Origin of the sequence: Paenibacillus sp. FSL K6-1217, from assembly GCF_045040735.1 — a bacterium.
Lineage (GTDB): Bacteria > Bacillota > Bacilli > Paenibacillales > Paenibacillaceae > Paenibacillus_AQ.
On sequence record NZ_CP150271.1, the window covers coordinates 2,416,931 to 2,474,601 of the forward strand.

A 57,671-nucleotide genomic window follows, 5' to 3' on the forward strand; every position below is an offset into this window, starting at 1 on the left:
GTGAAACCAGGCATTTTTTAAGTATTAATTTATAGATTTACGGCAGCGGACCGAAAAAAAGGGCATAAACCGCGGAATCAAGTAACCTTCCGGAGTTATGCCCAGCCTGAAAAGGAGCCATCCCGGGAGGATGGCCTTACTTCACGGATATGCTATTTTTTCAGCATCATTTTCATTAAAGACTCCATCGTACCGGAACCGGCGCCGCCTTTTTTAACAGCATTGACGATCTCCTGCACGGTAGCCTCGCTGACTGGCACTTTAGCCATAGCTGATACCTGTTTAATTAACTGGCGGAGCTGGGCTTCATTCTGAGTCGTGCCCGGCTTAACCGTACCGGCCAGTTTTTTGATGGCACCTTCCGAAATGTTTTTGCCCGTCTTCTTATTGATGGCGTTCAAAGCATCCTTGGAAAAATCTCTGCTCACTGTTCATCCCTCCTCCGTCAATCCCCATTAACAACATATGAGATATTCCGGCAAAAGGTGAACGTGATCAGGAATGCCACTGCTCCCAGGTCTCCTGGGAGATGGCTTCCATCTCCGTCTTGCGGTCACGGCCCATCAGGGCTTCCACGGCATTACGCGGAGTTCTGCCCTTGAACAGCACATGATAGATCTGGTCGGTGATCGGCATCTGCACACCCAGCTTCAACGAGATGGCATAAGCCACTTCGGTCGTCCGAATGCCCTCGACTACCATGCCCATAGACTCCAGCACCTCATTCAGCGGCTGGCCCTGGCCCAGCATGGAACCGGCGCGCCAGTTACGGCTGTGCTGGCTGGTTGCCGTCACGACCAGGTCACCCAGTCCGGCAAGGCCGGAGAAGGTTAAGGGATTCGCGCCCATCTCCACCCCGACCCGGGAGATCTCGGCCAGGCCGCGCGTAAGCAGCGCCGCCTTCGCGTTGTCTCCGAAGCCCAGCCCGTCGGACAGACCCGCACCCAGCGCAATAATATTCTTCAGCGCACCAGCCAGCTCTACCCCGAGCTGATCCCTGTTGGTATATACGCGGAAGTCATTGTTAATGAACAGCTCCTGCGCCGCCTTGGCCCGGCTCTCATCCGGCGAAGCCACTACAACTGTGGTCGGACAGAGCCGTACCACTTCTTCAGCATGACTCGGCCCGGAGAGCACGACAATATCGCCCTCACAGCAGCCCAGCTCTTCTGAGATCACGGTGGACATCCGCTTCATGGTCTCGGTCTCGAAGCCCTTCGTGGCGTGAATGCAGAGCATGTCTTCCTTCCAGAACGGCTTCAGGCTGTGCGCCACCTGGCGCATACCGGAGGACGGCGCCACAATGACTACCGCCTTCGAACCGGAGACGGCAGTCTCCATGTCCGTGGTGGCAATAATATTCCCGGGGAGCTTGATCCCCGGCAGGAAATGATGATTCATATGTGTTTCGTTAATCTCGGCAGCCTGCTCAGGCTTTCGCGTCCACAGATAAACCTCCGAGTGGTTAGCCGCCAGCACAGTAGCCAGCGCAGTTCCCCAACTGCCCGCGACCAGCACGGTAACTTTATCAGACAACGCGATTCCCCTCCTTGGCTTTGGAGCCGATTTTGTTCTCACGGCCCTGCGAGATCTTCACGATATTGCTGCGGTGACGCCAGAAGGCGAACACCACGATGATCAGACTTCCCCACAGTTCGGGGGTCGTATGCTCAGTGAACAGCAGAAACACTGGTGTCAGCGCCACAAAAATCAGCGAGCCCAGTGAGACGTATCGTGTAAGTACAATAGCGAGAATAGCAATCACACCGGCAATCAGCGCAGGCCAGAATACAAGCGTAGCCATCACGCCAATCGTCGTTGCAATTCCCTTCCCCCCGCGAAAGTGAAAATAGACCGGCCAGTTATGTCCGATGATGGCAGCGAGACCGCAGACCACTGCGACCCAGCTTCCCCATCCGCCGGCCCATGTGCCAAGCCAGACTGCGGCAATTCCCTTCAGTACGTCCAGAAACAGCACCAGTATGGCCGGTCCCTTCCCCATCACACGCAGCGTATTGGTCGCTCCCGCATTGCCGCTTCCATATTGGCGGATATCAATGCCCTTAAGCAGCCGGGCGAGCAATACACTGAAGCTGACGGAGCCAAGCAGATAGCTTATAACGATCACCAGAAGTTCAAACGCCACTACTCTTCTCCCCTAACCTTCGTTCTCGGATTTGCGCCGTGTAAAGAGGCGGATCGGTGTACCCTCGAAATTGAATGCTGCGCGCAGCTTATTCTCCAGATAACGTTCGTAGGAGAAGTGCATCAGCGAAGGATCATTGACGAATACCACAATGGTCGGCGGCTTCGTTGCAACCTGGGTCACATAGTTGATGCGCAGACGGCGGCCTTTGTCCGTAGGCGGAGGATTAATCGCCACGGCATCGGAGACGACATCATTGACCAGATGGGTGGTAATCCGCAGCGCGTGCTGCTGAGCCACATGCTGTACGACAGGCAGCAGCTTCTGCAGGCGCTGTTTCGTAAGCGCAGACAGGAACACCACTGGAGCATAGCTCATGAACAGGAAGTGGTCGCGGATGGTGCGTTCGAAATTCTGCATCGTCTTGTCGTCTTTCTCAATGGCGTCCCATTTGTTGACAACGAAGACCGAAGCCTTGCCTGCATCATGGGCATACCCGGCAATATGCTTGTCCTGGTCGATGATGCCTTCTTCGCCGTTGATTACAACGAGTACAACATCAGCGCGCTCGATCGCCTTCATGGCACGCATTACGCTGTATTTTTCCGTGTTCTCATAGACCTTGCCGCGTTTACGCATCCCCGCTGTATCGATCAGCACATAACGCTGGCCATCCCGTTCAAAAGGCGTATCGATGGCATCGCGTGTAGTCCCCGCTACATCACTGACAATGACGCGTTCTTCACCCAGGATAGCGTTCACCAGTGAGGATTTACCTACATTCGGACGGCCAATCAAGGCCACACGGATCACATCTTCATCATATTCCTCATCCACCTTATCCGGCAGACGCTCAACGACCGCATCCAGCAGATCGCCGATCCCGGTTCCGTGGCTTCCTGAGATTCCGATCGGGTCGCCGATTCCCAGGCTGTAAAATTCATAAATATCCTCGGTGCGCTTCATATTATCCACTTTATTGATCGCCAGAACGATCGGCTTGCCGGAACGGAACAGAATCTGTGCCACTTCCTCATCCGAACTGGTCAGCCCGCTCTTGGCCTCACACATGAAGACGATCACATCCGCTTCCTCAATCGCCAGCTCCGCCTGGACACGGATCGATTTCAGAATCGCGTCTTCCCCGTCAATCTCAATCCCCCCGGTATCAATCACACTGAAGGACTTGCCGTTCCAGTCAGATACACCATATATCCGGTCACGTGTAATCCCCGGTTTATCTTCTACGATGGCCAGTCTATCACCAATCAGCCGGTTAAAAATCGTCGACTTTCCGACGTTAGGCCTGCCGACAATGGCCACTACGGGTCTTGCCATATTCATTCCTCCTGTCTTCCTTACGTTACTCATCATAGCAAAAAATATTACAATTGGCTAACCGTCTTACCGGTGTTTTGCCGCTCCCGTATATGCCCTGTAAAACACAATCGGCGAACCCTCTGTTCGAGGGCTCGCCGATTACTTTACCCGTTATGATGAGATAACAAAGGGATTAGTTGTTACCCTTGAATTTGTCCAGCTTGTCGCCGAAACGTTCAGCCAGTGTGAAGCTGAGGCCTTCATTGCTGAGCGATACGTTAGGATTGTTCAGCACTTCCTTAGGCGCTCTGTCTCTGCTGTTGCTGCGTTCTGGTCTGGCCGAAGGAGCCGGAGCTTCTTCTGTTTCCTTGATGCTCAGGCTGACGCGCTTCTCGGATGGGTTGAAGTCAAGCACTTTCACTTGTACTTCCTGTCCTTCTTTGAGCACTTCATGCGGAGTACCAATGTGCTTGTGGGAGATCTGGGAGATGTGCACAAGGCCTTCAACGCCTGGCAGCAGTTCCACGAAAGCGCCGAAGTTTACAAGGCGCTTAACTTCGCCTGTAACCACATCGCCGATGTTAATCTTACCCGCTGCAGAATCCCAAGGACCCGGAGCAGCCGCTTTGATGCTGAGGCTGATTTTACCCTTCTCAGGATCAACCTTAAGTACTTTAACGCGAACCTTGTCGCCTTCGGATACTACATCGGATGGCTTCTCCACGTGGTTCCAAGCGATCTCGGATACGTGAACCAGTCCGTCTACGCCGCCAACATCAACGAATGCGCCGAATTGGGTCAGGCGTTGAACTGTACCTTCGATGATTTGACCTTCGGACAGCTCAGCCATGATCTTCTGTTTGTTCGCTTCGAATTCTTCCTCCAGCACTTCTTTGGCGGAGAGAATCACCTTGCTGTTCTCACGGTCAAGTTCTTTCACTTTGACACGCAGAGTACGTCCCTTGTAGTCGCTGAAATCTTCAACGAAGTGACGCTCAACCATGGAAGCCGGGATGAAGCCGCGCGCGCCAACGTCAGCCACGAGGCCGCCTTTGACAACATCAGCTACAGTAACTTCGAAGGATTCCTGGGAAGCGAAATACTTCTCCAGATCTTCCCATGATTTCTCGCTGTCGATAGCACGCTTGGACAGCACGAGGCTCTCCTTGTTGTCGTTGATGCTGACAACCTTGCATTCCACTTCCTGGCCAACTTCTACCGCTGCTGCGGCATTGTCGAGCTGTACGGAAGACAATTCGCGGATAGGAATAACGCCGTCGTATTTATATCCAATGCTTACATAAGCTTGGTTATCTTCGATTTTGACGATTGTTCCTTTCACGGTATCGCCTTTTTTCAGAGAAATGATTTCCAGACCTTCCTGGCTTGTCACTTCTTCTTCATTGCTGGCAACAACTTCTGCAGACTCGGTTACAGCGGATTCCACAGCTTCTGTGCCTTCTACGGTCTCGTTATTCTCAACGTTATCCGCAGCTTCTTGATTCTTGATTTCTTCAGACATGTGATTACCCTCCTCGATTCAAAACCCCATTTATTTAAACCCGCGTAGAGCAGAGTTCAAAACAATCATTGCTTCACTAAAGCACATTTCACTTTGTAGATTAGTATGTTCCAAAAAATAGCGGTTATGCTGTAATTTATAAGCTATTCACGGAAGCAGGAGATTTGACTCCCGGACTTAACGCGAACTGGGCTTACCGGTACTGATCATTTCATGGATGCGTCCCATAATAACATCGGTTACAGCTTCCAGAGAATCACTTCCCGCACCTTCAAATGCGCTGAGGTCTATGGGTTCGCCATAGACAACAGTCATCCGGCGGAACGGCTTGTAGGACCCGATGATGGCTGCCGGCACAACGGCTGCGCCGCTGCGGAGCGCGAAGCTTGCCGCCCCCTTCTTGGCCGAACCGGCATCGGAGTTCCGTGTTCCTTCCGGGAAGATGCCCATCACATGTCCGCTGCGAAGCGTATTGAGGGACGTCTTAATGGATTCTTTGCTTACGCCGCCACGTTTGACAGGAAAAGCGCCCACTTTCTTAATGAGCCAGCCCAGCACAGGAACGTCGAACAATTCCGCCTTGGCCATGTATCTCACCTGTCGTTTCAGCTTAATGCCGATCGTCATGGGATCAAGCAGGCTGATGTGATTCGCGCAGAGCAGGACTCCACCCTCCTTCGGCACATTCTCTCTTCCCACCACCTTGAGCGGGAACAGGATGGCATAAATCATACGAAGCAAGGCCACGCAAAATGCATAAATCATAAATGATTTCTCTCCCTGTTAACATAGGTTCTGCAGTGGGAGACGATGGCTTCCACAGCCTGAAGGATATCCATTTGCGTCGTATCCAGAAGAATAGCATCTTCGGCACGGCGCAGCGGTGAAATCTCCCGGCCTTCATCAAGCCGGTCCCGCGCTGCAATATCATGTTCAAGCTGCTGGAGAGTCACTGTTTCCGTATCCTTCAGTTCCTTGTAACGACGGAGAGCACGCTCCTCCACACTTGCCGTCATGAAAATCTTCACTTCGGCATCCGGCAGTACGGTTGTACCGATATCCCGGCCATCCATCACGACTCCCTTGCGGAGCGCCATCTGACGCTGCAGGTGACTCAGTCTGGATCTTACACCCTCAATCTTCGAGTACTGCGACACCTGGCCGCTGACCTGAAGACTGCGGATATGCGGGGTCATGTCTTCCCCATTAATCAGCACTTTCTGCACATCTTTCTCCGGCAGAAGCTCAATCGCCATATCCTGGACTTTACGGTCCACCAGCTCATGCTCCTCTGCAGCTATGCCTTCACGGATCATATACCAGGTGATTGCCCGGTACATAGCCCCCGTATCCACATAGATGTAAGACAGCTCCCGTGCTACCAATCGGGCTACAGTGCTCTTGCCTGCCCCGGCAGGTCCGTCGATGGCGACGTTAATTCGGTCGTTAGTATGTGTACCCTGCCTGTCCAAAGGGGCATTCCTCCTCAAACGCTTTTCCGCAGAAATACGCCAACCGGCCTAACTCTGTAGAAACTTGCTGATATTCTCAAGAAAAAAGCAGGCATTGCCTGCGACTTATAAAATTATACCACAGTTTGAACCCCAGTGCAAAATGACATTGAGGTTTTTTTAGGGAGAAAAATGCTGATTTAGGGCCCTTTTGAAGATTCCCGCACGGGGAATCAGCGGTTGCGGAAATCGAATTGGCGTTCGAAGCAGTACCGGATAATTTTTTGGCGTTCCGCATCGGAAATCGCCGAGAATTTAACCATGACCAGATTCCGCCCGGTCTCCAGCGGTTTGATGCGGACAATCTCGCCTTCGAAATTCACATGCTCCGTGCTTCCGTTCCGGTAGGATACGAGCAGCCAGCAGGCCAGCTTGTCGGCCACCCCCAAAGTAATCTTGGCATCGCTTAAAAATGACGTCCCCCCGCCGCCGATATCCTCGGTGCGCACCAGAAACCGGCTGCCCAGGGCATCCTTAACGGCCAGCTCCAATTCGGCATTGACGCGGAAGAAGCTGCGGCGCTGAATTTTGAAGATCGATTCTGCCGCAGGCTTGCGCAGCCGGACCATGCGGATAACGTCTTCCTTGAATCCTAGTACATGGGTATTGAAGTAATTCTTGATGCCGCCCTCTGTCAGAAAATACACCGACAGCTCGTCACCGACGAACAGCTTCTTAAGCCGTCCGTTGCTCTCCTGCATAGGGATTTCGATCAGGAGGCTCTCGTCCTCCATATCAGCAATCCTTGCCCGGTATTGAATCTCAGACTCTGCCGCATCGCTGGAGGCCACCTGAAGGTATAGATATTCGTTGATTTTGGGATACAAACCAGTCACCGCCGCTTGAGTTAGTAATATATGCTAAACCGATTATAGCACGCCCTCCAGGGGCCGGTCAGAAATATTATTAGGCATTGGTTTGCTCCCGGAGCAACCGGCGCGAAGTCTTCATTGTTCATCATACAAGTGGAAACGGCTTTGCCGTCCTTTTAAGGACGGTATCGTTTCAGCGAGAAATAGAAGGATACTCTATCGTGTGCAACATATAAAGTCTTATATTTCAAAAAAAGACGCCTTCCGTTTCCGGAAATACGTCTTCTCAATCAATTATAGAGGGTATAGCGGAACTTAGCCGTCCTCTATCTATCCTGCGCCCCAGAAGAGGTGCGCACCTCTTCCACCGATTCCTCATTGCCGTCATCGGCGTTCAGATAAATTCTGAACTGTGAGCCGTTGATTTTGCCGCCGAATTCATACGTCAGCAGCTCCACCGCATCTTCATTCTCAATCCAGGCCAGCCGGTTGTACAGCTCCTTGAACTCGGGATTAAGCATCGCTCTTGCCTCGGCCAGGGACAGCTTTGGTTTCGGCAGTACACGCTTCTCCTTATGCTCCTGCACATAATCGCTGGCCTGGAACCCTGTAGCTTCCCCTGTATCCAGCCCAACGCGAACCGTCATCTTCTCGGGATAGATCAGCACGCCGTCCTGGCTGCTGACGAAGGTCAGATTGCCCAGATTATCATACCGGTCCGCACTGACTGCGGTCATGCCGTGATACCCCTTCTTCTCCAGGAACTTGCCCGCCTTCTCCACAGCCTGCTTCATGGATACTTTGGCTGCCCCAACCTCGCGGTTGTCGTTGTAAGAAATCAGCAGTCCGCCTTCCACTGTGAAGTCCATCGAGACCGGCTCCTTATGGTCACTGGAAGTTACAGTAGCTGTATAAGAGGCCCATTCGGTCCCTTTCCCGTTCTCCTGAATCTTCACCTGTGCCTTACCGCCAAGTCCTGCAAATTTCATCGCCTTGAGCTTGATCTGCTCTGCGGTAACCGGCTTGCCGCCCAGCTTCTTCACCGACCGCTTATCGTAGATGCTCGCAACCGAAGGGCCGTAGTCCAGCTCCGGGTAAGCCGCCACGCGTTTATCCACTGTTTTGAACCCGTCGATAATCGTGTTGTCTTCAGCCTTCTGCTGCGTAGCAAGCGCAGTCTCGACCTCCATCCAGCGCAGCTTCTTGCCGATGACCTTGTCCTGAACCTTCTGCAGGTCCTTGGAGATTTCCGCCGAATTCTCATAGAGCGTCTTCAGATTCGCCATCTCCCCCTCTGTCAGCGGCTTCTTGGTGAAGTCACGCACCGCAGCCTTGTAGGAGAAATTAGCGATCTTGGAGAGGAACTCCTCCGTCTCGCTGAATGGCAGCAGCGTCAGCGGCAGCTGGTTAATCTCGTTCTGCGCCTCGCTGGTAATCCGCCATACATTAACCAGTCCCTTGCGGTGCATTCCGTTGGAAGTGGTGTTCACGGCAAGCGTATTTCCCAGCTCTCCGTGAAGCCGCTCCACATGAAAGGACAGATCATGGAACGCACGCTGATACTGGTTCTCCGCTTTGATCAGAATCGAATTCTTCTCCTGATTCTCCTGATACCCCCAGACGAGCGCTCCAAGCAGCAAGAGTGCAGTAAGCGGGAACATTATGGCACTTAATCTTTTGTACATAGGTCCGCATAGCTCCTTTCAGTAGCTTATTGCCGTTAGTTTGACAATAACTGAGAAGTCTTATGCACTTCTTCAAGAATCCGGTCTTCAGACCCGTTCCTCAATCTCAAAGCCGCTAACACTGCTGCACAGGCATTGCTTGAAGCCGGTCTGAATAACCCCCTGCTCCTTGTTTCCTCTTAATATGTAGGTTTCGCCGCACTGCTTGCAGACAATCCGAACTTTTACTCGCAAAAAAAGACACCTCTCTCCTTTCTGGAATTCCTTGCCTTAAGGAACTGCCCTGTAGGATTAAGTGTGTCCATCTCGATTATAGGTTAACCTCTTCCTCGCGCTTCAAAAAGCGGAACGGGGAACGGCTGTTGGCCCGCGCCACCTTGCCCATGCCTCTGTACCATAAGACCGCCATCAGGGGCACGATAAACCAGATCCAGTAGTTAGCTGTCGTGACGAGCAGGAAATCATAGATTCCATGCCACAGCCAGGGCAGAATCAATGAGAACAGCAGAATCTTCCGCGTCTTGACCCCGCCCGAGAACTTGGCTCTGCCCATGTGGTATCCCATAATTACGCCGAACATGGCATGTCCTGAGACCGGAAGCAGCGCCCTAAGGATCATGGTGCCGATTGAAGCATTGCTGTACCACGCATACATTACATTCTCTATCGTTGCGAAGCCGAGCGAGATCGCTACGGCATATAGTATTCCATCATAGGGCTCGTCAAATTCGGTATGATTGTAAATCATATGGTACAGCACAAACCACTTCAAGGCCTCTTCCACACCGGCTGAGATCAGAAAGGAATCCACATATGGACCGCCGCCCACCCCCAGCACCAGCCCCCTCTGGATGATCATGACCGGCAGCACGATCATCATGCCCAGCAAAAACACCTTCAACACCATGAGGAGCGGCTCCTGGTCGTACTTGTCTTTCAGATAGAAAAAAGTCAGCAGCGCAAGTCCCGGTGCTACTGCTGACGTAATGACCGATAACAAAAGCACCGATTAGCCTCCCTTGCGCTTACACCTAATCTCTGCTGAATCCCGTTAAGGCCGGACCGGTACCTTCCCCGTCCATTCCTTATTCCTGGCGCTTAAAATGATTGCACAGGGTCTGAATGGCATTCTCTGCCATAACCGTCTTGCCGTATTCGGCCAGAACAGCCTGGGTCACCGGAGAGGAATCTCCGAATTCGGCAAGCACGCCTACCAGCCCTGCCAGTGCAGAGTCTTCAAATTCCTTCGGATCGAAGTAGAGGTACCATTTATCATTATAAGAATACAGTTGTCCTTGGGAAGTAATATTGCCGATGAGCACATGAGCCGCTTCAACCAGAACCTCGAAATCGCGGAATGCATATACAATGGAGTCGCTTTGTTCAAGAGTAACTTCCATCTCGTAAATCTCTTCAGGCAATTCATCTTCCCCGGCCCCACCGTACTGATGGTGATCATATTTCCCCCGGGTCACAATAACGACCATGCCTTGCGCGGGCAATGCGAACACTTCAACGGCAAGAGGACCCGTAGCGTCAAAACCGAGTTCACTGTACGCCTGATCCATCATTTCCGTAAAAAGGTCGTGCACCTTGGGAACCTCCTGCCACATGTCTTCCTTCTGGATGCCCCGCTCGCTCAGGTCGTCAAAAGTGAGGAAAATCCGTATCTTATCTTGACTTAATCGCTCTATTCTCATGACAGGATCCTCCTTTTGCAAGCTCATTTAATATTAATGTATGATGAGTCCCGAGTAATGAGCCAAAAATGGTTACTATGTATGTATGTTATCATTTTGACGCTACAAATGCACGTAAATAAATATAGATTCAGCCCAATTTGTGGCCCATTATCTGTAAAAGCCATATAAAAAAGAATCATTCCGGCGAAGCTGTCCTTGCCGGAATGATTCTGCAGCGGCTAAATCAGGTTACAAACCCGGTATGGCGGTATGAGTATCTTTGAGAATCTGCTCGACTTCATGCTTCACATCAGGGTTGCTGCGGATGAAATCCTTCAGCATGTTCAGATTTGATTCTTTGGACTTTACGGGGGAATCCTCTTTATGATCGCTGCTGCCGGATGCATGAGAGCCTGAATGGTCGTGGCTGTGGCTGCCTGCTGCCGTGCTTCCGAAGCCGGTCATGGCCATCCCCATGATCTTGTCCTTTGCCTTGTCACCCGCATTGTACGAAGAACCGTTCGAATGCATCAGGGCAGACATCATGGCGCTGCGTTTTTTGGACATAATCATACTGGCGGCTGCCCCAATCAGCACCCCGCACAGAAATGACGAAGTATTCATATCTCCAACCTCCTTGTATGGTAAAATCATGCTTAGTGTTCGCGGAAAGATAGCCGCTCATACAGCCAAACAACAAGAAAGCGAGATGAAAAAAGTGGGTAAAGCAACAATAACGCTGCTCCTGGCGGCTTGTCTGCTGTCAGCTTGCACTAGCGGCGGCAATACAGGCAGCCAGGCGGCGGACAAGACCCCTCAGCCTTCGGCAACCGCGCAGTCTGCGGCAGCAACAGCGGAGACGGCCGCATCACCTGCACCTGAGGCGACAGCAACAACTGCGACCGAGGCAACAGCATCACCGGAGACGGCTCCTGCCGCATCAAGCGGAACGGACAGTCCCGCCGCACAGCCGTCATCTTCAGCCAGCGATGCGGAGGTGCCGCTGCTGTACCACATGAACAAGAATTACGATATCGTCCCGAATGATCCGGCGACGAACAAGAAGGTTGTCCTGCTGACCTTCGACGACGGGCCGAAGGAAGCGGAATTAATCAATCCGCTGATGGATACGCTGGACAAGCACAAGGCCAAAGCGATCTTCTTCGTCAACGGTTACCGGGTGAAGGAGCATCCCGAGCTGCTGGAGCTGATCCACAACCGGGGCGGCGTGCTCGGCAACCACAGCTGGGATCACATTGTGCTGAAGGATAAGCCGGAAGCCGAAGTGAAGAAGCAGATTGAAGATGTTCAGAATATCGTCAAGGAAATTACCGGAGAGACCCCTAACTTCTTCCGTCCGCCGCACGGTGCAGGCGGTGACGTAGGCAAAAAAATCGCCGCTGCCAACGGCATGCTCTATATGACCTGGTCCAATGGCTCCCTCGACTGGGAGATGAAGGCCAAGGATACCGACAAGACCAGCAAGCTGGTCAGCAACGTCACCAGCCAGCTCCATTCCGGAAGCAATATCCTGATGCATGAGCTGCCTTGGACGGTAGAGGCGCTTGATACTCTGTTGACTACGCTTGAGGGCAAGGGCTACAGCTTTGTAGACCCGCGCAGCATTGAGCTGAAGATGCGTTAAGCTCTGTATAATTCGTAATACAGCAAAAACGGCTGCCCTCTTTACGGGACAGCCGTTTTTGTTCGTGCGATCTGTCGATCACATTCATTTCCTACGTTCCATTGTGCTTCTGCCCGCAGCGCAGCGTCAGCACATGCATCTCGGCCGGGCTGCGCCAGCGCAGCGGCAGATGCGCGGTGCCGAACCCCCGGCTGATCAGCATCTTCAGCGGCGGGAGAGCCGCGCTATGGCTACGGGGGATCTCATACATTCCCGCATTATATCTGCGGTAGAACTCATCGGTGTGCCGGTTCCCGATCAAGGGCAGCACAACCTGCCCGCCATGGGTGTGACCGGCCAGAATCAGGTCAGCCGGAACCTCCTGCTGCCGGGACAGCCAGAGCGGATCATGCACCAGGATGATCCGAAAGGCTGCCGCATCCGCTTCAGCCACGGCGGGCAGTGGCCCGTAGGCCTTCTTGCCGCCTTGCCTCGGAAAGTCCACCCCAGTAAGAATAAACTGCTCACCGTCCCGCTCAATGACGCAGTTCTCATCTACCAGCAGTCTGGCTCGGCTTCCCCGGATGATGTTATCCACCAGTGTGATGTTCGCCCGGTAATCATGATTGCCGTGAACGGCATACACCGGCGCAATGGAGGCGGCCAGTGTCATATTCTCCAGCAGACGTTCTATGGATGCGCCCTTCTCCGTCATATCCCCGCCCAGGAAGACTGCGTCCACCTTCCCCCGCAGCGGGGTCAGCATGGCCTCCGGCAGCCGGCGGCGGTGAATATCAGTGATGAACAGTATCCGGTAGCCGTCGAACGCGGCAGGAAGGCGCTCCAGTACAATTTCCTGAGTGTTGATCCGTTTCTTGAAGGCAGCAGCAACCATCAGGATGCCCATGCCCCCTGCTCCCGCCAGACTCACGCCCAGTAGAATCAGCAGCGCGTTCAATTCCATAAGCTCCCCAGATCCGGTGCCCCATTAATTCCCCACCACAGCAGGAATGCCAGCAGCATCAGAAATAACACAATCAGCGAATTGATGAACATTTTGCTGAACCGGATTCGCTCTGACGGATAGCTCTCCGCACGCGATGGGGTCTGCTCCCCTTCCTGCTGCGCCGCCTCATGCTCCGGACGCCTCGCGCCCCTGCGCCCCGACAGGCGTTCTTTTCTGGACAGCGTTCCTGCCACCGGTACCGGACTTCCCGCACGCTCTTCCGCTGCCCCGTAAGCAGGCTGACGCTTGCCCGCTCTCGCCGGAGGCTGTTGTTCTCTCTTCTGCTGTTTCTGGCGGGACCTTACCCGGCTTAATTGTTCTGTCATGATACCCTCCTGTAACGAATAACCATACCCGAGAACAAATCTATAAGGAAATGGCACAATATCGGTGCCCACAGACTGCCCGAATGGATGTAAATAAGTCCAAGACCATAGCTGCTGAGGAAGACCCAGCCGGTAGGAATCCAGTGACGCAGATAACGGACATGAATAACGGCAAAGAGTATACTCGTCCAATACGGCCCGAGGGAATGCTGGATCGCTCCGCGGAACAACAGTTCCTCACATACCGCAACCACCGCCGAGATGACAACGATATGCCATAGCGGACGTTTGCCGAATAGCAGCTCGTTAATCCCCCCGTCATCCATGCTGTCTTCAGGAACAATATGGGTCAGCAGGAAATCAACAGCAAGCATAATTACTGCGAGGCCAAGGCCCCAGTACACGAAATGTACACTATCCGGAAAATTTAATATGTGAATAGGATTTCTTTTCTGTAATAATATCCATATCAAACCGATAAATAAGGTAAGGCCCTGAGTAATATACAGATTAATAAGTAACAGCTTGTCTGTTAACTGCTGTGGATCGGCCTTTTTAATTTTGATGTCACCCAATTTGAATTTTTTCATTATAACCTGCCTGTTCTATAAATGTTTTTACATAAGATAATTCACCTATACGAAGGAGCACCTAATCATGAACAGCCGTACCTCCCGCACTCAAATGATGTACACACTAGGTTTTTTGTTTTTTCTAATATCCGCATTCGCTTCATTTTTCACGGGAGTCAAGGTTGGAGCAGACAAGACGGAGGCCAAATATTCACAGCTGAACGGCCAACCGAGCGCCCAGGAATTCTCAGGCTCCTACCAGCAGCAGGATCTTGTTACCTTTTATCATAACGTATTTTTGCCTTACCGGGAATTCAAGCGCAATTGGAACGAACAGCTTGACGGTCTGGCCCGCAGCACAGATGCACGCCAGAATGCGGCAACGCTGAAGAACCTGAGCATTCTGGCGGACAAGCAGTATGACAAGGTCACCCAGGATTCGCTCTTCACCAATTCGCCGCTGCTCTATGAATCCCAGCTTAATATTCTTAAGAGTCTCACGCTCTTCTCCCAGGCGTCCGGCAAGGTGACCGCGGGTGCTTCCGGCGCCGAAGCCGCCAAACTGCTCAGAAGCGACAACTTCACAACCAGTGCTGTGAGATTCGGACTGCTGGCACAGAAGAACTTCTATGATTCCATGCTGAAATGGGGATCGAAGACCCACCCGTCCATTCCGCAGCAGTCCGGTGAGCTGAAGACACTATCGTTCGTTCAGTGGAAAAAAATGCCGCTGCTGCTCAAGAATGCATCCATCGCAGACATGATGCTGAACCGCGGCATCTATGCCGGATATGATCCGCAGGATATCACTGCCAAGATTGACGATATGATCTACTCCGGAACTGCCAGCTCGTTGAAGCTGAGTAATATCCAGTCCTCCGTCACCCTGCTTATCTCCACCGGAGCGGTGCAGGAGCAGGACTTCATCAAGTGGCGGGAACAATATTACGGCAAGGAGATTATGCCGCAGCTCCCTTTCTTCTACGAGTAGGACCAGTTATTGCATCATAACGAAAATCACCGCCCACTTCAAGGCGGACCCGCGCAGAAGAATCCTATTGACACACTTGGCATCACCATGTTACATTATGACAAATTAATCAAGCAAAACCGATGATGGAACAAAGATTACCTGAAGTCTTCAGAGAGCCGGTGGGTGGTGGGAACCGGTGGCGGACATTAATCTTTAGCGCTCCTGAGATATTGTATTGAACACAAGAGTAGATACAATCGGAACACTCCGTTACCAGTGTGGCCTTTGCAGGCCAATGAGGCTGCTTCTTAACCGTCGCAGTGAATTAGGGTGGTACCACGACAACTCTCGTCCCTTACTACGGCAGTAGTATGGGGTTGGGAGTTTTTTTATTGCCATATTCCCGTGATTCCGGTACCTGTGCAGGCTTTTTCTTTTGTGCGACAGCGCGTTACCCCGGTGTTAAGCTACTCGTTAGGCTCTTATAACTTCTGGTACTGCGGATTGCCTTACCCGGTAATCCTTGGCATATATAATAGCTTTCCCATTTGAAGGAGGACAAGAGACCATGTTTAAAGTATTAGTATCGGACCCGATCAGCGATTTGGGCATTCAGCAATTGATGGACGCAAGCGATGTGACTGTAGACAAAAAAACAGGACTAAGTGAAGATGAGCTAATTGCAATTATCGGCGAGTATGACGGCCTGCTCGTTCGCAGCCAGACTACCGTGACTGACAAAATTATCGCAGCCGGTACTAATCTCAAGGTTATCGGCCGGGCCGGAGTCGGCGTGGACAACATCAAGCTGGAGGCAGCCACCCAGCGCGGTGTTGTTGTTATCAATGCGCCGGACGGCAACACCATTACGACCTGTGAACATGCTTTTGCCATGATGATGGCTCTGGCCCGTCATATTCCTCAAGCCTATGCGAAGACGATTTCCGGCGTATGGGACAGAAAGACCTTCCTCGGCGTCGAGCTGCGCGGCAAGACACTGGGCGTGCTCGGCATGGGCCGGATCGGCAGCGAAGTTGCCAAACGTGCCAAGGCCTTCGGCATGAGCATCCTCGCTTATGACCCGTTCCTGACGGCTGACCGTGCAGAGAAAATGGAAGTCAAGCTGGCTTCGGTCGATGACATTGTCCGCGGTGCCGACTTCATCACCGTTCACACACCGCTCACCCCGGAGACCCGCCATATGATCTCCCGCCCGCAATTTGAAGTGATGAAGAAGGGCATGCGTATCATCAACTGTGCCCGTGGCGGCGTAATTGATGAAATGGCATTGGTCGAAGCGATTGACAGCGGCATTGTGGCCGGTGCTGCGTTCGACGTCTTCGAGAAGGAGCCGCCTGAAGCGGACCACCCGTTCCTTACACATCCGAAGATTATCGTGACTCCGCATCTGGGTGCTTCGACGATTGAAGCGCAGGAGAACGTAGCCATCGATGTATCGGAGCAGGTGCTCCATATCCTGCGCAATGAACCGTTCATCAACGCGGTGAACATTCCGCCGGTTGCGCCTAGCGTGATGAACAAGCTGCAGCCGTACTTCACCCTCGGCGAGAAGCTGGGCAGCTTCGCTACTCAGATTACGGACGGGGCAATCCGCGAGATTCATGTGGAATATGCCGGTGATCTCTCGGATGTGGATACCCAGCCGCTTACCCGTTATGTCGTCAAAGGCGTGCTTACCCGCCACTTCGCCGGAGATGTGAACATCGTCAACTCGATGCATCTGGCGAAGACCCGCGATGTGAACGTAGTGGTGACCAAGGCCTCCAAAACCAAGGGCTTCACCAACCTCATCACGGTAACGCTCAAGGCTGAGCATGACGAAGAGCGTCTGGTTGCCGGTACCCTGCTGCAGGGCTACGGCGAACGGATTGTCAAGGTCAACAAGTTCCCGGTCGATATTGCTCCTGAAGGCCATCAGCTTGTCATCTCGCATAACGACAAACCGGGTATCATCGGACTCGTCGGCACCCTGCTCGGCGAGAACAGCGTCAATATCGCATCCATGCAGGTCGGCCGTACCATCGTCGGGGGAGCCGCCATTATGCTCCTGACCGTTGATAAGGCGGTGCCGAAGGAGGTCCTGGTGAAGCTGGCCGGACTGCCGGAGATCAACACCGCTGAGGAGATTATTCTGGTCTAGGAAGTTATTCCTACCTTTAACGGTATGAGTAAGCAAAAAAAACACTCTGAGGAGTGGCGGCAGCAGCCGCTCACTCTCCAGAGTGTTTTATATTTAGCCGGAAATCACGAATGGCGGCACCTGCCGGCCGTCCATATCCGTAAAGCCATATTTCCGTGCCAGCTCCCCTACCTTCTGGGGAGTACCAGTCATGGAAATCACTTCAGGATCAGCAGCAAGCGCTGCAACCGCGCGGCCGATATAGGCTGTGGATTCGGTGGTACTTAGCCCTTCCTCCTCCTGCCAGTGCTCCTCATCTGTGCCGAAGCTGTCCAGGACCAGCTCCGTCCGCATCCAGCCCGGTGAGAGCGGTATGACCGCGATGCCATCGGCAGCCAGTTCGAGCGATAATCCGTAGGCCATGCGCACCAGCGCATTTTTGGACAGATCATAATAGAAATTGCCGGTGTACTTATACTCATCCCAAAAGGTCGTATGAACGATTAATTTCCCCGCCCCCGCTCCTTCGCTGCGCATCAGCGGAATGGCATAATAATTGGTCATCAGCTGTGCCCGGATCCGTTCCCTTTCAGCTATCTTGCCCGGATTAGCAGATCATTTGCGCTAATCCTTACTCTTGTCTAATATATATCCTATACATGACAACCACTGACATATATAAATAATATTCATGTAGGGAGGCATCCGAATGAGAGCGGACCGTCTGATCACTATCATTCAACTCTTACAGAGCCGCGGCAAAATCAGCTCCAAAGAGCTGGCGCAAACGCTGGAGGTATCGGAGCGTACGATCTTCCGGGATATGGAGGCGCTCAGCTTCTCCGGCATCCCCGTGCTGGCGGAGCGCGGCCGGGAAGGCGGCTGGAAGCTGGCTGACGGCTACCGGAATTCCCTGAGCGGAATGAACACCAAGGAGATTGCCGCGCTGCTGGTGCCCGCTGATCCGGCGATTCTGCACGCGCTGGGCATTCAGGAGGAGTTCTCCTCAGCATCCCGCAAGCTGCAGGCCGCTGCTACCAGGCAGCCCCTCACCCCCTTCAGCTTCCTCAGCCAGCGGATTCACATCGATGGTGCCGGATGGCATCCCTCCGGGGAGACTTACCCTTGCCTCTCCGCTTTGCAGTCCGCTTTATGGGAGAACCGCAAGGTGAGCATCACCTATCTGCGCGGGGAGGATGTTGCCGAGCGGCTGATTGCGCCGCTGGGTCTGGTAGTCAAGCGCGGCGTATGGTATGTAGTCGGGGAGCATGGCGGCGAACTGCGGACCTACCGGGTCTCCAGAATCTCTGAGGCCAAAGTCTCAGATGAGCCTTTTGAGCAGCCTGAGGATTTCGACCTGTCCCGGTATTGGGAGACCTCGACTGCTGCGTTCAAATCTGCCTTGCCCCGGTACCCCGTCAGCCTGCTGGTCAGGGACCACACTATGCAGGAGCTGGAGAAGGAGCGATACGTCGCCCTACTGCACCAGGAGCCTTCTGAGGACCCCTGCTGGATCAGGGCCGAGGCCGAGTTCAACACGCCGGAGTCTGCCTGCCGGATCATTCTGTCCCTGGGTCAGGGCATCAAGGTAACCGCACCGCCAGCACTTGCGGATACGGTGGCTGCTGCTCTGCGTGAGGCGGCAGCTTTATATGATTTTTAACAATAGACCAAATGCACTAGTATCCCCTATAATATGACAATACACATTCTTATTTATAGGGGGAACTTTCATTATGGGCTGGATGAACAAGCTGCCGTTGAAACAAAAAATCGTCACCGGATGTTACCTGGTTGCCGCTTTATTCGCTGTTCCAGTATTAATTACGCTTATCTTTATGGACAGGCTGCTCATCGGCATTATCCTTGTCGCCGTCCTGGCAGCACTGACTTACCCGCTTGCGCGCTTCATTGAGAGAACGCTTACATCTTCATTTGAGGATATCTCCAATGTGACGCACACGATCGCCAAAGGAGACTTCACCAGCCGGGCCGACGAGAACGGCTCCATGGGTGACATCAGCCGTTCCTTCAACACCATGATCGATAAGCTCAAAAAAATCCTCACCGATGCCTCACAGATTACCCGGCAGGTGATGGACGCCAGCCGCGGGATTGAAGACAAGAACCAGAACCTGAAATTTGTCATGGCGCAGGTGGCCTCCTCCTCCAATGAACTGGCTCTCGGCGCTAATGAAATCTCCGTCGATATTGCCGACATGACTGAATCGATCAAGGACATCGAAACCAAAGTCTCCAATTATACGAATTCCACCAAGGAAATGAACAGACGATCCGTCCATACACTGGAACTGGTGGAACAGGGGCGGCAATCGGTGGATACCCAGGCTGAAGGCATGCGCAAGAATATCCAGGCTACCCAGAAGGTGGCGGATACGATCGAGGCCCTGTCACAGAACGCACGCGGCATTACGATGATTACCAAGACGATTACCGAAATTGCCGAACAGACCAATCTGCTGTCGCTCAATGCTTCCATTGAAGCAGCCCGTGCAGGCGAGCACGGCCGGGGGTTCGCTGTCGTTGCCCAGGAGGTCCGCAAGCTGGCCGAGGAATCCACTGCTTCCACCAAAGAGGTGTTCGGGCTGGTACGAAGCATTGAAGCGGATATCAAGCAGGCCATTGATAACATCGCCATCAACGAAGAGGTAGTCCAGGTGCAGAATGAGATGATTACGGAGACGGCTAATATCTTCGCCCAGATCGTACATAGCGTCCAATACATAACCGAGCAGATCGCCTCCTTCTCCGCAGAGAGCGATCTGATGCTGGAGAGCGCGCTCAAAATCTCCGGGGCAATCGAGAATATCTCAGCCATCACCCAGGAGACAGCCGCAGGGACCGAAGAGGTATCCGCAGCGATGAACGAACAGATTCATGCCCTGCAATCCGTAGCCGAAGAGACGGAGAAGATGACCTCTGCTGTCTTCAACCTGCAAAAAACGATCCATATTTTCAAATTCTAGCTTCTGCCCAGAGAGACACGCCTGCGGGATTTCCTGCGGGAGGTGTCTCTTTTTTCGGGCAAAATGAAGATTGTTCTGTAATATTCACAAATTGTTGAAATTGTGCATAAGGGTAAAATACCTGCTTTGCACTTCTTTACTATAGACGTTCTATAGTCATAGCTTGTCTGAATGTCAAAACCTTACCCGACTAATCCTTAAGTCCTATGAACGTATTTTGCAATGCTGTAAATCTAGTAAATTCATAACGTTTTGCAGTGGATCGCGGATGCAATGAGTCTTTATGCTTACTTCCGACAATTTCAGCTCATCCTATCTATTTGCATTTTAAGACTTTAGTCTTCCAGAGACAACCATTTTCAAAAGTTTGAAAATCCAAATATTTATCCTTTTTCAATCCTGAATATTCGTCAAATTCCGAGTTTCTTCTCATAGGGGTTATTGACAAAAGAGGAGCAAGGAATATATTGTAAAGGAAAATTCTCCTTAGAACCATTTATAACCGCATACCGGCAAAATTCACCGAAAGGGAATGACGCAAAGCCATGGATCTACAGTCTCATTTGTGAAGTGGGACCATGACAGCCAGGTTGCTGAAAAACTGTGAACGCCTTGGGTTTCGCGTTTGATTATGGTGATTCGTGCAACAGACCTGTGCTCCTAAATTTGAGTACAGGTTTTCTATTGCTGACTTATACAAATAACACTTGCGGGGTGGATGTTCTGAAGACAGTTGCAGATTATATGGCGGAAACATTATCCAATCTGGGAGTCACACATTCTTTTGGAATCATAGGGAAATCCATTTGCCCCATTGCTTTGAAGATGGTTGACTATGGCATAGAATTCATTCCCGGCCGGCATGAGTCCAGCTCCGGCTTTGCAGCCGGCGGTTATGCGCTCAAAACTGGCAGTCTCGGAGTAGCCTTCGGCACCTCCGGTCCGGGCGGAACGAATCTGCTCACCGCAGCAGCGCATGCCAAGGCTAATAATCTTCCCGTCCTCTTCATCACCGGCCACCAGTCCATCAAGGAGCTGGGCATTCCCCAATGCCAGGACTCCACTTCCTATCTGGCTGATTTGGCGGATATGTTCCGGCCGGCGACCCTCTTCAGCAAGCTTGTAGAACGCGGCGATCACTTCAGCACTATTTTCAACCATGCCTTATCCATTGCCCTCGGTGACCGCAAAGGTCCGGTCCATCTGTGCATTCCGTTTGATGTACAGACAGAGCGGCTAGCGGAATGCCGGATTGTTCTGCCGCAGCGCGAAGGGCTGGTCAGCTATCAGAACTATGAACGGGTCATCACGGCGATCAATGAATCCGCCAGACCTCTGATCATTGCCGGTAAAGGCGTTAACCGCTCAGGGGCACATCGGGAGCTGGTCCAGCTGGCCGAAACCTTCAACATTCCTGTAGTTACCTCTCCAGGCGGCAAAGGCGCCATAGCTTATGACCATCCGCTCTACCATGGTCCTGTCGGCGTCGGCGGCTCCTCGCACGGGGATGAACTGATGAACAACAGCGACCTGTTCATTGTTCTGGGCTCCCGCCTCAGTGATATGACTATCTGTAACCTGAAGCCGGAGAATCATCCGCGGCAGCTGATCCAGTTCGATGTAGACCCTACCTTTGTCGGCAAAATACTGACCTCATCCACCATCTCAGTCGGCGGGGATTTACGGGACAACCTGGCACTGTATCTTCAGAAGCTGGCCCCCTCTATGGTGACTAGGCATGAAATTACAATCTCAAACGATTACAATGATGAGCTGCCCGTGCTGGCGGGACTCTCCCTGGCCTCGGTTATGAGCACGATGAGCAGTCTGATTCCTTACAACAGCAGCGTGTTTGTCGATGACGGCAGCCACGGGTTCACCACTGTCAAATGGTTCAATGTGCGCAGGCCCGGCAGCTTCATCTTCGATGCCTACTTTGCCTGCATGGGCAATTCCATTGGCATGGCGATCGGTGCCAAGACTGCCTCTCCCGGGGAGACCGTCTTCTGTATTACCGGGGACGGCTGCTTCATGATGCTCGGCAGTGAAATCAACACAGCTGTTTGCAAGGACATTCCGGTGATTTTTATCGTGGTGAACAATATGCAGCTGGATATGGCGCTTAAGGGGATGGAGAAAACCACTGGCCGGATTGACGGTACGATCTTCGAGGTTCCGATGGACGCCGTCAAATTCGCCGAATCCCTGGGTGCAGCCGGGTTCCGCTGTGAGACTCAGGAGGAGTTCGCTGCCGCAATCCGCGAAGCGGTAGCGCTGAACAAGGCGGCTGTCATTGAGCTGCTGACGGACCGTGATGAAATGCCACCTACGGCCCACCGCACGCTGGATCTTACGTAAGCAAGCCCTTTCGCACACCCTATCTAACCTACTATCAGGAGGCTACAGCGTGAACAAGAACATGAACAGCGGACTCGATCATTTCTCGAATCTCTCAGGAGATTATGGGGCCAAGGCCCTGGCTCCGATCAAAGAGCATTTTCCGGAATTGGCGGAGTATATCATGGGCAATGCCTATGGCGATATTTTTCAGCGGACCACGATTGGCTCTGACTGGAAAGAGATCGCGGTGATCTCGTCTCTGATTACGATGGGGCAATATGAGCAGTTGGGTGTTCATTATGTAATGGCGCTGCGCGTGGGCATAACCGTTGAACAGATCAAGGGTGTGCTGCTTCATCTCGTCCCTTGCGTCGGTGCCCCACGGGTAATTTCAGCCTTTAATGTGCTGCTGGATACCCTGGAAGAGATTAGATAAAATTCTACACAATTCTACAAATTTCGACTTTTGGGTTGCATATTTTAGCATCATCTGGTTATAATGGAGGCAAAATATCCCAATTCCAAATGCGGTTTGTCAAATAGAGTCGCAGTCATCACGTTTTGGAGGTATTACAAATCACACTTAGGGAGAGATCAACATGGGACAATTTATTTTGAAGACAGACACTGCGAAGAAGGTAATTAATATCGAGCTGGAGGGAACCTTTTCTAACGAGGACGGACTCAGATCCATACAGGCTTACCAGCAGACCATCAACCCGATTAACCCTGCTGAATATGCCCTGGATATCGACTGCCGCAAGCTGAATGTAACTGCTCCTGATGTGGTGCCGCTGCTTGAAGGCTGCTTCATCATGTTCAAGGCCGACGGCTTCCAGAAAGTTAGTCTTACCCTGGAGAATAACCCGATCCTCAAAATGCAGCTGGCGCGCCTGGGCCGTAAAGCCGGACTCGAGAACCTGGAGATCACTTCCACCGTACAAGCTTAATTCTTAATGATTACAATTTAAACCAAAATCAGCAGCTTGAAACTTTTAGGAGGTCTGAATTATGGCGGGGATTCGCATTAAGGACATTGATATCTATCATCCAGACAAAAGAATCGGCAATGAGTTTTTCATTCAGCATTTTGACGATAAAGGTATTGATATCCGCGGACTACTGGCTACTCTGGGCCGTGAAAACCGCTACAGCATCGACAGCCCGGATGAGAACTCCCTGACAATGGCTTTTGAAGCCGCAAGCAATGTTCTGGAGAAGACCGGTCTTACCGGACCTGACATTGACCTGATCGCTTATGCAAGCCAGACCCCTGAATATATATTTCCTACGAACTCATTGATGATTCACCGCCTGATCAACGGGGCATCGCATACCATCTGCATTGACAGCAATGCCAACTGTGCCGGAATGACGGCTTCGGTTGAACAGGTCAGCCGCCAGATGATGGCGAACCCGCGAATCCGCCGTGCCCTGGTCATCGGCTCCGATTACGTTGCGCCGCATGCGGACAAGAATGATCCGGTCTATTACGCGAACTTCGGTGATGCTGCCGCCGCACTCATTCTTGAACGCGATGAGCATGCTGTCGGCTTCATTGACTCCATCTACCAGACGGATACCTGTGTGTACGGCAACTCTCTTTTCCCGGCAGAAGGCTTGGCACAGCTCGGGCGCACGGGTGTAGCTGCTGGAGAGTTCAATGTGAAGTTCATTCCGTTTGATGATTCCATCTGTGTGGACGCCGCTTCTGAATCGATCAACACCCTGCTGAGCAACAATGGAATTGCCCCTGAGTCCATCAAGGCCGCCTGCTTCTCACAGCTGTCGCTTCCGAACATCCAAGCCGTGTCCGGCAAGATCGGCATCGATCCTGAAGCCGCAGTCTACATCGGTGATGAGTTCGGCTATACCTCAACCAGCAGCCCGTTCATTGCCCTCCACAGAGCGGTCACTACCGGCCAGCTTGAACGGGGAGATAAGGTCCTGTTCTGGACCGTTGGCGCCGGATGGCAGAATGTCGCATTCGTCATGGAGTACTAATCATAACGTTCATTCGGTTTCAGAGAAATAAACGGCCCGCAGCAGAGGTTTCTGCCAGCGGGCCGTTTCTGTTCCTATATCTCTACTCTATTCTGCTCTAAACTCTGCCTTCGTGCCTGCCTTCATGCTTCTCCCAGCCCATAGTGCGCGACACAGCATCCTGCCAGGCGCCGTACCTGCGTTCACGATCCTCCGGCTCCATCTGCGGCGAGAAGACCTTCTCGGCGGTATTGAAGCTCTCCAGCTGCTCCCGGGTCCATACCCCGGAGGTGAGTCCGGCAAGCAGCGCAGCGCCAAGCGCCGTAGTCTCCGAATAGGTTGTCCGCGTCACTTCACTGCCCAGAATGTCCGCCTGGAACTGCATCAGCAGATTGTTGCGCACTGCTCCGCCGTCCACCCTCAGACCGGTGAGCGGCATGCCTGCGTCCTTCTGCATCGCCCCGATAACATCGCGGGACTGGAAGGCCAGTGATTCCAGCGTCGCCCTTACCAGATGTGCGGAGGTGGTCCCCCGCGTCAAGCCGAATATGGCGCCCCGCGCATACATATCCCAGTAAGGCGCACCCAGTCCGGTAAAGGCGGGCACCACCACCACTCCCTCACTTTCGTCCACCTCGCTGGCCTTCTCTTCCGAGTCGGCGGGTGCGACGATCAGCCCCAGCCCCTCCTGCAGCCACTGCACGGCGGCTCCGGCCACAAACACACTGCCCTCCAGCGCATAATAGAGCTCATCGCCCATGCCCCAGGCAACCGTGGTCAGCAGGCCGTGACTGGACGCCACAGCTTCCGTTCCTGTATTCATCAGAATGAAGCAGCCCGTTCCATAGGTATTCTTGGCACTGCCCGGCTCCAGGCAGGTATGGCCGAAGAGTGCGGCCTGCTGGTCACCCAGCACCGACCGGATAGGAATCTCCAAGCCGAACCACTGCTTGTCACAGACACCGAAGTCTCCGCCTGACATCCTCACCTCCGGCAGAACAGACGGCGGAATACGCAGCATGTCAATCAGCTCTTCATCCCACTGACGCTCATGCAGATTGTACAGCATCGTTCTTGAAGCATTGGTGACGTCTGTAGCGTGTACGGCGCCCCCGGTCAGCTTCCAGATCAACCAGGTGTCTATCGTTCCTGCCAGGAGTTCCCCCTTGGCCGCCCGGTCCCTTGCTCCCGGCACATGATCCAGAATCCACGCCAGCTTGGTCGCCGAGAAATAAGCGTCGATGACCAGCCCCGTCTTGTCCGCAATAACTCCGGCCTTCCCCTGCGACTTCAGCTCCTCGCATTGGCCTGCCGTCCGCCGGTCCTGCCAGACAATCGCCGGATAGATCGGCGCTCCTGTAATTTTATCCCAGATGAGCGCAGTCTCCCGCTGGTTGGTAATGCCGATAGCCGTAATATGATCAGCCGGTATGGGGCTTGCCGCAATCGCATCTCTGGCTGCGGCAAGCTGACTCTCCCAGATCTGCTCGGGATCATGCTCCACCCAGCCCGGGCGGGGAAAGGATTGCCTGATCTCATACTGTCCCTGCGAGATCATTGCCGCCTGTTCATCAAAGAGAATTGCCCGTGAGCTGGTAGTACCTTGGTCCAAGGATAAGATCATTATGCCCAGCCTCCTGCAAGCCGTAGCTTGAAATATATGTTTCACGATGAACAATATTAATGTGGTGATTTCAACAAAAAGCACCTCTGCTCTCAGAGGCGCTGTCATGCATGGTCTTGGTTTACTGTTTTTCGACAGGAAGCCGCAGAGTAAACGTAGTGCCTTCTCCAAGCTTACTGGAGGCGGTAATAGTACCATGATGCGATTCGACGATATTCTTGACAATGGCCAGACCCAGTCCAGTCCCGCCTGACTCTCCGCGCAGGCGCGCTTTATCAGCTTTGTAGAAGCGTTCGAAGATAAACGGCAGATCCTCGGGGTTGATTCCCACCCCCTGGTCTCTGATCGCAATCTCCACAAGTCTTCTGCCTTCCAGCATTATTGTGTCTGCCTGAATGGAGATTCTCCGGTCAGCCGGGGTGTGGCGGAAGGCATTATCCAGCAGATTGGTCAGCACCTGCTCCAGCTTGTCTTCATCAGCAGCCCCCAGCAGCAGCTCCGTCTCCGGCCGCTTCAGCTCAAGCATGATATCGCGTTCCTTGGCCCGGACGGAGAACTTGCGGTAGACCCGCTCCAGCAATTCTCCCGCATCGACCCGATCCTTCAGCATATCGTTATGTCCGGCTTCCATGCGCGCGAGGTCCAGCAGATCCTTCACCAGACGGCCCATACGTAAGGATTCATCGTGAATGACCTGAACCAGCTCACTGCTCTCCTCCGGGGAGGAGGCCATTCCGTCCAGGAGCGCTTCGCTGTAGCCCTGCATCATGGAGAGCGGGGTGCGGATCTCATGGGATACATTAGCCACGAAATCACGGCGCATCTTCTCCAGGCGCACCTCTTCCGTCACATCACGCAGTACGGCAACAGCCCCGCGCAGATGGTCTTCGGAATAGAGCGGTGCCATGTGTACCGACCATACTCCCTGCCGGACATGGACATTGGAGCGCTGATCGCCCCCGCCCTCAAGGGTACTGAAGAACAGCGGACGCAGCGGCGGCGGCACCTCGCTGGAAGCGGTGGCCACCTTGGCGGGTCCGTTGTCCTCTTCCTCCTCCCAGGTCAGATCATTCCAGGTTTCGAGGAGGGTCTGGCCGTGCGGATTGGTCAGAATGATCCGGCCTGCAATATCGAAGGTCATCACCGCATCGCTCATGCTGCGCAGCACACTGGATAAATGCCCTTTTTCATTATTCAGACTGCGTATATTCCCTTCCAGCTCTTCAGCCATGTGGTTAAACGATGTTGCGAGCTGGCCGATCTCATCGCTCGTGACCAGGGTCAGTCTTGTTCCGTATTCGCCGCGGCGGATGTCATTCGCTGCTTCAATGACCTGCTGCATCGGCTGTGTGATCTTCGTGAACAGGAACAGCGCAAAGAAGGTTGTCAGAGAGAACCCGATCATGCATGTATACAGGAACAAGCGCTTAATCGCCCCGGAATTGGTAAAATTACTGTCGATGTAGGGCAGCAGAAACAGCCCGAGTGTAATGAGCACGACAGCAACCAGAAAGATGATCGTCATCCACAGCTTGCCGACAAGGCTTCTCCAGAAGTTCACTTATTTAGGCACCTCAAGCTTATAGCCTACTCCCCATACCGTTGTAATCATCGCTGCCGATTCCGGGGATACCTTATTCAGTTTTTCGCGCAGACGCTTGACATGGGTGTCCACGGTGCGCAGATCGCCGAAGAACTCGTAATTCCATACATCCTTCAGCAGCTCCTCACGCGAGAATACCTTGTCCGGTGAGATCGCCAGATAATGCAGCAGCTCGTACTCCTTGGGCGTCAGACTTACCTCTTGGCCGCCTGCGCTTACGCGGTGTGCATCATGCTCAATGATCAGGAACGGGAACACGATATTGTTGCTCGAATTGCTCTCTTTGGACAGAAATGCCGTTGCGGAGGAACGGCGCATGATCGCCTTGACCCGGTAGATCACCTCGCGCGGACTGAACGGCTTGACGACATAATCGTCCGCCCCCATCTCGAAGCCCTGAACCCGGTTGATCTCCTCACCCTTGGCGGTAAGCATCAGGACCGGTGTGGACTTCACTCCTCTGAGCCGGGTCAGTACTTCAATCCCGTCGATCCCCGGCAGCATCACATCCAACAGGATCAGCCCGTAGTCGTTGGCGGTTGCTTTGCGCAGGGCAATCTCCCCATCCTCGGCCTCATCAATCTCATAGCCTTCTTTTTCAAGATACATTTTGAGCAGGCGGCGGATGCGTTCTTCGTCATCCACCACCAGAATTCTATTCAAGTGATCAGCCATTTACACAACAACCCCTTCATCAATTACAGTAGAACGTCACCCTGGATCATACGCATGCCCGAAGAAGCCTGAGACTCTCAGTCTGTCCCCGCATATGAATGAAGTCCGGCAATAACCAGGTTAACGCCGACCAGGGTAAACATTACGATTAAAAAGCCGAGTACAGCGAGCCAAGCGGATTTGCGCCCCTGCCAGCCGCGGGCCAGCCGCAAATGGAGATACGCACTGTAGAACAGCCAGGTGACGAGTGCCCAGACTTCTTTGGGGTCCCAGCCCCAGAATCTGCCCCAGGCCACCTCGGCCCATATCATTGCAAAGATCAAAGCCCCCAGTGTGAAAATCGGAAACCCGATGGCGATAGCCCTGTAGGTAATCTCATCCAGGTCATTCTCGTCGATTCCGTCAAGTACCGGATGAATAGCCTTCCCCAGCGGCTTACGCACAGCCAGCCGAAGAAGCCCGTACAGGATCAGTCCGGACAGCAGTGACCAGATCACCGTGTTGAACTTGCGCCCTGCATTGACGCCGTTCATCCAGGAAGGAGCTTGAAACAACGGCTTCTGAAGCCCGAGAAACGGCTGGAAGCTCTCAATTTCGCTATGGTACGGCGCCACAATCGGCGGCATTTTATAACTCACTTTCTCTATTGTACTATCTTCCTGCCCGGGGCTGTCAATCGTAACGTTCGAACGGACAAAAACCGATTCATAGCCCGCACCGCGGAAGGCAAATACAGATCCAAGAAAACCAATTATAACAATGATCGAGAACAGAGTAAATTCGACCAGCCGCTGCTGCTTGCGGTCACTGCGTTCCTTGCTGTCAAATTTCACTGTCCGCAGCAGATACATCAGCCCGGCGGCAAAGCCCACCGCGAAGAAGGATTCCCCGAGCGCAGCGAGCGTGACATGAATATTCAGATAGATCGATTTCAGCGAAGGAATGAGCGGCTGCACTTCCTGCGGAAACACCGCTGCGTAGGCCATCACGACAATGGAGATCGGAACTGCAAATACCCCGAGAATAATCTTGCGGTAGATGGCGAAGATCACGGTAAAGGCTACCATCACCATCATCGATAGGAAGGTCATGAACTCATACATGTTGCTTACCGGAATATGACCGGCCCCCATCCAGCGGGTAATGAAGTACGCCATATGGCAGAGCAGCCCCAGAGACGAGGTGATAAAAGCAATCCGGCCCCAGCGTGCAGTATGCTCCTCCGGCTTCCTGCCCGACCATCTGCGGCCCATAATGGCAATGGTGAACAACATGAAGGCACCGCTATATAAGAAGAATGCGGCTATAAAGACGTCACTGCTGAAATCGAGCAAGCTCATGTCATGCCTCCTCCGTTGTCCAATGATTTGTCATCGACTGTCATGTCTATCTTCTCCAGAACAGAAACGAGCTCGCGGCGGAAGCCGAACCAGTTCTTGTTCGTGTGGCCTCCAAGCACCAGCTGCCCGTCCTCAACGATCAGCCAGATACGTCTGTGCTGCCAATAGAAGCCGAGAATCAGCCCCAGCATGACAATCCCCGCACCGATCCAGACGAACGGCATGGCCCGGTCCACCCTTATGTTGAGATAGGTGGTGGATTCCGAGAAATCCACATCAGTCATACTGCCGACCTCAAGCTCCAGAAACCGCTTGCCGCCTCCAAGCTTGTCGTTGATGGCCGTCTGCTGGAACTGCTCCTTGTCCACCTGCTTCGGGAAATAGAAATATTGCTGCCCCTCTGCCGGCAGATCCGGTCCGCGGATAAGGAAGAGAAAAGCCGGAGCGTTCGGATAAGGGGATTTGGAGACCGGACGGCCCTCCTCATTCAATCCGAAATCCATATACTTCTCCTTCAGCTCAAGCGTGTACGGTCCCGCCTTGAAGCTGCGCTGCGGATTCTTCATATCCAATTTGAACTTACCGTAGCTCTCACCGGTTGCAGCATTCACAAGATCAGGCTGAACAGAACGCAGCACAGGTGTAAGGTCGTAGTCGAACTGATACGCTTTCATTCCTTGGTAGCTAAGCGGAGAATTCACCTGAATGTCGTGCCTGGCCACTTCCGCAAGCTGAGGCTCTTTGGAAGGATCACTGCAGTCCGCCGTACATTCATATAGAACCGCCTTTGTCTCGTAGAGCTTCGGGAGAACCTTCGTGCCCCGGAATTCCTTGGGCATCTCTTCCTCGGTATAGAATTCTACCGTGAACTTCTCATTCTTAAGGTACATGCTGGTATCCGGTATCCTCACCGTCTCTCCCTGCGGGAAAGCAAGATGCTGATCCATGTTAAGCCCCGGCAGTCCCCTGGCGAGCACAGCAAGCAGGAAAATAATCAGGCCGATATGTATTACATAAGGTCCCCAGCGGCTGAAGCGGTGTTTCTCGGCCAGTAATGCGCCTCCCTCCGTCCGGACGCGGTACCCTTTCTTCTTAAGCGGCTGGACGATCCGTGCCACCCATTCCTCCGGCTCCTCCTCCACCTCTGTAAGCAGCGTAAGCTTTTGACGGGTAAGGAACTGGCGGTGCTTGCGGATCTTCTGCCGGGTTAGTGCCTTGTAGAGCGGAAGCACGCGGTCCAGGCTGCAGATGACCAGCGAAGCTCCGATCATTACGAGCAGCGTTACGAACCACCAGGATTCATAGGTATGCGAAAGGCCGAGTCTATAATATATATTCCCGGCTGTTCCATACGTTTGTTCATAATAGGTTGAAGCGTCAATATTCAGAAAGGTGCTTTCTTGCGGAAATATCGTACCTAGCATCGCACCCAGCAGCGTCAGCACAATCAGGTAGATAGCTATTTTGACGGAGGAAAAAAAGTTCCAGACCCTGTCGATCACTCCCGGACTTACCCGCTGTGAACGGCGGGCCACTCCATCGTAGCGCATCTCCAGGTTCCCTGAAGCATTCTCTTCCTTCTCATCCAGCGGCTTGCCGCAGGCTTCACAGAGAACCGTTCCTACAGGATTCTGGTGACCGCATTCGCATTTGGTGTTGCTGATCAGCGGTATATGCTTACTCATGGTCCCACCAGCTTCCCGATTTGCTCATCAAGCGAGCTCAGATCCAGTTGGCCGATATGAATGCTGTCCACTCTGCCCTTCGTATTAATGAAGAAGGTAGTCGGCAACGGAGAGACCCCATAGCTGCGGACTGCATCGCGTCCCTTATCCATCACAACCGGAAAATCAATATCCACGAGTTTCACGAAATTATCCACCGTCATCTGATCCTCGCCCACATTCACGCCCAGGACGACGACACCCTGGTCCTTCCATTTCTCCCACTGCGCCTGCAGTGCAGGCATCTCCTTCACGCATGGTGCGCACCAGGAGCCCCAGAAGTTCAGCACAACCGACTTTCCTTTGAATTCCTCCAGCGTATGGGTCACGCCGTCCAGCCCAAGCAGTTCAAAATCCGGCGCTTTCCCGCCTTCTTGCAGCTTGCCGTCTCCCCCGAACACAGAGGTGCTGATGGCATAACCCCCAAGCAGAACGATTAGAAATAGTATTACGATTTGGATTGGTTTCCTGGCTTTGCCCATACAGGGGTACCCCCTTCTGTGACGCAACTCATTACTTTAGTTGGTAGGTGTGAACATCCTATGAACATTATAACGAATATTGTCACAGTTTTAGGAGGGGAAATTGTGAACTTTATGTGTCTTTGCGTGTCTGATTGTCCCGAAGCATTCCCGCTTTGGCAATTTGCTGCAGATGATTGATCTCATCCTTGGTCAAATGGCGGTAGGAGCCTCGCTTGAGATTCTGGAGCAGAATATCCCCGAAGGAAATCCGCTTCAGACGGATTACCGGATGCGACACCGCTTCGAACATGCGCCGGACCTGGCGGTTGCGGCCTTCATGGATGGTGATGCTGATGACCGCTTCCTTGCTCGCTTCATCAATATCCTTGTATTCGACTTCCGCCGGAGCGGTCATGCCGTCCTCCAGCTTAATGCCGGCCTTCAGCTTGTCCAGCGCTGTGCCGTGCGGTACACCCTTGACCGTGGCCAGATACGTCTTCGGTACATGATGCTTCGGATGCGTGAGCAGGTTGGCAAACTCACCGTCATTCGTCAGCAGCAGCAGCCCTTCCGTATCATAATCCAAGCGGCCTACAGGGTATACGCGCTCTGTAATGCCTTTCAGGTAATCCGTTACTACCTTGCGGCCCTTGTCATCCGAGGCGCTTGTAATCACACCTTTGGGCTTGTTGAACATAATATAGATTTTATTCTCGCCCCGGATCAGTCTGCCCGAGACTTTGATAATATCGGTTGCGGGGTCCGCCTTCGTGCCAAGCGTAGTTACGAGTTCCCCGTTGACTTCCACTTTACCGGCCAAAATCATTTCTTCACATTTGCGTCTGGACGCAACACCTGCTTGCGCCAATATTTTCTGTAATCTTTCCATTTTCGACTACTCACCTCAGGTTAATGATAACCATCAGAGGCGTAAATCACAAGATCATTCCACGGAAAAAATGCGCCGGGGCAAGTTTCGCTATGCGGCTCCACCGTAAGCGGCGACATTTGATAGCGTCCGGACAGCTCCAGTATGAGCTTCCCGGCCGCAAATAGCTGCTGCTGACGGTCCGGCAGCTCAGGCAGCTGGTCCGCTTCCCCATAGTTGCCTTCGAGGCAAATATGAATATGCTCCGGGTCTGTCAGCAGCGGCGCCGCATAGACCGAGCCGTTCAGCCCGACCCAGAAGTCAAAGCCTTTGCCGTTAATGGACGGACAGCGGGAATGATGCAGTATAAAGCCTTTGTAGTCCACCCTTTGCCCTCCTCCCTCCGTATTGCTGGAATAGCATATGAAGTGGGGGGGCGGGCGGTGAGGAATGTTTGTTAAAATGTTTGGGGGGGCGGGGTGAGCGAGGTGGGCAAAGAAATAGAAACGGGACGCTTCACTTTGACTATTCGTAACTCCGAGGAATGTTTGGACTTCCGGCCGCTGTTAAAGTTGGATTTCCTTGATCAGACTGGCCTGCGGCAGTAGAAATCCAACTTTAAAGGCGGACGCTGACGCTCCTACAGTTCCAAAATTCCTCTCCGTTACTCCGTCCACGCACGGGCAAACCTAATAACAAACAGTCCTCACCTCCCGGAAGGGGGTAAGGACTGTAGGGAAGACGCGGGACGAGCAAGCGGCTGCGGGGCAGCGCTTGGGAATCACAACCACTGGCGGCAGGTTGTCAGGGAAGTGATCAGGTGCATTAATGCCCTTCATTTGCTCATCCGGCCGACTTTTGCTGAGATCAGGTGTATTAATACCCTTCATTCGCTCATCCAGCCGACTTTTCCTGAAATCAGGTGCATTAATACCCTTCATTCGCTCATCCAGCCAACTTTTCCTGAAATCAAGTGCATTAATACCCTTCATTTACTCATCCAACCAACTTTTGGGAAATCAGGTGTACCTATACTCTTCATTCCCTCTCTCCTGAAGGCAGACAATTGGAAAAACGTATCGTAATTTATGAGTTTCGGGGAAATTGGCTGAAGCAGGTGGAAAAAGAGCATTTAATTTGTTTGATTTAACCATTTTAGCGGGAATACGTATAATTAAGTAACGTTTTTCCAACTGCTATATTAACCTGGCTCATTCGTCTAGCAGCAGGTGGAGGAAATCCATCTATTAATCTACCTCCTACCCGAACACCAGCAGACAAACGGCAATCGCAGCTATAAAGCCGACGATGTCCGAGAACAGGCCCACCTTCAGGGCGTAACGGCCGTTGCGGATGCCTACGGCGCCGAAGTATACGGTAAGCACATAGAGGGTGGTGTCTGTGCTGCCCTGTATAGTAGAAGCAATCATACCAATGAGAGAGTCCGGGCCGTGGACGCGGATCAGGTCTGTGGTATAGGCAAGTGATCCAGTGCCCGTCAGCGGGCGCAGGAGACCTAGCGGAAGCACCTCTGACGGAATACCCAGTCCCTCCATCAGAGGGCTTACAAAGCTCATGAGGAAGTCCAGCGCACCGGACGCGCGGAACACACTGATCGCCACCAGCATGCCGACCAGATGGGGGATAATGGCAATGGCGGTACCGAACCCGTCCTTCGCCCCCTCCACGAAAGATTCATAGACCGGAACCTTACGCGTGAAGGCGTACAGCGGAATAAAGGTGACCATAACCGGAATCGCCCAGGCAGAGATCAGACTGATCAGTTGTAACACGGACGGTCACCCTTTCACCGAAGATTGTGGGAGCGCCCCGCTCCCGTGCGCCGGGGCTGTGCCGGTCTTGAGGCCCGGCGGCGGTCCCGGCGGCCTGCGGAGCAGGGTCAGTCGGCGGAACAGCCTGTCCGCGGCGATGGCGGCCAGGGTAGCCACCGCCGTCGCCGCCAGGGTGGTCCCGACAATGGCCGCCGGGTCCGACGATCCGTAGTTCAGCCGGATCGCAATCAGCGTCGCCGGAATCAGTGTGATGCTGGCGGTGTTCAGCGCAAGCAGTGTGCACATGGCCGGCGTTGCGGTCTCCTTATCCGGGTTCAGCGTCTGCAGCTCCTGCATCGCCTTAATGCCCATCGGAGTAGCCGCATTGCCCAGCCCCAGCAGATTGGCGCTCATATTGGAGAGAATGTAGCCGATCGCCGGATGTCCCTTGGGCACATCCGGGAACAGAAAGGAGACTACCGGACCCAGCACTCTGGAGATTTTCTTCAGCAGGTCGGCGTCCTCCGCAATCCGCATAATTCCCAGCCAGAACACCAGCACACTGATCAGCCCGAAGCTTACGGTCACACCGCTCTTCGCACCGTCAAATACGGCGGCGGTGAACTCATTCATCCGCCCGTTCACCGCCGCAAATCCAAATCCGATCAGAATCATCCCCAGCCAGATTCCATTTAACATGGTTATCCCCTCCCCCGGTTCATTCTTATATGCTCATACAACAGAACGGCCTCGCTATTCCCCCGTCTGGAACAACGCCCGCAGCGCACTGCCGAAGGCTTGCAGCCAGTTGCCAGCCGGATAGGCGGAGGCGCTCGCTGCGTTGTATTTTTTGACATAGGGTGAGGTCTCCGGCGGGAGCTGGCCCGGGGTGTACACCGGAACCCGTCCGATCTCCTGATCTCCCAGCTGCAGAATAATTACACCCCTGAGACCGAAGTTAACATCGCCCTCATTCCCGTTGGCTTTCGCTCCTGTACTGCTTCCCCCCTCACTCCCGCCGGTCTTCGCAGCTGAACTGCTCCTGCCCGCACCCGCACTTACACTGGAGCCTGCACCTGCACTTCCCGTACCCGCAGCGCCGCCACCCGCTGCCGCCTGCGCATCTGCATTAAGCACCAGCTTGTTGACGAGTCTTGCTTCTTCCCCCTGACCCAGCGGATAGGCGAAGGCCTTGCCGGTCACCAGGCTGTAGCCTTTGACGGCCTCGCCCCGCTCGACCAGCGTCTTCAGCGGATAATGGTTGAAGCCGAAGTCCAGCAGCGAGGAATGGTCGTTCCAGTCATTGCCGTCGTTCAGCGTAACGGCCACGAGCTGCTGGCCGTCCCTGGTGGCGGAGCTGACCAGGCAGCGCAGCGCTTTTTTGGTATACCCCGTCTTCACCCCGTCCGCCCCTTCGTAGAGACGCAGCATCTTATTTTTGTTGCTCCACTTGTAGTCCCATTTCTCATAGGGATTGTCCGCCGTTTTCTCTTTGGTGGCTACAATCTCCTTGAATACCGGGTTATGCATCGCATAAGCGGTCAATACGGCCAGATCATTTGCGCTGGAAAAGTGGCCCTCTGCATCTAACCCGTGCGGATTGGCAAAATGCGTATTTTTCAAATTCAGCTCCTGCGCCTTGGTGTTCATCAGGTAGAGAAACCCCTGCTCCGAACCGCCGACATGCTCGGCGATTGCGGTTGCGGCATCATTGCCGGAGCGCAGCATCAGCCCGTACAGCATATCCTTCAGCGTCATCTCCTCACCCAGCTTGAGATAGAGAGAGGAGCCCTCCTTGGCAAAAGCATTTTTGCCGACCTTGACCTTCGACGTAATATCGCCGTTCTCTATCGCCACAAGGGCGGTCATAATTTTGGTCAGACTGGCTATCAGCATCGGCTCATCCCCGCGGCTGCTGTACAGAATCCTTCCGGATGTCACATCAATCAGCGCCGCCGCCCTGGCATGAGTAGAGATCGAACGGTTCTCCGCCAGGACGGCGGACACCGGCACCAGCGCAAGCAGCAGCACACACAACAGTAAGGACAGCATAGATTTTCGGGTTAATGTCTTCATGTTCATCCTCCGGCTTCTTATCCGTTCCTTACGCAACGGTTCATCAGTCTTGCCTGGTTGTACAAGTGTATGCGGGGTATGGGGCGGGTATGTCCTATCCTCCAGCATCCGGCAAAAAAGGGATACCACCCTCTAAGGTGATATCCCTGCAATTCATACTTTTCGTAATTTGCCTGTATCCTAATGCGCTGACGAATGATCAGAGGAGACGGACCCGGTCTCCACAACGGTTTTGGTTACCTTGGAGCCGGGAATGTCTGACGCTTCGGGAACCATGCCGGGCTGGAACATATTCTGAATTTTGTCGAGCAGATTAGGAGTGGCATCAATAATTTTCTCGAACAGATGGGTCTGATTATCCAGCGGCACAATATGTACCCCTTCCCTGCCAACGACCAGAAAAGCGATCGGACGAATGGACACACCGCCCCCGCTGCCGCCCCCGAAGGGAAGCATTTTCACACCGGACCCGCTGCTGTTCACGCCCGGAGCATCATCCTCCACCCTGAAGTCACTGCCGCCTGCTGCGAAACCGAATGTCACCTTGCTGATCGGCAGAATGACGGTACCATCGGGCGTTTCAACAGGATCGCCAACAATTGTATTTACATCAACCATGCCTTTAATATTTTCCATTGCGGTCTGCATGAGACCTTGAATCGGATGATCTGACATTGTTTGTCTCCTCCTCGGGTGTATATAAATGTACCTGCAGTATCTATCTTGCCCACTATGGATTGGAGTATGTAGTTTTTTTAGGAACGTTCGCGGCTCAGCAATTTCTTCCACCGGCCGAGGCCGCCTTCCACCTTCGAGACACGGCGCAGCAGGAGAAGTCCCGCATAGAGCGCATATCCGGCGGACAGCTTGCCGCTGCAGACCGCTTCCGTGGCAAAAAACGGCTCATCCCGGAAGACTGGAGCTACAAATATTCCCGGCTTATGCACCAGTCTGACTGTGCGGGAGAGTGCGCCGATCATCGTCCACTTCAGGCCCCATAAGGCCCCCACCGCCGTGGCGGTCGTTGCAGCCTCCCCCAGAGAGAAGTCTGTGGACCAGTCCAGCTTGGTGATCTGAATATGGGACAAGGTGTCTGTAAGCCACTTTTTCAGCCCGCGGGTTGCATATAATGCCGTGCGTACGTTCTTTAGCCATTGCGTCACAGATTCCTTATCCACCTGTTCTTCATTCTCGCTGTCCTGCTTCACCGGCGCAATTCCGCTCTTCTCCACCTTGAGCTTAATCCCCTGTTCCAGGCTCTGGAAGACCAGCGCAGGTACCTCATAATGAAATTTAACAAAGCCGTATACAGCCTTGATGTCAAATTCGATGCGGTCATCCTTACCCAGCCTGCGGACACGGAAGTGAAAATGAATCGATGACGCCAGAACCAGCAGTAACAGCAGAATAACGAGCAGTAGCAGGATTAAGGGTATTGCCAGCCATAACGTCACATGCTTAACCTCCAAGCAGCCTTTAGAATAATAAATATGGAGCCTATGGATTAGTATGGCAATTACGGCTGGATAACATTCGGTTATTTCGCTAACATCTCTATTATTTGCGAAAAAAATGCCGCTGCCCCGGCTGGGACAACGGCATCGCTATGAACAGCGGCAATACGCTGCGGTTATTCGACCTCATCGAAGGTCATCTGGCTGTCCAGCTTGCTGAACAGCAGCTGGGTCTCCTCTTCCAGACCCTCGGAGGTGTCGAAGTTCGACGGCTCCGGCAGCTCCTTCAGGCTCGCCAGCCCGAAGCTGTCCAGGAAGGACTTGGTCGTGCCGTACAGAATCGGACGCCCGACGGCCTCGGCCCGGCCCACCTCCTGAATCAGATCCTTGTTGCCCAGCGTGTGGATGGCCCGTTCGGATTTGACTCCCCGGATCTCCTCGATCTCCACTCTCGTAATAGGCTGGCGGTAAGCCACAATGGCGAGTGTCTCCAGCGCTGCCTGGGACAGGGATGATCTGGAGGGTGAATACGCCAGACGCTCAAAATACTGCGCATGCTCGGGAAGCGTCGCCAGCCGGTAATTACCGGCAATCTGCACCACCTGAAGACCCCGGCTCTGCGTATGGTAATCCTCTCTTAAGTCATCCAGCGCCTTCGTAGCCAGATCGGGCCGCTGCTCGGTAATCTCGGCAATCTGCCGGGCGGACAGGCCTTCATCCCCCGAGAGAAACAGCAGACCTTCAATAATTGATTTCAGCGTGTTGTAATCCACTGACATCCTCTCCTCCTCTCCACTCCATGACAATATCTTCGAATAATTTCTCCTGATAGCAATAAATGGCCTTCATCTTCATCAGCTCCAGAATGGCCAGGAAGGTGGCGACGATCTCATACCGGGCCATCTCCTCATGCAGCAGGGACGAGAAACGCAGTCTGCCGCCGGTCCCTTTGCGCTGAAGGGCTTCCGACACCTCACGAATCCGGTCCTTGACCGAGATCTCATCCCTGGTGATCCGCTGGTAGGAGGTACGCCGGGCGGCCTTGCTGAGTGCCTTGCGGAACGCGGCGATCAGATCGGCGGTATGCAGACCCTTCAACGTATTGTCCGTCTGAGCAGGAACGAAGGGGCCCAGGTCCTCCGGCTCCTTCGTAAAAATCAGGCTGCGCTCACTCTCCATATCCAGCAGCTGTACGGCAATGTTCTTGAATTTGCGGTATTCAATCAGGCGCTGCACCAGCTCCGCACGCGGATCGTAGCCGTCATCCTCATAGTAATCGAAATCCTCGATTTCAATGACAGGGAGCTTAGGCAGCAGCATCTTGCTCTTAATCGACAGGAGGGTGGCTGCCATCACCAGAAATTCGCTGGTGATATCCAGCTCAAGCTCCTTCATTCCCTGTAAGAAATCCATATACTGCTCGGTGATCTCGCTGACCGGAATGTCCTGGATGTCGATTTCCGCTTTGTCAATCAGATGCAAGAGCAGATCGAGCGGACCTTCGAACGTCTCCAGCTTGTACAATACAGTCACGCGGTTTCCTCCAGCCCAAAAAAAGTAAAGTGCAGCGCCGCAGGGACGCTACACAAGTAGAAAGATCTATGTTCATGCTTTCTTCTCATACTATAAATAAGCACGATTTACGCTCTTTCGTCAAGAGGTGTATTATTTGAACAGCTTGTTCAGGTTAGCCATTTCGATAGCGGCAGTCGCTGCATCCCAGCCTTTATTGCCCGCTTTGGTCCCGGAGCGTTCAATGGCCTGTTCAATATTCTCCGTTGTAACCACACCAAAAATGGTCGGAACACCGGTCTTAAGGTTAATCGCCGCCACGCCCTTGGCAACCTCGTTGCACACATAATCATAATGTGTTGTAGATCCGCGAATGACTGTGCCCAGCGTGATTACAGCATCGTATTTGCCGCTCTCGGCCATTTTTTGGGCGATCAGCGGAATTTCAAATACTCCCGGTACCCAGGCAACATCCACTTCATCATCGGCGGCGCCATGGCGCTTGAAGGCATCGAGTGCCCCGGAGAGCAGCTTGCTGGTAATGAACTCATTGAAACGTCCCACGACAACCCCATATTTCAAACCCTCGGATACTAAGTGTCCTTCAAAATAATTCGGCATGCTGCTCATCAACCCTTCGTGTATAGGATAGGTAATCTATAATTAAATTTTGGTATTCTCATTCTGTTCGATCTTGTCAAAATTCAGCAGATGGCCAAGCTTGGCCTGCTTCGTATGAAGATAATTGGTATTGTCCTTGTTCTCCGGCATCTGGATCGGTACGCGCTCCACTACCTCAAGGCCGTAGCCCTCCAGTCCCTTGATTTTGCGCGGATTGTTGGTCAGCAGCCGGATCTGGCGGATGCCGAGATCCTTGAGAATCTGTGCCCCGATGCCATAATCCCGCAGGTCAGCCGCGAAGCCCAGCTTCAGGTTGGCATCCACGGTATCGAGCCCTTCTTCCTGCAGCTTGTAGGCGCGCAGCTTGTTGATCAGGCCAATCCCCCGGCCCTCCTGGCGCATATAGAGGAGAACCCCCCGGCCGGCTTCTTCAATCTGGCGCAGGGCCGCTTCGAACTGCGGACCGCAGTCGCAGCGGTGCGAATGGAACACATCGCCGGTCAGACATTCGGAATGCACACGCACCAAGACCGGCTCATCCCCGGAGATATCGCCCTTGACCAGTGCAACATGCTCCTTGTCATCCACCTCGTTCGTGTATGCGATCGTCTGGAAATCGCCGAAATCGGTCGGCAGATTCACCGATACCTCACGGGTTACCAGATGCTCCTTCTCATTGCGGTAGTGAATGAGGTCCTTGATGCTGATCAGCTTAAGATCATGCTTCTTAGAGATCTCAATCAGGTCAGGCAGCCGGGCCATGGTGCCGTCTACCTTCACCACTTCGCAGATGACACCTGCCGGATACGCCCCGCACATCCGGGCCAGATCGACCGCAGCCTCCGTGTGGCCGGAGCGCCGCAGGACTCCGCCTTTCTTGGCGATCAGCGGGAACATATGACCCGGTCTGCGGAAGTCGGCCGGCTTCGCCTGCGGGTCCAGCATCGCCTTAATCGTCTGGGACCGTTCACCGGCCGAGATGCCGGTCGTCGTCGCTGCGTGGTCAATCGAAACCGTGAACGCCGTACCATGGTTATCGGTATTCTGAGATACCATCGGGTGCAGGTCCAGCTCTTCGGCACGCTCCGCCGTAATCGGTACGCAGACCAGGCCTCGTCCTTCGGTAATCATGAAGTTAATCACTTCCGGGGTAGCCCGTTCCGCCAGAGCCACGAAATCTCCTTCGTTCTCGCGGTCCTCATCATCTACCACGATGATGACCTTGCCGCGCATTAAGTCATAGATCGCATCCTCAATCGGGTCAAGAATACTCTCCTTATCAGCTTGCTGGCTCATAGTACTGTCCTCCTAATGGCTCTACGCTTGCCTGTCGGCTTGCCGTATGCCTGATCTATAGATTATATGAACCCGTTGGCCGCCAAAAATTCATGGCTGATCTTCGAGCTTCCTCCATCGTCTTCATTGCCTGCACGCGAACCATAATGAAGCAGATGGTCAACGTATTTACCGAGCACATCACATTCAATATTCACCCGGTCACCCGACCGCTTGTGGGCCAGCACGGTCTCTCCCAGCGTGTGCGGGATAATTGACACGGTGAAGGTTGCCGCTTCCGTCATCACAACCGTAAGGCTGATGCCGTCTATCGTGATGGAGCCTTTGGGAATGATGAATTTGAACAGGGATTTGCGGTCCGGCGCAATCTCGAATACCACGGCGTTCTGGTCGCGCCTGACACTGCGGATCTCACCGGTTCCATCCACATGCCCCTGGACAATATGCCCCCCGAAGCGTCCGCCGGCGGCCATCGCGCGTTCCAGATTCATCCGGCCGCCGGTCCGCAGCTCTTTGAGTGTACTGTTGCGGTAAGTCTCAGGCATAACGTCAACGGTGAAATGATGGTCCCCAAGCGAGGTTGCCGTGAGACAGACACCATTGACTGCCACACTGTCACCGATCTTCAGATCTCCCATAATGAGGGAGGCCCCGATATTCATCACCATCATCTCCCCGCCGCTGGTGACGCTGCGCAGGACTCCCACCTCTTCAATCAAGCCGGTAAACATGCCATCCCACCTCCTGAAATTCGCTTAATGCTGCCTTACCGGGGTGCCGCTGATACAGACATTATCCCCGAGCACTTCCACTTCCAATCCTTCAAGCTGGATGGCATCTCGCATCAGCTCCACACCCCCGAAGTCGAACGTTCCCGCTGCCGCAGCGCCGCCGCCGACAATCTTCGGAGCGAAGAAGAGGACCACCCGGTCAACCAGGCCCTGCTCCAGCATGGCCCCATTCAGCGTCCCACCGCCTTCCAGCAGGATCGACCCGATCTCCATCGCGCCCAGCGCAGCCATCGCCGCCTGCAGATCCACACGGGGACCGCTGCCAGCTGCAATCACCTGTACCCCTGCCGCGAGTAGCGCTGCTCTGCGCTCAGGATCTGCCCTCTCCGTAGTTACGACCACTGTAGGCGCCAGACCATCCTTGACCACAGCGCTGTCCAGCGGCAGGCGCAGCGAGGAGTCAATGATAATCCGCAGCGGATTCAGTCCGGGCACATTCAGTCTCGTCGTCAGTGAAGGGTTATCGGCAATCACGGTATTGACCCCGACCATAATTCCCTGATGGCGGTGACGCAGGGTATGTACTAACTCCCGTGCCTCAGCATTCGAGATCCACTTGCTGTCTCCGGTGCGGGTGGCAATTTTGCCGTCCAGTGTGCTGGCGCTCTTGAGGGTTACGAACGGCTGCTTCGTCAAAATATACTTGATGAACTTCTCGTTCAGCCGCAGCGCCCGGCCCCGCAGCAGACCTACTTCCACATCGATCCCCTGTTCACGCAGCATCTCAACTCCCCGGCCAGCCACCTGAGGGTTCGGGTCCTCACAGGCGACAACCACCCTTGCCACTCCTTCATCGATCATACGCTGGCTGCAAGGAGGCGTGATGCCGTAATGGCTGCAGGGCTCAAGCGTAACGTATGCCGTACTGCCTTGCGCCTTACCGGCAGCCATATTGAGCGCATGCACCTCGGCGTGGCCGGTCCCGCGCTGCAGATGGGTTCCAAGCCCGATCATGACGCCATCCTTCACGACGACGCAGCCAACCACAGGATTAATCCCGGTCTGGCCCTGTGCCCGCTCTGCCATATCCAGCGCAAGGGACATGTAAAACTCATCGTTCATCTTATCCATGTCTTGCCTCCTATCCCCCGGCTGTATTCTTCGTGTGTATCAAACAACAAACAGAAAAACCCGTCTCAATCTCCAGGAGGAGTTCAAGACGGGATATACGAGAGGTAGCACCAGCAAATAAATATATGCGTAAATAAACGCCGGACCTCCGGCATTGTGAAAGTTCGCACATAATATCTGAAAACACTGTTGCCCGGCCGCCTGCTGCAAGCGCGGCACGTGAATCTCTCCTTCTTCCATCCAGACTATACTGTCGGTCCCGGAATTGCACCGGGTCCACCGTCCGTATGAATATCATACGGAGCGGGTAGCGGACTAAGCATCAGAACCGGCAATCATAAGCCAGCTCAGGCAGCATCACCGCCGGTAGGGAATTACACCCTGCCCTGAAGGATTGATCTATTCAGTTCAATAACAAGTTACGCCTACAACAAAATTATCACTTCACTGCGGGAAATGCAAGTGTGTTTCGGAAATTTACTATATTTATGTAACTTAATTCCCTATCATACCTGTCACATGCCCGGCTCACGCTGCTTGTCCGCTCTCAGCAGATCGCGAATTTCCGTCAGCAGGACCACATCCGGTGCCGGAGCGGGTGTCTCCACTACCTCCACCTTGACAGTCTCCTTGCGTCTGAACCGGGTGCTCAGCTTCACCACCATGAAGATGGAGAAGGAAATAATGAAGAAGTCGACTACGGTCTGGAGGAACATACCATATTTCACCGCAACATCTCCTATGCCAAAGCTAAGTTCCTTCAGATCAATCCCCCCGCTGATCAGACCGATAAGCGGCATAATAATGTCAGCCACCAGCGAGGTAACAATTTTGCCGAATGCCGCTCCAATGATCACGGCGACCGCCAAATCCAGCACATTGCCTTTCATGGCGAAGCTTTTGAATTCCTTCCACATAACCAATATCCCTCCGAAACTTTGAATTTGAAATTATTATAGCATTTATAGCAACACGTATAGCAACATGCAAGCAGAAAAATACATAAGTGGAGTAGGATTAACGTGTGCACTTGGATGGACGCTCCGCAAACGGACCGTTGTTCCAATCGCTGTGGTCTTCATAAGTACACTTGAATTCATCAGAAGTGAGCAAAACGAGCAAATGTAGTGTATAACCAGAAGCACAAAGGAGCGGTCCTCCAATAACGGAGGACCGCTCCTTTTTTACATGTTAAGCTTTTGGGACAGCCCCTGCTGAAGCCCTATCCTGCTGCTCTAATTCAGCCTAATCCTGCTTGCGCGTTCTGCGGAATACCCGGCTGAGGAGGATACCGCCTAGAATCAGGCCTGCACCGGTCAGGTAGATCGGCATCGGACTGCTCTCCCCGGTCTGCGGCAGTCTGCCGCTGCCGTCATTCGTGCCGGAGACCGTCCCATGCGGAACCGCTTCGTCTTCAACATCTACTTCAGTATTGCCCAGCGGAATGTTATCATCGATCGGCGTCACCACTTCAGGTGCTGCCGGCTCCGGAGTAACAGTTGGTGCCGGAGTCGATGGCTGCGGGGTTCCCGGCAAGCCTGGTCCAGCAGGAACCTGCGGATCATCGATGATGACACCCGGTTCGAATGTACCGGCTGGTGTCGGTACCGGAGTAAATACCGGTCCTCCGGTAGGCGATGTCGGAACAGGCGTAGCCTCTGGTCCCGTAGAATCTGTAGGCACTGGCGATGGAACCGTAGTCGGAACCGTAGTCTCAACAGGTGACTCGGTTGGCACCGGAGTCACTGTCGGCGTTGGCGTTACTGTAGGTGTCGGCTGCTCCGCCAGCTTATTATACAGGGTGAGATTCAACACGGCCGAGGAGCCGATGGTCACCGGATGCTCGGTGGAATCCAGCACATAGCCCTGCGGTGCAACTGTTTCAATCAGGACATAGCTGCCCAGCCACAGATTGTTGAACGCCGCGATGCCTGCTGCATCTGTGGTGCGGGTATTCACCAGCACCCGGTCACTTCCGTTCAGGCGGTATAGCTCATAGATAGCTCCAGCCAGCGGTTTTGCAGTATTGCCCGCTTCCAGCTTGAAGACATTGAGCGTTCCTCTGACGCCGCTGCCTGTTCCCGAACCGCTGGAGACACCTACGATAATCTCCTTGGTCGTCTCCTTGGTGATAAGCTTGACGTTATTGCCGCTGAAGCTTACGGAGTTGACCAGCTTATCGCCAGTGTTCGCAACGATCAGGGACTGATATTCCAGCACATAAGCGGAATGGATGTCACCAGGGAAGCTTAAGACGAAAGACTGCCTGCCCTGTGCATCGGCGCTGATCGTTAAGGAGTAATCGGTATCCTTCACAAGTGCAGGACCGCTCTTCGTCACTTCACCATTCACGGACGTAACCGTGCGGTACAGCTGGAAGCTGTCCGGCAGGAGGATCTGATTTGTGCTCGGCACATCGGTGATCACGGCATCTTTTACATGGGACTGGGTGCGGTTGATCGCAATGGTCCAGTTCAGCTTATCCCCGTTCTGCACGCCGTCTTTGAACACATATTCATCCCCGTGCGGGATATCTACCGTTGCCTTCAGATCCTTGGAGACCTTCTTCGTGCCATCCAGCAGCTTCGCTGTATTCACAACCTTGGTTCCAATCAGCTGTCCGGCCAGGCTTGTTTTGAAGACGATGTAATAGGGCGAATGAATGGCTTTGTCAAAATCAACCTTCAGCTCATTGCCGCTACCCACGCTGTAGCTGAACTCACCGCCGTCAACCTCAGCGCCAGGACTATGCGTTCCATCCTTGGCAATATTCATCTTGTATACCTTAAGGGAGCCTGGTACCAGAGACTGTCCGTCAGCCAGTACATCTGTCACTACAGGATCGGCAATGGATTTGCTGTTGTAATTGACGCCTATGGTCCAGGTCAGCTCTTTGGCAGAAGCATCATAGACCCCGGATTTGAACCCGTTGTTCTTAACCTCCGGGTTAGGGATGAACTTGCCGCTGGCTTCTGTCCATTGTGGCTTGTTCTGGCTGTCCTTCCAGTCAATGCGGGCCACGTTGATGAAGTCATCGGTATTGCCCGTAAGCCAATCATTGCTGAATTCAGTCTGATAACTAATTGTATGAGTCCCTGTAACCGGTGATTTGAATTTCACCTTGAACCCTTCATTCGGCTGAGCCGGTGAATTCACAATCAGGGTATAAGCCGACGGGCTGATCACTGTGCCGGATAGAGTACGGACCACCAGTGAACCCGAGATATATTTCTGTCCTCCCTGCGGGAAGCTGTCTGTAATCACCACTTCGTTCATCGGGTAATTGTCGCCGTTAAACGTGATTTTCCAGTCGGTGGTGTGGGTGTTGTAATTCACGCCGGACAGATTCTTATAAATAATAATAGGCCGGATCAGTTGAGTAGCGTTGCTGCTATAAGTACTATCAGAGACCGTATTGGTGATCTTCGTATCTTTGAACACACGGTCTGCCGCTTTGGTTGTATATTCGATCAGATAAGCCGATTTCACCGTATTCTTGAACTCCAGTCTGAACCCGTTGCCGGATTCGCCGCTGGCTGGCGTTACCGTGTAATCTGCGCCTGGGGTCAGTGCTGTGCCTTTGGCTGCTTCTCCGGCCGCATTCAGGGTAACCGGATAGATCCGGACCGAGTTCTCCAGCAGTACCTGGGAGCTGTTGAACACATCCGTCAACACCGCATTCTCCGGGGAGATCGTCCGTTTATTGTAGTTGTATTCGATAGCCCAGTTAATGGTCTGAGTGCCCCAGTCATAGCGGACCGCTTTTTTGTTAAGGCTGCCGCCGCGTTCAATGACCACCGTATCCGATGCGCTCACCGGCTCACGGCCATCCCCTGTGAAAGTTGCCGTGTTGGTGAAGCTGGACAAGTTATCGCTCACTATCTGCGTTGTATACTTGATGCGGTATGCCCCTGTAATCACAGGGTCTGTGAACTGAAGCTTCAGCGTCCCGCCGGAGACATCCGCCGTATATTTGCTGCTGTCCACAAGCGGGCCTTGGGTAACCGTGCCGTCCAGCTGAACATTCAACTGGTATACCGCAAGGGTAACCGTACTGTCCAGTGCCAGCCCGGCAGGAATCGGGTCGGTCACAGCCGCGCCGCTTACCGGCTCCAGTCTTTTGTTCACATCAACAGTCCAATCAATATGATCCGCGTTGAAGCCGCTGGAGATTCCCTTCTTGGTAATTGTCGAGCCTACAGTGGGCTTGAACGATACCGTAACCGTCTGGACCCCGCCGTTCACCGGGAACAGAATCTGCTGGACGGTGCTGCCGCTGATCACTTTTTTGTCAAATTGGGTATTAATACGTAAGGTTCCCTGCACATTGGCATGACTCTCAATGTAGTCGCCAAATGTCATTACGACCTGATGAGTAGCCTGGCTGACTGTGAATGTGCCTACCGCCCCGTCGTCCGATTCCAGTCCGCCCTGAATGTCATTGAAGAGCTGGAACTGCTCGGGAAGCTGGAAGGTGAAGCTGTCTCCCTGGCTATAGCCGTGGCCGTTAGGAAGCGACCAGGTATAATCCAGCTTCACGGTGGAATCCACCTCATACACACTGCCTGTTACCGTCTGTCCATCCGGACCATATACCGCCATAGATACGCTGGTAATAATGTCCCGGTCCTGCTCAATGGCCGCCGCTGTAGCCTGCTGGGTGAAGCCCAGCCCTGAGACGAATTGCACGAATAACATGACCAGGACCACTGCCAGGCTTGTTCTTTTTTTCACCATTTCCCATAAGTCCCCCGTTCTTTCAAATAATTGATTTGAAGCATACCTGCAAAAAAGATGGCTGCTGAACGCACCGGTAAGGACACACTCCACCTGAAGTTTCGTTATGTATACGGGCTTAGAGTCCATCTTATGTAAATAAACTAATAAACCTGACTTTTCTGCCCACTACAGACGATATATACTTATATCACCTAAGAGTAGAACTTTAGAATCAGATATAGTTAAATTTAAAGAATTTATTACGCTATCTTTATTTCAGGATTCGAGGAGAGATTCCAGTGAATGGAAATATATTTTGGGACCGTGCCCGTGACAGCGATTTCGTCATGCTCTCAGCCTCACATCTTATCACCCTGTCTGTCATTGCCTTATGCTGCCTGGCGCTCTTTGCAGCCCGATTCGCCCTGCGCAGCCATTCCGGCCTGCGGGCAGGCGTACGCCTGCTGCTGATCCTGCTGCTGGCTGCTTCCGAGGGAGGCCTGCATGTCTGGTATCTGTCCCATGACAGCTGGAGCCGCAGCTCCTCCCTGCCACTGGAACTATGCGGAATTACCCTGCTCCTGTCGGTCGTGATGCTGCTGACCCGCAGCAGGCTGCTGTACAGCTTTCTTTATTTTGCCGGGATCGGCGGTGCATTCATCGCCCTGCTTACGCCTAATCTGGTCTATCCGTTCCCGCATTTCCGCTTCCTGCTGTTCTTTATCGCCCACGGCTCGATTATACTCGCTTCCCTGTACATGACCTGGGTCGATGGATATAAGCCTACCTGGCGCTCGCTGTTCTTCACCATGCTCTGCCTGAACCTTGTTGCCGCATGCGTGTACGCCGCCAATGTGCTGCTGGACTCCAACTACATGTTCCTGATGCACAAGCCCAGCACGTTCTCGGTACTGGACTATTTCGGCCCTTATCCCTACTATCTGCTGGTAGAAGAAGGCTTCGCCTTCGTCATCTTCCTGCTGATGTTCCTGATCTTCTTCAAGCTGCCGGAGCTGTACGCCGCCCGTCGTAAGTCACGCCGCCGGATCTTTGGCAGGTAAATGCAGAGGGGGAGATTCAGGGGCATTAGTGCCCCTCATTTCCGCCTCGAGCCGATGTCTGCAAGTTCAGGAGCATGTTAGTTGGACAAACGTATCTTGTTTCGGATGTTTTGGAGCTTTCAAGGAAATTAATTGGATAAACGTCATTTAATTTCGTGCATTCCCTCTACTCTGTTCTATTTGCAGCATTTTAAGTGCTGTTTTTCCACCTGTTGCCTGTAAAGGCTTCCTTCGCACCTGAGTAAGTGGAGGAAATCCAACTGCTATGTTCAATTCCCCGCACGGCAAAAAGCACCCGGCTGAATAACCAGCCGGGTGCTTTGGCGATGCCTGAGGAGGAGAACCTCCCCCTATAGTGTCTATGGAGTGCTTGTATTAAGCTTCTACAATTTCAACAGTCGCCATCTTGTCGCGTCCTTTGAAGGCGTCAACCAGCTCCATGCCTTCAACTACTTTGCCGAATACTGTGTGTACTCCGTCCAGGTGCGGCTGAGGAGCATAAGCGATATAGAACTGGCTTCCGCCTGTGTTCTTGCCGGCATGGGCCATCGCCAGGGAACCGCGCTCGTGCTTGTTCGGGTTGATCTCGCAGTCGATCGTGTAGCCTGGACCGCCGGTGCCTGTTCCGTTCGGGCAGCCGCCCTGTGCTACGAAGCCCGGAATCACGCGGTGAAACAACAATCCGTTGTAGAAGCCGTCTTTTGCCAGCTTCTCAAAGTTAGCTACTGTATTAGGCGCATCCTGATCGAACAAGTCGATCAGCACAACGCCGCCGTTTTCGAGTGTAATTTTCGCTTGCTTAGCCATATGTAAATGACCCCTTTCGAAATGACAAATGTAGAACACTTTTATTAGTTTACTATGAAACGGGGCACAAAGCAAAGCAAGCGGGATGTCCTCCCGCCTGCCGCTATAGTCCATCCCTATGTCTTATTTCGTAACGGCCTGTTTGGCAATCCGTGCAGGCACGATATCATTGGCTACAATATCGTGATGGGACTCACGGCGTACGACCAGATCACTCTGCCCGTTCTGCACGAACACTACCGCCGGACGGCGGATACGGTTGTAGTTGCTGGCCATGGAGTAATTGTACGCGCCAGTGCAGGCCACCGCCAGCAGATCACCGCTCTCCACCTTAGGCAGCTCCACATCCCAGATCAGCATATCGCCGCTCTCGCAGCATTTGCCGGCGATGGATACCGTCTCCGCATTAGGCTCAGTGGCACGGCTTGCCAGCAGCGCTTCGTACTTGGATTCATACAGGGCCGGACGCGGATTATCAGTCATGCCGCCGTCAACGGCTACATATTTGCGCACACCCGGGATTTCCTTGCTGGTTCCTACCGTGTAAAGGGTCGTTCCGGCATCGCCCACGATGCTGCGGCCCGGCTCCACCCAGATCTGCGGCAGCGAATCGTTAATGCCGGTGAAGTAGGTCTTCACTGCATCAGTGATCGCTGCGACATATTCAGAGACCTGCAGCGGCGTATCGCCGTCCACATAACGGATTCCGAAGCCGCCGCCCAGGTTGACTACAGGGAAGGAGACTCCCAGCTCATCCTTGACGGTACGGGTGAATTCAGCAATACGTTCAACGGCAAGCTGGAAGCCCTCGGTCTCAAAAATCTGCGAACCGATATGCGAATGCACGCCGAGCAGGTTAAGATTAGTCAGGCTGTCGGCCAGGCTGACCGCTTCACGGGCCGAGCCGTTGCCGATGTCGAAGCCGAATTTGGAGTCGGTCTGTCCCGTTGAGGCATAGGCATGGTGGGCATGGGCTTCAACCCCAGGCGTAACGCGCAGCAGAATATTAACGGTCACTTCTCTGCGGGCGGCAATGGACTGAAGCAGTCGAAGCTCAACCAGGTTATCGGCGACAAAGCAGCCAATGCCTGCATCGATCGCCATCTCAATCTCGTCCGGCGTCTTGTTATTGCCGTGGAAGTGAATGCGTTCCGCCGGGAACCCTGCTTGCAGCGCAGTATACAGCTCTCCGTCGGAGACAACATCCAGCGACAGCCCTTCCTCATCCGCAAGCCGGCACATCGCCATCGTCGAGAACGCCTTGCTGGCATAAGCCACCTGGAACCCGAGACCGGAAGCTGTGAACGCCTCCATGTATTCGCGGCAGCGGCGGCGGACCAATTGCTCGTCCACTATATATAGCGGTGTACCGTACTCCGCCTTCAATTCAGTTACATCACATCCGCCGATCTCCAAATGCCCTGCATCATTGATTCGGCTCGTCCCGTGTAAAAACATTGCGCAGTCCTCCAATTTCTGTGGAATTATCCGTTCCACCCTGTCTAGTATATGATTTGGGGCCCCGATGCGTTCCTGAAACTGGTGCTCAGGATACAGATCCGGCTTATTGCGGGGCTGTTCAGTATATTCAGTATAGCAGACAGAGGGAACACCATTGAATGGACTTTTTTGCAGTTGATTTGTATTTTTCTACGGCTTGCGCGGAGCATCCTTATTCTCGGACATCCGGGTATTATCTCTCGTTTTGTTGAAGGATGGCCTTGTTTTGGAGCTCAGCACCGGTTGGCGCAGGAGGATCTCCGCCATGGCTTTTGCATTAAATGGTATAAACGGCCACATATATGGAGAGTTATACGAACGGTGCGTGGTCAGCAGCACCACTAGCAGCGTCGTCCCGATCATGAAGCCGGGGATGCCGTAAGCAGCCACCGCCAGCAGCAGCGCAAGCCGGACAATCCGGTTGGCCAGCCCCAGCTCGTAGCTCGGCGTTGCAAACATCCCGATAGAGGCCACCGCCATATAGAGCACCACTTCATTGACAAACAGCCCGGTCTGTACGGCGATATCACCGACCAGAATGGCGGCGATCAGCCCCATCGCAGAGCCGAGCGGCGTCGGTGTATGCACCGCAGCCATCCGCAGCAGATCTACCCCCAGCTCAACGATCAGGAACTGGGCAATGAGCGGGAGATTGGCTGATTTTTGCGGACCGATGAAATCAAGCATGCCGGGCTTCAGCTCCGGATGGAGAACCATCAGCATCCACAGCGGAAGCAGGAACATCGAGGCAAAGATCCCGATGAAGCGGACCCAGCGGAGATAAGTCCCCATAAAAGGCGTCTGGCGGTTCTCTTCCGCATGCTGGCACAGATCAAAAAACGTCGTCGGCAGCACCATCACGCTCGGGGAAGTATCGACAAACACAACCACCCGGCCCTCCAGCAGATGGGATGCGACAATATCCGGCCGTTCCGAATAACGGACCAGCGGATAGGGGTTCCAGCCGCCGCCGACAATCGCTTCCTCCAGTTGCTTGTCCGCCAGGGGAATGCCGTCGAGATTGACGCTTTTCAGCTTGTCCGTAACAGCCTGCACCTGGGTCTTATCCACGATATCATCGATGTAAGCTAAGCAGACATCTGTCCGGGTCCGCCGTCCAATCTGATGCATCTCCAGCTTCAGCCCAGGGTCGCGGATACGTCGTCTAACCAGAGCCACGTTGCTTAGCAGCGTCTCTGTGAAGCCGTCCCGCGATCCGCGGACCACCCGCTCAATCGACGGCTCATCCGGGCTGCGGGAAGGATACGAACGGGTATCCATGATAATAACCTGCGATTCCCCTTCAATGAAGAACGCGCTCATGCCCGATAATACTTTGTTGATACTCTCGCTGAACAACTCGCCTTTCTCCACCTGGACATGGGGAATGTACTCAGTCATGAAGCTGGCGAACACATCAGTTGATACATGATCAGGGGTCAGATATGTCAGGCGCTTCAGAATTTCATCGATAATTGTATCCTTGGCAAAGCCGCTGATGCAGAGCAGAGCCGCGCGTTTCCCGCCGAAGGACATCTCCCTGAAGACGATATCAAAAGAAGAGCCCAGCCCAAGCACCTCGGTCAGTGTATTCTTGGCAACCTCCAGGGATTGCGGTATCTTATCGTTGCCCTGCCAGTACTTAATCGAAGCCTCCAGGGAGTCGGAACGTTCATTGTCCCGCTTGAGCTGCAAGGGGTCCTTGGGCTTGCTAGCAGTCTCCGCCTTCTGCCCGGATTCGGCCTTCTTGGGTTCAGGCTGCCTGGAAGCAGCTTTCTGCGGCTCCTGGGGCTGTCCATCTCCCTGACCGTCCTCCTGATCCTCAGGCTCTTCATCATCTCCGAATAATCGGGCAAAAAAGCCTTTATGGCTCTTATCCGGCGTCTGCGCGCCCAGCTCGTCCGAGGTCTCCATATCCTGTGGCTGGCCTCTGCCGTCTTCAATGGCTCCCTGGCCAGCAGCGGACTCCGCCGTTGATTGATCCGAGCCAGCCTGTGCTGCTGCGGTCTGTTCGGGTCTGCCGGTTCCCTCGGAAGCCTCTGATTCCCGGCCTTCAAAATCGGCGGTGGCAGCCCCTCCAGAAATCTGCGCCCCCTGCTGCGAATTGTCTGCCGCTTGGTCTCCTGTCCCACCTTCAGCGGACGCTTCCTCCGGCTGGCCCGACTTGCCCAGCTCGTCCGCAGCCTCCATGTCTTGATTCTGCCCGTTAGCATTGCCCGAATCGTCCCCGGCCTGCTGCTCCGGCCCGGAATCATCACCGAACAGACTGCTGAAGAACCCTTTGATGCCTCCGCCGGACGGTTCCTGATCCTCTTCGGCTGAGCCGCCATCCGTTTCGGCAGGGTCGCCGGACACCGCACTGCCCTCACCAGCTCCAGCTTCTGAGTTCTCCCCGCTGCTTGCTTCACCAGTTCCAGCCTCAGCGCTCTTCCCGCCGCTGCCCTCTCCAGCTCCAGCCTCAGCGCTCTTCCCGCTGCTTGCTTCACCAGTTCCAGCAGCAGCATTCTTCCCGCCGCCATTCTCACCCTCTCCGGCTTCTCCGAGTCTCGCCGCAGGGGCCGCTTCATTCCCGTCTCCGCCGCTGTCAGGCGGACCATCCAGGGCCGATGCGCTCTCCTGCCCGCCCTCAATCGGTCGCGTGACCGCGCCAAGCTCCGCCGATGCCTCCAGCTCCTGGCTCCCGCCACTCCGAGACGCCACTGGCTCTTCCTCCGGTGCCTTCTGCTGCGTCACCGCGCCAGGCCCCGCCGATGCCTCCAGCTCCTGACTCCCGTCGCCCCGGGACGCCGCTGGCTCTTCCTCCGGTGCCTTCTGCTGCGTGCTCTGCTGCGCGGAACGGTCTTGCTTTTTATCCGTCTCTACCTGATCACCGCTGTGAATATACCTCACTTCCTAGCCCCCTTTACTGTTGATATACAAACCAGTCGAACAACGATCCTGCCACCTTCCCGCATACCATCGCCATCAAGAGACCAAGCAGCAGATGGGTCATATGCAGACGTTTGGCCAGAATCGGCAGGACATTCAGCACCTCCGTCAGAGCCGCCGCCAGCATGCCGATGAATACACCGTTGAACAGGCCGACCCCCAGCTCAATCAGCGGGCCCGCCGCCATTTTCCAGTTCCAGAAGTCACTCACCGTCCCCAGCAGGGAACCGCCGACCATCGCCCCCTCATACCAGTGAACCTTGTCATAGGAGGAAGTAAGCTGCGCCAGCCGGGGAATGATGTCCAGTACTACGAATAATGCAATTACTCCGCCGCCCACCGCGATTCCTCCGGCAATTCCCAGCAGCAGATGAAGCCCGAGCGACAGCGGCGCGCTCATACGCCCCCCTCCCGGCTGCCGGATGTATCGTCACTGCGGCGGCGTTTCATTTTGCGGTACTCCTCATTGATTACGTATTGATCGATATTCTTCTGATACAGGAACATCTCCACTTCAAGGGGAGTCGGCTCCTCATTCCATTTCTTTTTGAACAAATGATTGAAAAAAATCACCATCCCAAACCCGATGCCCAGCGAATAGGCGACCTGAAACAGATAAGGATGCTCGTCCCTGCGGCCGGTCAGCATCTCCACAATCCGGATCTGTACCTCCAGCATGCTGACATCGGCATGGAAATTCATAATCGTCAGCGCCGAGCCGAAGAACAGCAGCAGCCATACCAGCACGAAGAGAGCCACGGAAGGCTTGTTTGCCGTAGCCGGGCCTTCAATCTGTACAATGGTGCGGCCTTCGCCAATCGGCTGGATGTCGGCATAAGGGTACAGCCCTTGAATCCGCGGAATGACGGTTAGCAGGTCGATCAGAATCAGATTGCCGTCACTCTCCTGGGGCTCAAGCACCAGCAGCGAATACAGCGGCTCCCGCCACTGCGGATCGGTGATCAGATAAGCGACATCGCGCAGCAGCACCCCCTTGCCTTTGGGCACCGTCACCCGGTTCTTAAGCTGGATATATACGGCCGGAGCCGGGGAGTCAGGGTTCATCTGCGGGGCCTCCTTAAGTTGGGATGTTGCAGTATACGGCAAGAATAACGGTAGTATGGGAAAAAAGGCTTATTTTTACTCTTCCCCTGTGCAATTCATCAGATTTAAGCGGGACCGCCGAAACTTTTCCTGCCCAAGGGCCGTCTATAGTTACAGTTATTTACACTGAAAGGATGGAAGTTCATATGAAGAAAACACTGCACCACTCCTTACGGATCGTTCTCTCTGCCTCTATGCTTCTGGCATTCGCAGCACCGCTCACAGCACATGCAGCCGAGAAGATAGAGGTATACGATTCCTATACAAGCAAGAGCGGCAACATCCAGCTGTATTCGGTGAGTCAATTGGACGGGGAGCAGTTCATCAACGCGGTCATTGCCCGGCAGGCGGATGGGTCATTTGCCAAATGGCCGGAGGCTTTTCAGTATTTCTGGACAAGAGATAGCGGGAACTTACAGTTAACGGGGATGGATGATCCGGAGCAAGCTTATGTATACGACACACAGAGCCAGTCTATTGTGCGCAAAAGCGACTATGCCCTCTCTCCTGACGGCCGCTGGGGGGTGCTGGAGCGTTCCCGGTACGAACGGCAGCCGGAGGGGTATTTCGCGAAATTTGGCGATCAGTATCTGAGAAATACGGCGACCGGCAAAGTCTCTATCTATTATTCTACTCAGCAATCCTACAATGCCCGCTGGCTGAACCAGCATACGCTGCTTGAGAGCGGATATGATAACACCGCCCGGCAGAATGTGATCCGTACGTATGATCCGTCTACCGGGAAGCGGCAGGAACTGCTGAAGGGTACCTTGACCAACTCAAACTTCACGAAGGGAGTGCTGCAATATGTCAAAAACGAGCCTAAGCGCCTCCCTTGGATCTATAATCTGAAAGACGGATCGTCACGGGTGGTCAAGGACACCGGCGAGCTTGAAGCTCTGTTCCCTGCCCCTCCATCCTCCAGACCGGAAGTCAATTTCCCTAAGGATATGGTGCTGAAAGACTTGCCTGTCGCTGACATGCCTATCACCTTAGCCTACGAATACAATGTGAATCTGGACGGAAAAAGTGTCGATGTATCCACCGTATTCTCCAAGGGCGGACAGGACTGGATACCGGTGAAGCCACTTGCTGCCGCACTCGGCTGGAAGATTGAAGTGATGAACCTTAGCGCAACCGGCGATCCTTCTGCCGCTTATATCTATAAAATCACAAACGGCGGCACTCACGCGGTGCTTACGCCTGTGAACAGCTTCAATTCGGCAGGCAAACTGTATATCGCACCGGCCCAGCTGAAGGAGCTAGGGTACAAGAATATCCTGCTAACACCTTATCTGAAATAAAATCGCTCCAGCGGCGGCTCCCTTGCCCTGTCTGCTATACAACAAAGAGGATGTTCCCGGACGGCGAGCCGTCTGGGAACATCCTCTTTGACTGTGATGCGCTGAGTCCTGGGGTCTGTCCCCTCAGACGGTAGCGCGATGAAGTTAATTCTGTTTGGACGGCTGGAGCTGTTCCCTCTGCTGACTGGAGATGAAGAACAGGGCTGTCCAGATCAGGGCGAAGCCGACAATCTGCGGCAGGGTTATAAGCTGCTGATACACTACCCAGTTAATCAGAATACCTGTCATCGGGAAGCTGAGTTCGGCCAGCGTCGCTACGGAAGCTTTGGTGGTGTTCAGTCCTTTGTAGTATAACAGCATGCTGAGCAGTCCGGGAAGCAGTGCCTGCAGCAGCAGATTAATGGCGACTGCCGCCGAGCCGCCAATTCCGCCGCTCATCTGCCACGGAGCGCCTTCCATGCTTGTAATGACAAACAGCAGCGGGAGCGCCAGAATGAAGCGCAGTGAGGTGACTGTCTCATATTTCATTGAGCCCAGCAGATAACGGCCCATGACGGTAGAGCCGCCCCATAAGGCGGCAGCGCCCAGCGCCATCAGGCTTCCTACGCCCATGAAGCTGTTCACATGCCCGAAGGGAATGGTCCAGCCGAAGGTCAGCAGGTACGTGCCGGCGAGTGCAACGATAAGCAGCGGTGCGAAATTGCGCGGCAGGCGTTCTTTAAGAATAA

General features: G+C 53.7%; 56 protein-coding genes, 2 riboswitches and 1 other annotated feature (1 of these 59 cut by a window edge). Of the genes, 11 read left to right on the forward strand and 45 right to left on the reverse strand.

Going from position 1 to position 57,671, the window contains the following annotated elements:
- Positions 1-152 precede the first annotated feature (152 nt).
- The 13 genes from MHH28_RS10860 to MHH28_RS10920 all read right to left on the reverse strand — a co-directional run bounded on the left by MHH28_RS10860 (position 153) and on the right by MHH28_RS10920 (position 11,302).
- A complete protein-coding gene (locus MHH28_RS10860) occupies positions 153-428 on the reverse strand; it encodes a stage VI sporulation protein F (protein ID WP_036698146.1) in 276 nt (91 codons plus the stop codon).
- A 67-nt stretch (positions 429-495) separates the two neighbouring features.
- Positions 496-1,536: an NAD(P)H-dependent glycerol-3-phosphate dehydrogenase gene (locus MHH28_RS10865; protein ID WP_405114734.1), complete on the reverse strand. Its 1,041-nt coding sequence runs from the start codon at positions 1,534-1,536 to the stop codon at positions 496-498.
- Complete coding sequence (plsY, locus tag MHH28_RS10870; RefSeq protein WP_341184957.1) at positions 1,529-2,146, reverse strand: glycerol-3-phosphate 1-O-acyltransferase PlsY; 618 nt, start codon at positions 2,144-2,146, stop codon at positions 1,529-1,531. The genes MHH28_RS10865 and plsY overlap by 8 nt, the downstream gene beginning before the upstream one ends.
- 12 nt (positions 2,147-2,158) lie before the next feature.
- Positions 2,159-3,484, reverse strand: a complete 1,326-nt coding sequence (gene der, locus MHH28_RS10875) for a ribosome biogenesis GTPase Der (protein WP_405114736.1) — start codon at positions 3,482-3,484, stop codon at positions 2,159-2,161.
- Positions 3,485-3,659: 175 nt separating this feature from the next.
- Positions 3,660-4,988 carry a 30S ribosomal protein S1 gene (rpsA, locus tag MHH28_RS10880; RefSeq protein WP_405114738.1) on the reverse strand — a complete coding sequence of 443 codons (1,329 nt, stop codon included), beginning with the start codon at positions 4,986-4,988 and terminating at the stop codon, positions 3,660-3,662.
- Positions 4,989-5,165: 177 nt separating this feature from the next.
- Positions 5,166-5,753: a lysophospholipid acyltransferase family protein gene (locus MHH28_RS10885; RefSeq protein ID WP_405114740.1), complete on the reverse strand. Its 588-nt coding sequence runs from the start codon at positions 5,751-5,753 to the stop codon at positions 5,166-5,168.
- On the reverse strand, positions 5,750-6,460 hold the full coding sequence (cmk, locus tag MHH28_RS10890) for a (d)CMP kinase (protein WP_405114742.1): 711 nt from the start codon (positions 6,458-6,460) through the stop codon (positions 5,750-5,752). The genes MHH28_RS10885 and cmk overlap by 4 nt, the downstream gene beginning before the upstream one ends.
- A 212-nt stretch (positions 6,461-6,672) precedes the next feature.
- Complete coding sequence (locus MHH28_RS10895; protein ID WP_405114744.1) at positions 6,673-7,326, reverse strand: flagellar brake protein; 654 nt, start codon at positions 7,324-7,326, stop codon at positions 6,673-6,675.
- A gap of 311 nt (positions 7,327-7,637) precedes the next feature.
- On the reverse strand, positions 7,638-8,996 hold the full coding sequence (ypeB, locus tag MHH28_RS10900) for a germination protein YpeB (RefSeq protein WP_405114746.1): 1,359 nt from the start codon (positions 8,994-8,996) through the stop codon (positions 7,638-7,640).
- Between the two features lie 87 nt (positions 8,997-9,083).
- Positions 9,084-9,230 (reverse strand): hypothetical protein, encoded by a 147-nt coding sequence (locus MHH28_RS10905; RefSeq protein WP_173129171.1) that lies wholly within the window; start codon positions 9,228-9,230, stop codon positions 9,084-9,086.
- Positions 9,231-9,306: 76 nt separating this feature from the next.
- Positions 9,307-10,002: a glutamic-type intramembrane protease PrsW gene (gene prsW / locus MHH28_RS10910; RefSeq protein WP_405114748.1), complete on the reverse strand. Its 696-nt coding sequence runs from the start codon at positions 10,000-10,002 to the stop codon at positions 9,307-9,309.
- 79 nt (positions 10,003-10,081) lie between these two features.
- Positions 10,082-10,696, reverse strand: coding sequence for a genetic competence negative regulator (locus tag MHH28_RS10915; RefSeq protein ID WP_405114750.1), 615 nt, complete (start codon positions 10,694-10,696; stop codon positions 10,082-10,084).
- A 231-nt stretch (positions 10,697-10,927) separates the two neighbouring features.
- Positions 10,928-11,302 (reverse strand): hypothetical protein, encoded by a 375-nt coding sequence (locus MHH28_RS10920; protein WP_405114752.1) that lies wholly within the window; start codon positions 11,300-11,302, stop codon positions 10,928-10,930.
- Positions 11,303-11,387: 85 nt separating this feature from the next.
- Here MHH28_RS10920 and MHH28_RS10925 point away from each other — a divergent pair, with 85 nt between their 5' ends.
- Positions 11,388-12,323 carry a polysaccharide deacetylase family protein gene (locus MHH28_RS10925; protein WP_405114754.1) on the forward strand — a complete coding sequence of 312 codons (936 nt, stop codon included), beginning with the start codon at positions 11,388-11,390 and terminating at the stop codon, positions 12,321-12,323.
- 91 nt (positions 12,324-12,414) lie between these two features.
- Here MHH28_RS10925 and MHH28_RS10930 read toward each other — a convergent pair whose 3' ends face one another.
- From MHH28_RS10930 to MHH28_RS10940, 3 genes are read right to left on the reverse strand one after another with little or no spacing between them, the layout of a single operon-like run.
- A complete protein-coding gene (locus MHH28_RS10930; RefSeq protein WP_405114756.1) occupies positions 12,415-13,266 on the reverse strand; it encodes a metallophosphoesterase in 852 nt (283 codons plus the stop codon).
- Complete coding sequence (locus MHH28_RS10935; RefSeq protein WP_405114758.1) at positions 13,257-13,634, reverse strand: hypothetical protein; 378 nt, start codon at positions 13,632-13,634, stop codon at positions 13,257-13,259. Before MHH28_RS10935 ends, MHH28_RS10930 begins: the two co-directional genes overlap by 10 nt.
- Positions 13,631-14,224 carry a CPBP family intramembrane glutamic endopeptidase gene (locus MHH28_RS10940; RefSeq protein ID WP_036698166.1) on the reverse strand — a complete coding sequence of 198 codons (594 nt, stop codon included), beginning with the start codon at positions 14,222-14,224 and terminating at the stop codon, positions 13,631-13,633. The genes MHH28_RS10935 and MHH28_RS10940 overlap by 4 nt, the downstream gene beginning before the upstream one ends.
- Before the next feature lie 67 nt (positions 14,225-14,291).
- Between MHH28_RS10940 and MHH28_RS10945 the strand changes: the two genes are divergently transcribed.
- Positions 14,292-15,197, forward strand: coding sequence for a hypothetical protein (locus tag MHH28_RS10945; RefSeq protein WP_405114760.1), 906 nt, complete (start codon positions 14,292-14,294; stop codon positions 15,195-15,197).
- A 113-nt stretch (positions 15,198-15,310) separates the two neighbouring features.
- Positions 15,311-15,538, forward strand: a binding site (T-box leader).
- Positions 15,539-15,747: 209 nt separating this feature from the next.
- Positions 15,748-17,340, forward strand: a complete 1,593-nt coding sequence (gene serA, locus MHH28_RS10950) for a phosphoglycerate dehydrogenase (RefSeq protein WP_405114762.1) — start codon at positions 15,748-15,750, stop codon at positions 17,338-17,340.
- A gap of 93 nt (positions 17,341-17,433) precedes the next feature.
- Here serA and MHH28_RS10955 read toward each other — a convergent pair whose 3' ends face one another.
- Entirely contained in the window at positions 17,434-17,883 is a 450-nt protein-coding gene (locus MHH28_RS10955; protein ID WP_405114764.1) for an SDR family oxidoreductase, read from the reverse strand.
- A 145-nt stretch (positions 17,884-18,028) separates the two neighbouring features.
- On the opposite strand from MHH28_RS10955, the gene MHH28_RS10960 reads away from it, so the two are divergent.
- The 6 genes from MHH28_RS10960 (at position 18,029) to MHH28_RS10985 (ending at position 24,650) form a co-directional block, all read left to right on the forward strand.
- Positions 18,029-18,982, forward strand: coding sequence for a helix-turn-helix transcriptional regulator (locus tag MHH28_RS10960; RefSeq protein ID WP_405114766.1), 954 nt, complete (start codon positions 18,029-18,031; stop codon positions 18,980-18,982).
- A gap of 73 nt (positions 18,983-19,055) precedes the next feature.
- Positions 19,056-20,306: a methyl-accepting chemotaxis protein gene (locus MHH28_RS10965; protein WP_405114768.1), complete on the forward strand. Its 1,251-nt coding sequence runs from the start codon at positions 19,056-19,058 to the stop codon at positions 20,304-20,306.
- 501 nt (positions 20,307-20,807) lie between these two features.
- A riboswitch (cyclic di-GMP riboswitch) is annotated at positions 20,808-20,904 on the forward strand.
- A 116-nt stretch (positions 20,905-21,020) separates the two neighbouring features.
- The gene (locus MHH28_RS10970) at positions 21,021-22,664 is read left to right on the forward strand and encodes a thiamine pyrophosphate-binding protein (RefSeq protein WP_405117001.1); all 1,644 of its coding nucleotides are present in this window, start codon (positions 21,021-21,023) and stop codon (positions 22,662-22,664) included.
- 49 nt (positions 22,665-22,713) lie between these two features.
- Positions 22,714-23,082 (forward strand): carboxymuconolactone decarboxylase family protein, encoded by a 369-nt coding sequence (locus MHH28_RS10975; protein WP_405114770.1) that lies wholly within the window; start codon positions 22,714-22,716, stop codon positions 23,080-23,082.
- Positions 23,083-23,245: 163 nt separating this feature from the next.
- Positions 23,246-23,596, forward strand: coding sequence for a hypothetical protein (locus MHH28_RS10980; RefSeq protein ID WP_405114772.1), 351 nt, complete (start codon positions 23,246-23,248; stop codon positions 23,594-23,596).
- A gap of 61 nt (positions 23,597-23,657) precedes the next feature.
- Positions 23,658-24,650: a 3-oxoacyl-[acyl-carrier-protein] synthase III C-terminal domain-containing protein gene (locus MHH28_RS10985; RefSeq protein ID WP_405114774.1), complete on the forward strand. Its 993-nt coding sequence runs from the start codon at positions 23,658-23,660 to the stop codon at positions 24,648-24,650.
- A gap of 97 nt (positions 24,651-24,747) precedes the next feature.
- Here MHH28_RS10985 and glpK read toward each other — a convergent pair whose 3' ends face one another.
- The 22 genes from glpK to MHH28_RS11095 form a co-directional block, all read right to left on the reverse strand.
- On the reverse strand, positions 24,748-26,253 hold the full coding sequence (gene glpK, locus MHH28_RS10990; RefSeq protein ID WP_405114776.1) for a glycerol kinase GlpK: 1,506 nt from the start codon (positions 26,251-26,253) through the stop codon (positions 24,748-24,750).
- Positions 26,254-26,374: 121 nt separating this feature from the next.
- Positions 26,375-27,814: an ATP-binding protein gene (locus tag MHH28_RS10995; protein WP_405114778.1), complete on the reverse strand. Its 1,440-nt coding sequence runs from the start codon at positions 27,812-27,814 to the stop codon at positions 26,375-26,377.
- Positions 27,815-28,531, reverse strand: a complete 717-nt coding sequence (locus MHH28_RS11000) for a response regulator transcription factor (protein WP_036698191.1) — start codon at positions 28,529-28,531, stop codon at positions 27,815-27,817.
- Positions 28,532-28,608: 77 nt separating this feature from the next.
- Positions 28,609-29,871: a cytochrome c biogenesis protein CcsA gene (gene ccsA / locus MHH28_RS11005; RefSeq protein ID WP_405114781.1), complete on the reverse strand. Its 1,263-nt coding sequence runs from the start codon at positions 29,869-29,871 to the stop codon at positions 28,609-28,611.
- Positions 29,868-31,556, reverse strand: a complete 1,689-nt coding sequence (locus tag MHH28_RS11010) for a cytochrome c biogenesis protein ResB (RefSeq protein ID WP_405114783.1) — start codon at positions 31,554-31,556, stop codon at positions 29,868-29,870. The genes ccsA and MHH28_RS11010 overlap by 4 nt, the downstream gene beginning before the upstream one ends.
- Complete coding sequence (gene resA / locus MHH28_RS11015) at positions 31,553-32,077, reverse strand: thiol-disulfide oxidoreductase ResA (RefSeq protein ID WP_405114785.1); 525 nt, start codon at positions 32,075-32,077, stop codon at positions 31,553-31,555. Before resA ends, MHH28_RS11010 begins: the two co-directional genes overlap by 4 nt.
- 112 nt (positions 32,078-32,189) lie before the next feature.
- Positions 32,190-32,948 (reverse strand): pseudouridine synthase, encoded by a 759-nt coding sequence (locus tag MHH28_RS11020; protein WP_405114787.1) that lies wholly within the window; start codon positions 32,946-32,948, stop codon positions 32,190-32,192.
- A gap of 20 nt (positions 32,949-32,968) precedes the next feature.
- Positions 32,969-33,313: an N-acetylmuramoyl-L-alanine amidase gene (locus tag MHH28_RS11025; RefSeq protein WP_405114789.1), complete on the reverse strand. Its 345-nt coding sequence runs from the start codon at positions 33,311-33,313 to the stop codon at positions 32,969-32,971.
- 303 nt (positions 33,314-33,616) lie between these two features.
- Entirely contained in the window at positions 33,617-33,919 is a 303-nt protein-coding gene (locus MHH28_RS11030; RefSeq protein ID WP_405114791.1) for a hypothetical protein, read from the reverse strand.
- Between the two features lie 267 nt (positions 33,920-34,186).
- Positions 34,187-34,720, reverse strand: coding sequence for a spore maturation protein (locus tag MHH28_RS11035; RefSeq protein ID WP_405114793.1), 534 nt, complete (start codon positions 34,718-34,720; stop codon positions 34,187-34,189).
- Positions 34,721-34,726: 6 nt separating this feature from the next.
- A complete protein-coding gene (locus tag MHH28_RS11040) occupies positions 34,727-35,398 on the reverse strand; it encodes a nucleoside recognition domain-containing protein (protein WP_405114794.1) in 672 nt (223 codons plus the stop codon).
- 54 nt (positions 35,399-35,452) lie between these two features.
- Entirely contained in the window at positions 35,453-36,781 is a 1,329-nt protein-coding gene (locus MHH28_RS11045) for a D-alanyl-D-alanine carboxypeptidase family protein (protein WP_405114796.1), read from the reverse strand.
- Positions 36,782-36,955: 174 nt separating this feature from the next.
- Positions 36,956-37,450, reverse strand: coding sequence for a GerW family sporulation protein (gene ytfJ, locus MHH28_RS11050; RefSeq protein ID WP_405114798.1), 495 nt, complete (start codon positions 37,448-37,450; stop codon positions 36,956-36,958).
- An 80-nt stretch (positions 37,451-37,530) separates the two neighbouring features.
- Positions 37,531-38,229, reverse strand: a complete 699-nt coding sequence (locus MHH28_RS11055) for a DUF2953 domain-containing protein (protein ID WP_405114800.1) — start codon at positions 38,227-38,229, stop codon at positions 37,531-37,533.
- A gap of 176 nt (positions 38,230-38,405) precedes the next feature.
- On the reverse strand, positions 38,406-39,002 hold the full coding sequence (gene scpB, locus MHH28_RS11060) for an SMC-Scp complex subunit ScpB (protein WP_405117004.1): 597 nt from the start codon (positions 39,000-39,002) through the stop codon (positions 38,406-38,408).
- Entirely contained in the window at positions 38,971-39,762 is a 792-nt protein-coding gene (locus tag MHH28_RS11065; protein WP_405114802.1) for a segregation and condensation protein A, read from the reverse strand. The genes scpB and MHH28_RS11065 overlap by 32 nt, the downstream gene beginning before the upstream one ends.
- 132 nt (positions 39,763-39,894) lie before the next feature.
- Complete coding sequence (gene ribE, locus MHH28_RS11070; RefSeq protein WP_036698212.1) at positions 39,895-40,362, reverse strand: 6,7-dimethyl-8-ribityllumazine synthase; 468 nt, start codon at positions 40,360-40,362, stop codon at positions 39,895-39,897.
- A 42-nt stretch (positions 40,363-40,404) separates the two neighbouring features.
- Positions 40,405-41,658 (reverse strand): bifunctional 3,4-dihydroxy-2-butanone-4-phosphate synthase/GTP cyclohydrolase II, encoded by a 1,254-nt coding sequence (locus tag MHH28_RS11075; protein WP_405114804.1) that lies wholly within the window; start codon positions 41,656-41,658, stop codon positions 40,405-40,407.
- Between the two features lie 62 nt (positions 41,659-41,720).
- A complete protein-coding gene (locus tag MHH28_RS11080) occupies positions 41,721-42,389 on the reverse strand; it encodes a riboflavin synthase (protein WP_405114806.1) in 669 nt (222 codons plus the stop codon).
- A 24-nt stretch (positions 42,390-42,413) separates the two neighbouring features.
- On the reverse strand, positions 42,414-43,520 hold the full coding sequence (gene ribD, locus MHH28_RS11085) for a bifunctional diaminohydroxyphosphoribosylaminopyrimidine deaminase/5-amino-6-(5-phosphoribosylamino)uracil reductase RibD (RefSeq protein ID WP_405114808.1): 1,107 nt from the start codon (positions 43,518-43,520) through the stop codon (positions 42,414-42,416).
- A gap of 224 nt (positions 43,521-43,744) precedes the next feature.
- A riboswitch (FMN riboswitch) is annotated at positions 43,745-43,918 on the reverse strand.
- Between the two features lie 117 nt (positions 43,919-44,035).
- Positions 44,036-44,437, reverse strand: a complete 402-nt coding sequence (mscL, locus tag MHH28_RS11090; protein WP_405114810.1) for a large conductance mechanosensitive channel protein MscL — start codon at positions 44,435-44,437, stop codon at positions 44,036-44,038.
- Positions 44,438-44,765: 328 nt separating this feature from the next.
- Positions 44,766-48,257 carry a collagen binding domain-containing protein gene (locus tag MHH28_RS11095; RefSeq protein WP_405114812.1) on the reverse strand — a complete coding sequence of 1,164 codons (3,492 nt, stop codon included), beginning with the start codon at positions 48,255-48,257 and terminating at the stop codon, positions 44,766-44,768.
- 281 nt (positions 48,258-48,538) lie between these two features.
- On the opposite strand from MHH28_RS11095, the gene MHH28_RS11100 reads away from it, so the two are divergent.
- The gene (locus MHH28_RS11100; protein WP_405114814.1) at positions 48,539-49,300 is read left to right on the forward strand and encodes a TIGR02206 family membrane protein; all 762 of its coding nucleotides are present in this window, start codon (positions 48,539-48,541) and stop codon (positions 49,298-49,300) included.
- A gap of 375 nt (positions 49,301-49,675) precedes the next feature.
- Here MHH28_RS11100 and MHH28_RS11105 read toward each other — a convergent pair whose 3' ends face one another.
- The 5 genes from MHH28_RS11105 to MHH28_RS11125 all read right to left on the reverse strand — a co-directional run bounded on the left by MHH28_RS11105 (position 49,676) and on the right by MHH28_RS11125 (position 55,600).
- Positions 49,676-50,107: a peptidylprolyl isomerase gene (locus tag MHH28_RS11105; RefSeq protein WP_405114816.1), complete on the reverse strand. Its 432-nt coding sequence runs from the start codon at positions 50,105-50,107 to the stop codon at positions 49,676-49,678.
- 123 nt (positions 50,108-50,230) lie between these two features.
- Positions 50,231-51,565, reverse strand: a complete 1,335-nt coding sequence (lysA, locus tag MHH28_RS11110) for a diaminopimelate decarboxylase (RefSeq protein ID WP_405114818.1) — start codon at positions 51,563-51,565, stop codon at positions 50,231-50,233.
- A gap of 192 nt (positions 51,566-51,757) precedes the next feature.
- Positions 51,758-53,503, reverse strand: a complete 1,746-nt coding sequence (locus MHH28_RS11115) for a spore germination protein (RefSeq protein WP_405117006.1) — start codon at positions 53,501-53,503, stop codon at positions 51,758-51,760.
- 1,006 nt (positions 53,504-54,509) lie between these two features.
- A complete protein-coding gene (locus MHH28_RS11120; RefSeq protein ID WP_405114821.1) occupies positions 54,510-54,935 on the reverse strand; it encodes a stage V sporulation protein AB in 426 nt (141 codons plus the stop codon).
- Entirely contained in the window at positions 54,932-55,600 is a 669-nt protein-coding gene (locus tag MHH28_RS11125) for a stage V sporulation protein AA (RefSeq protein WP_405114823.1), read from the reverse strand. Before MHH28_RS11125 ends, MHH28_RS11120 begins: the two co-directional genes overlap by 4 nt.
- Positions 55,601-55,785: 185 nt before the next feature.
- Here MHH28_RS11125 and MHH28_RS11130 point away from each other — a divergent pair, with 185 nt between their 5' ends.
- A complete protein-coding gene (locus tag MHH28_RS11130; RefSeq protein WP_405114825.1) occupies positions 55,786-56,943 on the forward strand; it encodes a hypothetical protein in 1,158 nt (385 codons plus the stop codon).
- 144 nt (positions 56,944-57,087) lie between these two features.
- Here MHH28_RS11130 and MHH28_RS11135 read toward each other — a convergent pair whose 3' ends face one another.
- Positions 57,088-57,671 carry the 3' portion of a DMT family transporter gene (locus MHH28_RS11135; protein WP_405114827.1) on the reverse strand. 379 nt of this gene lie beyond the right edge of the window, so only the last 584 of its 963 coding nucleotides appear in the window; its start codon lies beyond the right edge, outside the window; it ends in the stop codon at positions 57,088-57,090.

Bases quoted from the DNA above. Each gene is read 5' to 3' on its own strand.
- MHH28_RS11030 (WP_405114791.1), bottom strand. From the start codon at position 33,919: ATGAAGGGTATTAATGCACTTGATTTCAGGAAAAGTTGGCTGGATGAG.
- MHH28_RS10965 (WP_405114768.1), top strand. From the start codon at position 19,056: ATGGGCTGGATGAACAAGCTGCCGTTGAAACAAAAAATCGTCACCGGA.
- MHH28_RS11130 (WP_405114825.1), top strand. From the start codon at position 55,786: ATGAAGAAAACACTGCACCACTCCTTACGGATCGTTCTCTCTGCCTCT.
- MHH28_RS10930 (WP_405114756.1), bottom strand. From the start codon at position 13,266: ATGGAATTGAACGCGCTGCTGATTCTACTGGGCGTGAGTCTGGCGGGA.
- MHH28_RS11075 (WP_405114804.1), bottom strand. From the start codon at position 41,658: ATGAGCCAGCAAGCTGATAAGGAGAGTATTCTTGACCCGATTGAGGAT.
- glpK (WP_405114776.1), bottom strand. From the start codon at position 26,253: ATGATCTTATCCTTGGACCAAGGTACTACCAGCTCACGGGCAATTCTC.
- MHH28_RS11125 (WP_405114823.1), bottom strand. From the start codon at position 55,600: ATGAACCCTGACTCCCCGGCTCCGGCCGTATATATCCAGCTTAAGAAC.
- ytfJ (WP_405114798.1), bottom strand. From the start codon at position 37,450: ATGTCAGATCATCCGATTCAAGGTCTCATGCAGACCGCAATGGAAAAT.
- MHH28_RS11010 (WP_405114783.1), bottom strand. From the start codon at position 31,556: ATGAGTAAGCATATACCGCTGATCAGCAACACCAAATGCGAATGCGGT.
- MHH28_RS10925 (WP_405114754.1), top strand. From the start codon at position 11,388: ATGAAAAAAGTGGGTAAAGCAACAATAACGCTGCTCCTGGCGGCTTGT.
- MHH28_RS11000 (WP_036698191.1), bottom strand. From the start codon at position 28,531: ATGGCTGATCACTTGAATAGAATTCTGGTGGTGGATGACGAAGAACGC.
- MHH28_RS10920 (WP_405114752.1), bottom strand. From the start codon at position 11,302: ATGAATACTTCGTCATTTCTGTGCGGGGTGCTGATTGGGGCAGCCGCC.
- ccsA (WP_405114781.1), bottom strand. From the start codon at position 29,871: ATGAGCTTGCTCGATTTCAGCAGTGACGTCTTTATAGCCGCATTCTTC.
- MHH28_RS11020 (WP_405114787.1), bottom strand. From the start codon at position 32,948: ATGGAAAGATTACAGAAAATATTGGCGCAAGCAGGTGTTGCGTCCAGA.
- ribE (WP_036698212.1), bottom strand. From the start codon at position 40,362: ATGCCGAATTATTTTGAAGGACACTTAGTATCCGAGGGTTTGAAATAT.
- ypeB (WP_405114746.1), bottom strand. From the start codon at position 8,996: ATGTACAAAAGATTAAGTGCCATAATGTTCCCGCTTACTGCACTCTTG.
- MHH28_RS10960 (WP_405114766.1), top strand. From the start codon at position 18,029: ATGAGAGCGGACCGTCTGATCACTATCATTCAACTCTTACAGAGCCGC.
- MHH28_RS11080 (WP_405114806.1), bottom strand. From the start codon at position 42,389: ATGTTTACCGGCTTGATTGAAGAGGTGGGAGTCCTGCGCAGCGTCACC.
- lysA (WP_405114818.1), bottom strand. From the start codon at position 51,565: ATGTTTTTACACGGGACGAGCCGAATCAATGATGCAGGGCATTTGGAG.
- MHH28_RS10980 (WP_405114772.1), top strand. From the start codon at position 23,246: ATGGGACAATTTATTTTGAAGACAGACACTGCGAAGAAGGTAATTAAT.
- ribD (WP_405114808.1), bottom strand. From the start codon at position 43,520: ATGGATAAGATGAACGATGAGTTTTACATGTCCCTTGCGCTGGATATG.
- MHH28_RS10885 (WP_405114740.1), bottom strand. From the start codon at position 5,753: ATGATTTATGCATTTTGCGTGGCCTTGCTTCGTATGATTTATGCCATC.
- MHH28_RS11045 (WP_405114796.1), bottom strand. From the start codon at position 36,781: ATGAACATGAAGACATTAACCCGAAAATCTATGCTGTCCTTACTGTTG.
- resA (WP_405114785.1), bottom strand. From the start codon at position 32,077: ATGGGCAAAGCCAGGAAACCAATCCAAATCGTAATACTATTTCTAATC.
- MHH28_RS11040 (WP_405114794.1), bottom strand. From the start codon at position 35,398: ATGTTAAATGGAATCTGGCTGGGGATGATTCTGATCGGATTTGGATTT.
- MHH28_RS11120 (WP_405114821.1), bottom strand. From the start codon at position 54,935: ATGAGCGCGCCGCTGTCGCTCGGGCTTCATCTGCTGCTGGGAATTGCC.
- MHH28_RS10955 (WP_405114764.1), bottom strand. From the start codon at position 17,883: ATGACCAATTATTATGCCATTCCGCTGATGCGCAGCGAAGGAGCGGGG.
- mscL (WP_405114810.1), bottom strand. From the start codon at position 44,437: ATGTGGAAGGAATTCAAAAGCTTCGCCATGAAAGGCAATGTGCTGGAT.
- der (WP_405114736.1), bottom strand. From the start codon at position 3,484: ATGGCAAGACCCGTAGTGGCCATTGTCGGCAGGCCTAACGTCGGAAAG.
- MHH28_RS10940 (WP_036698166.1), bottom strand. From the start codon at position 14,224: ATGAAAAAATTCAAATTGGGTGACATCAAAATTAAAAAGGCCGATCCA.
- MHH28_RS10915 (WP_405114750.1), bottom strand. From the start codon at position 10,696: ATGAGAATAGAGCGATTAAGTCAAGATAAGATACGGATTTTCCTCACT.
- MHH28_RS10945 (WP_405114760.1), top strand. From the start codon at position 14,292: ATGAACAGCCGTACCTCCCGCACTCAAATGATGTACACACTAGGTTTT.
- MHH28_RS11105 (WP_405114816.1), bottom strand. From the start codon at position 50,107: ATGGCTAAGCAAGCGAAAATTACACTCGAAAACGGCGGCGTTGTGCTG.
- MHH28_RS10935 (WP_405114758.1), bottom strand. From the start codon at position 13,634: ATGACAGAACAATTAAGCCGGGTAAGGTCCCGCCAGAAACAGCAGAAG.
- serA (WP_405114762.1), top strand. From the start codon at position 15,748: ATGTTTAAAGTATTAGTATCGGACCCGATCAGCGATTTGGGCATTCAG.
- MHH28_RS11095 (WP_405114812.1), bottom strand. From the start codon at position 48,257: ATGGTGAAAAAAAGAACAAGCCTGGCAGTGGTCCTGGTCATGTTATTC.
- MHH28_RS10985 (WP_405114774.1), top strand. From the start codon at position 23,658: ATGGCGGGGATTCGCATTAAGGACATTGATATCTATCATCCAGACAAA.
- rpsA (WP_405114738.1), bottom strand. From the start codon at position 4,988: ATGTCTGAAGAAATCAAGAATCAAGAAGCTGCGGATAACGTTGAGAAT.